This window comes from Saccharothrix tamanrassetensis (assembly GCF_014203665.1).
In the GTDB taxonomy this organism is placed as follows: domain Bacteria; phylum Actinomycetota; class Actinomycetes; order Mycobacteriales; family Pseudonocardiaceae; genus Actinosynnema; species Actinosynnema tamanrassetense.
In genome coordinates, this window is sequence record NZ_JACHJN010000003.1 from 112747 (window position 1) to 169597 (window position 56851).

Sequence of the window (56851 nt, forward strand, 5' to 3'; positions counted from 1 at the left end):
CGAAGTCGGTCGCCAACCTGGCCTTCGCCGCCCGCGCCCGGCGCACCGCCGAAGCCCGGTCGTCCAGCACCGACCGCACCGCCGTCGACAGCGCGTCCACGTCCCCCGGAGCGAACGACAGCCCGGTCACCCCGTCCAGCACGACCTCGCCCAGCCCGCCGGCGGTGGAGGCCACCAGCGGTGTCCCGGCGGCGGCTGCCTCCAGGGCAACGATCCCGAACGGCTCGTACCGGCTGGGCAGCACCACGGCGTCCGCCGCCGCCAGCACCGCCGCCAGCGCGCGGTCCGGCAGGTGGCCGGCGAAGTCCACCGCCCGCCGCACCTTGTGCTTGCGGGCCTGTTCGACCAGCCACCCGCCGTGCGTGCCCTCGCCGGCGACCACCAGCCGTGCCCCGCGGTGCGCCCGCCGGATCCGGGGCAGGGCGGCGATCAGGTCCTGCACGCCCTTCTCCCACTCCAGCCGCCCGAAGAACAGCAGCAACGGCGCACCGTCGGGCGAGTACGCAGCACGGGCGGCAGCCACGTCGGCCGACCGCACCCGCCACCGCCGCGCCTCGATCCCGTTGTGCAGCACGGTGATCCCACCGGGGTCGACCTCGAACAGGTGCGCCACCTCGGTCCGCATCGCCGACGAGCACGTGATCAGCGAGTCCGCGCGGTTGGCCAGCCACCACTCCACGGAGTGCACCTGCTGGTTCAGCGTCTGCGACAGCCACCCGCTGTGCCGCCCTGCCTCGGTCGCGTGCACGGTCGCCACCAGCGGCGCGCCCGCCGCCTCGGCCAACGCGATCGCCGGGTGCGTGACCAGCCAGTCGTGCGCGTGCACGACGTCCGGCCGCCAGTCCCGCAGCAACGCCAGCCCGGCCCGCGTCATGGCGTGCCCCATGGCCAGCGTCCACGCCACCAGGTCTCGTTCGAACACCAGGTGCGTGGGGTCCTCGGCGACTCGCACCAGCCGCACGCCCTCCACCACGGTGTCCGCCGTGGGGTGCGTGATCGCGTCCGACCCGGCCGGCTGCCGGCACAGCACCACGACATCGTGCCCCTGCGCGGCGAGTCGGGTGGCCAGCGCGTGCACGTGCCGACCCAGCCCGCCCACGACGACCGGCGGGTACTCCCACGACAACATCAGCACGCGCATGGCGCATCCTCGCATTTCATCGGTGCCCTCGGTGCCCTCGGTGGACCTGAGGGAGGGAGTTGCCGTGCGGACCTCGGCGTACGGGGTGTGGTTCCGCGTTCCGCTGCCCGCGATCGGGACCGCACCGCACCCGTCGAGCGCGTCGAAGGCCTGGGTGTCGAAGGCTTCGGCGTGCCGGGCCGGTCCCGCGCCATCAGGCCAGGCCCCGGGCGTCGAGGTGGCCGAACGGCCCGTCGACCCGGCGGAGTTCGGCCGCCCTCTCCTGCCCACGTCCGTGCCGCAGCGCCGCGGCCAGTTCGGCGAACCGGTCGGCGTGCACCTTGGCGCGATACCTGGCGTAGTCGGCGGCGGAGTCCTTGGTGACCATGAACGCCCAGTCGCTGGACAGCGCCAGCAGCGCCTCCCGCACGGCCTGGTCGGCGACCGGGTTCCGGGTCGCCCCCGAGAGGTCCAGGTCGAGCAGTTCCCGCTGCACCCCCGCGTTCAGGTCCACGACGTCCGCGACCTGCGGGCCGTTCCACACGTGCCAGTCCTTGCCCGCACCCCACGACGACGGGTGGATCTCCACCGGAGCGCCGACGTGGCCAGCCTCGACCGCGCCGCGCAGCGTCGTCACGTGCACCCCGGCAGCCGGCAGGGCGCGCAGCACGGCTTCCAGCCACGCCGGGCCTTCGTGCCACCAGTGCCCGTACAGCTCCGTGTCGTACGCGGCGACGACGAGCGACGGCTTCCCGTGCTGCTCCCGCAACGTCCGCAGCCGCTTGACCACCGTGTCCACGAAGTCCGCCGCGTGCCGTTCGACGGCCGCCGCAGCCGCCGACGGGTCGTACGGCTTCTTGTCCTCCGGAGCCACGTGCACCCCGGTCACCCGTGACGGCTTGAGCCCGCTCGGGTGGTCGTAGGTGTGGAAGTCCCGGTAGGCCGGATCGCCCGGGTAGCCGACCTTCGGCGACCAGACCCGGTACGACACTTCAAGGTCCCGCCCGAAGCAGACCACGTCCGAGTCGCCCACCGGCCGCCCGGCCGCCGTGTCGCCGTGCAGCGACGGCCCGTCGACCAGGAACCGCCGCACGCCGGCCGCCGCGTACCCGCGTTCCATGCCGGGCGCGTAAGCACATTCCGGCGCCCAGATGCCCTCGGGCGTGCTCCCGATCCGGTGCCGGGTGTCGGCCAGGCCGGTGCGCAACGAGAACGCCCGCAGCTTCGGGTCCAGCAGCGGCTGGAACGGGTGCGCTGCCGGACCGCCGAGCAGCTCGATCGCCCGACTGTCCACAAGGGATCTGAGGACTGGTGAAAACCCGTGCCGCCAACGGCTTTCGAACTTCTCCAACGCCCATTGCGAAGCCCGGTGCTCACGTGCCGACAGGTCCGGCAGTCGGGGACTCGCGCTGTGCGCGCGCAACTGCCAGTTGCCCAGCCAGTCGTGCACGCCGCGCAGGGAGTACGGGTCGTCCAGCTGTGCCGCCAGGACCGGTGTCACGCCCAGCGTCAGCACGTCCTCGCGACCCTCGTCGGCGAACCGCTCCAACAGGTCCACCACGGGCAGGTAGGAGTGCGCCCACGCCTGGTACAGCCACTCCTCACCGACCGGCCAGGCCCCGTGGTGCGCCAGCCACGGCAGGTGGCTGTGCAGGACCAGGCAGAACGTGCCCTCGGTCATGCCCGGACCGCCACGGCCACCAGGTCCAGCGACGCGTCCAGGTCGTCGGTGGTGATCTCGAAGTCCTCGCTGCGCACGCCGCTCACCGCGTCGAGCAGGTCGGCCGGCCAGTCGCCGCCGTCGACCACGACCGCCACCTGCGCGTCGATCACCGAACCGCCGAACCGCGCGTCCAGTTCCCGCAGTCGGGGGCCGTGCCGCAACCCGGCCAGCAGTTCCACCCCCAGGCCCGCGCCCACCAGCAGCCCGGCCAGTTCGCCGGCCGCGAGCTCCCTGGTGTGGAACGGGTTCAGCGGCGTGTCCCGGCCGGGGGAGAAGGTGATCCGGTTCGGGGTCGTCACCAGCAGCCGCCCGCCGGGCCTGAGCACCCGCGCGCACTCCGCCAGGAAACCCTCCTGGTCCCAGAGGTGCTCGATCACCTGGAGGTTCGCCACCACGTCGACGCTCCCGTCGCGCAGCGGCAGCGATGCCAGGTTGCCGCGCAGCACGGCCAGTTCCGGGTACGCCCGCGCGGCGTGCGCGGCGGTCTGCCCGTCGTAGTCCAGGGCGACGACCCGCGCGGCGTGCCGGGCGATCAGCGCCGCCCCGTAGCCCTCGCCGCAGCCGGCCTCCAGCACCACCGCGCCCGCGCAGTGGTGCACCAGGTCGAGGTATGCGGCCTCGTGGCGGCGGAACCAGTAGTTCTCCTCGGCGATTCCGGGCACGGTGCGCTCGCCGGTGAGGGGCAGTGGCTCGACGGTCACCGGGCCAGGGTAGTTCCTCGTTACTCGCGGGTAGCCAGCGCCTGCCCGTATCGGGTGTCACTGTTCGGTGTGAACTTGTTGTTGCCGATTACCGGATGGCGAGAGCGGTGCGCATTGTCATGAGGTTCGTCCTTTCCCGGAAAATGACACCATCGGGTGACCTGTAACGCTGCCGTGTTGATCTTACATGCCGGTATTTTCGCAGCATGTCGACGCGGCCCGGGTTATGCCTCCGATCTCAGCAGGCGCGCTCACCTGCTGGTTGGTCACTCACTGCCTCGGTATCCTCGGACAATCTTCAAACGAGTGGGGCAGCCATGGGTGCGAACGAGCCGGAGATTGTTCCGCTGCACGCGGGTTTCGACGTCGTCTACCGAGGTTTCCACCGCCGACAGGTGATCGAGCACATCGAGAACCTGGAGGAACAGCTCCGGTTCACCAGCGTGGACCGGGCCGAGGCCCTGGCCCAGGCGGCGGACCTGCGCAAGCTGCTGGAGATGACCAGGGTGGACCTGGAAGAGGCCAGGGCACGGGTCGAGCGATTGGAGATGTCGCCCGACACCACGCTGGGTGCGAGCGAGCGCCTGCACCGGATGCTGCTGCTCGCCGAGGACGAGGCCGCCGAACTCCGGCTGCGCGCCGAGCGCGAGGTCGACTCGCTGCGCAAGCGCACCGACGTGGAGCTGGCCGAACAGCGCCGGCAGGCCGAGGAGGAGCTCGCCGCCCTGCGCGCCGCCGCCGACCGGCACGCCCGTGAGCTGCGCGAGGCCGCCGCCCGCCGGGCCGCCGAGCTCGACCAGCGCGAGGTCGACCTGGAGCGCCGACGGGTGGAGGTGGAGGCCCACCTCCAGCAGCGCACCGAGCAGGTCGAGGCCGAGTGCGCGGCGGCCGTGGCGCAGGCCCAGGAGGACGCGGACAACCTGCTGCGGGAGACCGCCGAGCAGTGCAACCGGCTGGAGGCCGAGTCCGAGGAGAAGCGGGCCAAGGCGCAGAACTTCTTCGAGCTCACCATGACCCGCCGGCGCAACGAGGCCGCGCAGCACTTCGCCGAGCAGGAGCAGCTGGCCAAGGCGCGCGCCGAGTTCCTGATCAAGATGGCCTGCCGCGAGGCGCGGCGCCGGATCGCCGAGATCGAGCAGCACGCCGAACAACTGCGCGACCTGCGGGTGACCGTGACCCACCAGCTGTCCGCCGCACGGGCCGCGCTGACCGCCGCCTCCGATCGGGTGCCGGGGCTGATCCCCGAGCAGACCACGTCCGACGAGGAAAGGGTCGGCGCCTGATGCGACGCGGACTCCCGGTCGTGCCGCTGGTGGTGGGCGCGATCGTGGTGCCGGCCGCGATCACCGCGTTCGGCTTCGCGGTCTACGGCGAGGAGATCACCGACGCGGTGCCGTTCTCGTCGTCCCCTCGCCGCCCGATCACGTGGTGGCGCACCCGACCCGGCTGCCGCTGCCGGTGCGGCCGACCACCGGGCCGCGGGAGGCCGTGCCGCCGGCGCCACCGCCGCCGTCGCCGGAGACCACCCGGCAGAACGTGGCGAGTCTGTTCTCCAGCAACGGGGTCAAGGGCATCACGTTCGCGCCGGGCAGCACCGAGTACGTCGGTCGGGGCGCCGCCGTGCAGCAGGGCGTGGGGAACCTGCTGGGCGGGATGACCGGCGCGGTGGTGACGCTGGTCGCGCACGCGTGGAACGGGGAGACCGCCAGTCATCGGTGCGATGTGCTGGCCATGCAGCGGGCCGTGCTCGTGCGGGAGTTCCTGGTCGCTCGGGGCGTGCCGGAAGAGGCCATCAGCACGAGGGTCGTGGTCGACCCGGTCTGGGGTCCGCCGTCCGAGGGCGGGCCGCAGGTCGACGTGCTCGTCGGGTAGGAGCGTTATGTCAGGCGCGGTCGCCTTCGTGTTCGGGTTGTGCGCCCTGTCCTTCGCGGCGGGCTGCGTGCTGACGGCGTACATGCTCAGACGCGAGGCCGAGCCGGAACCGGCCCCGGCGCCGGTGCCGCGCGAGGAGCCGAAGCTCGACCTGCGCTGGCCGCCGGAGGACTACGCGACCAAGCCGATCCACCGCAACCCGGTGATGGGCCTGCCGATCTCCGCCCCGCCCGCCGAACCGGCCCGGCCCGCGCTGACCCTGGTGCCGGACCTGGACGTGATGCGGCAGGAGGTGCCGGCGGAGCCGGATCCCGTGGTGGAACCGGAGGTGGTGGAGCCGGATCTTGTGGTGGCGGACCGGGAGTGCGCGCCCGAGGAACCGGAAGCGCCGCCCGAGCCCGCGGCCGAGTCGGTGATCGCGGAGTTGCCGGTGCGGCCCGGTCTGGTCGCGGAGCTGTCCGAGGAACCGGGGCTCGTGGCGGGATTGCCCGAGTCGCCCGAGGAGCTGCCGGGGCAGTCGAAGTCGCCGGAGCGAGCCGAGGCGTCCGAGCTGTCCGAGCTGTCCGAGTCGCCTGAGCGGCCCGAGGCGTCCGAGCAGCCCGAGCAGTCCGAACCGGCTGAGCAGTCCGAACCGGCCGATAAGGTGCCCGAGCACATCGCGGAGCTTCCCGAGCAGTCGGGTTCTCCCGAGCAGTCCGAGACGCCCGAGCGGTCGGGTTCTCCCGGGCAGCCGCCCGGACGGCCCGAAGCCGCGCAGGCCTTATCCCTGCCGGACCCGGGCGAGTTCCGCCGCCGCTACCTCCGCACGTTCGAGGAGGCGCGGCGGCGGTCCCGCTGACCTCAGCGCCTGCGCAACCTGCGCAGGAGCTGCTGGGCCTTCGTCTTGTTCCGGGGATCGCGAGCGGCGTGCTTGAGCTGCTCGGTGATCCGCCGGCCCTGGGGGCTGCGAGCGAACGCGGTGAGCTTGCTGAACAGCGATGCCATAGCCATCACCTTCCCTGCAGGCTCAACGGGCAAACCTCGCCGGGAGTTCCTGAACCGGCGAAACGGTCACGCCGACCGCTCCCGGACCGACGTGCGCTCCTATCGCCGAACTCACCTGGGTCAGCAGGAAGCGCCGCACGTTGGGCAGTTCGGCCCGCAGCTGCTCCAGCACGCCCTGCGCCCGTTCGGTCGCGTCGAAGTGCTCGACCGCGATGTCGACCTGCGCCTCCCCGGCCCGGCCGACCGCGATGTCGATCATCTTCCGCATCGCCCGGTCCGCCCCGAGCGCCTTGCCCAGCGGTGTAATCCGCCCGTCCGCCATGGTGAGCAACGGCTTCACGGACAGCACGGACCCGAACAGTGCCGCCGCCGCGCCGATCCGCCCGCCGCGCCGCAGGTATTCCAACGTGTCCACGTAGATCAGCTCGGTGGCGCGGCCGAAGCTGCGCTGCGCGGCGGACAGCACGCGGTCCACGTCGGCGCCGGCCGCTGCCACGGTGGCCGCCGCCACGACCGCGTACCCGAGGCTCATCCCGCAGGTTCGGGTGTCCACCACGTGCACCGGCACCTGTGTCTGGGCCGCCGCCTGCCGCGCCGCCTCCACCGTCCGCGACAGCCCGGTGGACACGTGCAGCGACACGATCGCCTCCACGCCGGAGGACGCCGCGTCGGCGTAGGCCCAAAAGAACGCGCCGGGATCCGGGGGTGCGGTGGTCACGTCGAGCTGGTCGCGCATGGCGTCCACCAGCTTCGGCAGCGGGACGCGGGCCTCGTCGTCCACGAAGCCCCCGATGCGGACCTGGATCTGCGCGACGGTGACGCCGAGCTTCTCGGTCAACTGCGCCGGCAGGCACGCGGTGGAGTCGGTGACGATCGCTACTCGACGGTGCATGTGTCCCGACCCTAGACGAGCAAGGGGTATGCCCCGGAACGCCGCCGCAGGCAGGCACGATGTCGTTCGACCGGCCTCATGTCGTTTGTGGTCATCGTCACGCGCCGGGGGTGCTAGCTCTTGTTTGCACCTCTGCTACTCGCGGGTAACATCGGGGTGGCAGACACCACCATGCCAATGCGGCGATGACATGGCAGGGTCACGAATCACACTGGAACATTCGGCGGCGGGTCGCTGCGATCACACCGCCTGAACCATCGCCGCCCGTCCGCAGGAGGTCGAAGAGGACCCATGAACATTGTCGTCCTGGTCAAGCAGGTGCCCGACACCTGGTCCGAGCGGAAGCTCACCGACGCCGACCACACCCTCGACCGCGAGTCCGCGGACGCCGTGCTCGACGAGATCAACGAGCGCGCGGTGGAAGAAGCGCTGCTGCTCCAGGAGGCGCACGGCGGCGAGGTGACCGTCGTCGCGATGGGTCCTGACCGCGCCACCGACGCGATCCGCAAGGCGCTGTCCATGGGGGCGGACAAGGCGGTCCACGTCTCCGACGAGGCCCTGCACGGTTCCGACGTGCTCACCACCGCCAAGGTGCTGGCCAAGGCCGTCGGCACGGTGGAGGGCTTCGACCTGGTCATCGCCGGCAACGAGGCGACCGACGGCCGCGCGGGCGCGGTGCCCGCCATCCTGGCCGAGCTGCTGGGCCTCCCGCAGGTCACCCAGGTCCGCAAGCTGTCCGTGGACGGCGGCGTGATCAAGGCCGAGCGGGAGACCGACGAGGGCATCGCGCACCTGGAGGCGAGCCTGCCCGCCGTGGTCAGCGTGACCGAGAAGATCAACGAGCCGCGCTACCCGTCCTTCAAGGGCATCATGGCGGCGAAGAAGAAGCCCGTGACCACGCTGACCGTGGCGGACCTCGGGCTGGACACGGGCGAGGTCGGCCTCGGCGCCGCGTGGTCGCAGGTGCTGGAAGCGGCTCCGAAGCCGCCGCGCAGCGCCGGTCAGCGCGTCGAGGACTCGGGTGACGGCGGTTCGAAGATCGCCGAGTACCTGGTCGGCCAGAAGCTCATCTGAAGGCGAGGAGGGAACGAATGTCCGAGGTCCTGGTCCTCGTCGACCACGTCGACGGCGAGGTCAAGAAGGTCACCTATGAGCTTCTATCCGCCGCGCGCCGTCTCGGCGAGCCGGCCGCGGTGGTGGTCGGATCGCCCGGCACGGCGGGCAAGGTGAAGGAGTCCCTGGCCCGCTACGGCGCGGCCAAGGTGTACGCGGTGGAGTCCGAGGACGCGGTGAACCACCTCGTCACGCCGAAGGTGGACGCGCTGGAGACCATCGCGGGCACCGCCTCCCCGGCGGCCGTGCTGGTCTCGGCCACCCTGGAGGGCAAGGAGGTCGCGGGCCGGCTCGCCGTGCGCCTGGGCTCCGGCCTGCTCTACGACGTCGTCGACCTGGACGGCGAGGGTGTCGGCACGCAGTCGGTCTTCGGTGGCGCGTACGTCGTCAAGTCCAAGGTCAGCAACGGCGTCCCGGTCATCGCGGTGCGCCCCGGTGGTGTGGAGGCCGAGGAGGCCCCCGGCGACGCGGTCGAGCAGACCGTGGAGCTGCCCGCCGCCGACGCGGCGAAGGTGACCCGGGTGACCGGTCGCGAGCCGATCGTGGGCGGCGACCGGCCGGAGCTGACCGAGGCCTCGGTCGTGGTGTCCGGTGGCCGCGGCGTCGGCTCGGCGGAGAGCTTCGCCGTCGTCGAGCAGCTCGCGGACAGCCTGGGCGCGGCGGTGGGCGCCTCGCGCGCCGCGGTGGACTCCGGCTACTACCCGCACCAGTTCCAGGTCGGCCAGACCGGCAAGACGGTCTCGCCGCAGCTGTACATCGCACTGGGGATCTCCGGCGCGATCCAGCACCGGGCGGGTATGCAGACGTCCAAGACGATCATCGCGGTGAACAAGGACGCGGAGGCGCCGATCTTCGAGATCGCCGACTTCGGCGTGGTGGGCGACCTGTTCAAGGTCGCCCCGCAGCTCACCGAAGAGGTCGGCAAGCGCAAGGGCTGATCATTTTCACGAAGAGGGCCGACCCCGTTTCCGGAAGGGGGTCGGCCCTCTTCGCATTTCGGTGCACCAGGGTTTAACCGAGCTGCCACTGATGCGTCATCGGAACAACCTGCTGTAGGTCGCCATCGGGTAGGTACACCAGACCCATGACGCAGCCTCAACTGCTTGTCAGCACCGGGAACTCCGCTGTCGCCGACGCGCCGCGCTACTCCCTGCTCGTCGCCCGCGACAGCGCCGAGGTCGTGGCCGCGCAGAGACTGCGCCACCAGGTCTTCGCCGGGGAGATGGGCGCGACCCTGCACTCGCCGGTGGCCGACCACGACGTCGACCCGTTCGACGAGTACTGCGACCACCTGGTGGTGCGCGACGACCGCACCGGCGAGATCGTCGGCACCTACCGGATGCTCCCGCCCGAGCGTGCCGCCGAGGCCGGCCGGCTGTACTCCGACACGGAGTTCGACCTGGCGAACCTCTCCGCGCTGCGACCCTCCGTGGTGGAGACGGGCCGCTCGTGCGTCCACCCCGACCACCGCAACGGGGCCGTGGTGTCCCTGGTGTGGGCGGGCATCGCCCGCTACATGCTGCTGTCCGGACACTCGTGGCTGGTGGGCTGCGCCTCCGTGCCGCTGCACGACGGCGGTTCCTACGCGGCCGGCGTGTGGGATCAGGTGCACGCCAAGCACTACGCGCCCGAGCAGTACCGGGTGGCTCCGCTGAACCCGTGGGACGTGGACTCCGTCGAGCGGCCCGCGAAGGCCGTGCTGCCGCCGTTGCTGAAGGGCTACCTGCGGTTGGGCGCGTGGGTGTGCGGACGCCCCGCGCTGGATCCGGACTTCGGCGTGGCGGATCTGTTCATCCTGCTGGGGATGGACCACGTCGACCAGCGGTACCTGAAGTTCTTCCTGGGCGAGACATCATGAGCACCGCCCATGCGTGGATGCCGAGCTCCCCTTGCGGCGACGGCTGCGTGGACCACACGGCGACGCGGGTGGGGACGCTTCGCGTGGTGTGGCGGGTGTGCGCGGCGCTGACCGTGCTCGTGTGCGGCCTGCTCGTGGCGCCGGCCGCGCTGATGGCACGGGGGCAGACGCGGGAGATGTTGCTGCGCCGTTGGTTCCGCGCGCTGGTGTGGGCGTTCGGCGCCCGGTTGGCGGTGGTCGGGGGACCGGTGTTCCAGGCCACCCCTTCGCGTGGCGTGCTCGTCGTCAGCAACCACGTGTCCTGGCTCGACGAGTTGGCGATCGACGCCGTGCAGCCGATCCGCATGGTGGCTAAACGGGACATAAAGGACTGGCCCGTGCTCGGCCCGATCATCACCGCGGCCCGGACGGTGTACCTGGATCGCGAGCGGCTGTCCCTGCTGCCTCGGACCGTGGCCGAGCTAGCTGTGGCCCTGCGGGAGGGCGCTGCGGTCGGTATCCACGCGGAGGGCACGACTTGGTGCGGCTTGGCTTCGGGTCGTTATCGGCCCGCTCTGTTCCAGGCCGCCCTGGATGCCGGTGTGCCCGTTCGGCCTGTCGTGTTGCGGTATCTGGTGGACGGGGCGCTTACGACGCAGGCGGCTTTCGTCGGATCCGACACTTTGGTCGATTCCATGCGCCGTGTGCTGCGACTGCGTGGATTGGTGATCGAGGTGCACGTGTTGGATGAGGTGGCTCCGGGTCGTGCCGCCACTCGCAGGGAATTGGCCGCTCTCGTGCAGTACGAGTCCGAACGGGCTCTTTACGGCGATGTCCTCGTTCCTGTGCAACGGGTGCACGGGGGAGTTGTGCAGCGTCAGGTGGCGTAGATTCCTCCATTCTTCGGCGGGGGTCGCGGTCGCCTACGCACCCCCGCCGTTCCTGTCCCTGCCTCCTTCTCGCGCGTGCGTACATCGCGCCTGAGCTGCGCGCCAGCGCACACCTTCGGTCGGCTGTGTGTCATCCCCGTATGGCCTGCGCGCAGCGAACCGCGCTTGTCCGGGGAATGCAAGCACGCTTTTCGCTTGCGTTCCCCGGACAAGGGTGGTTGTCTTTGACCAGGCCATGCGGGGATGACACACAGCCTGCTTGTATCTTTCGAGCTTTGGCTTTGGGGGGATCCTTGGTGGTCTGCCCGTCCGGCGAGGACTCTTTTCAGGCTTGGTGCCGTGCGGATCCTAAGTATCAAAAGCGACGCTCGCCGCTTGGCAGACCTCCGGGGAGGAAAAGCGAAGGGCGTCGTGTTCTCCCCGTATGACCTGTCAAAGACCACCACACTTGTCCATGGGGTGCAAGCGGTGAAGCGTGCTTGCACCCCATGGACAAGTGTGGTTGCCCTGCGGGCAGGCCATACGGGGAGAACACGAGGCGACGGGTCTATGCGGGCGTGTGCGGGGGGGCGTGCGAGGGATGGCGGGCGGGGAGGGCGGCCAAGGGAGGGTGATGGTGCGAGGAGGCTTGCGAAGGCGGGTGGGGGTGCGCGGGGGCGGTTGGTCCGAGGTGGACTGGGTGGTTCTGCGTCATATCGCCTTGACCTACACCCAAGTAGAGGTTGAAACATGAACATGTGACCACGACCGATGCGGGACGAGAGTTCGAGGCGTCATCCAAGAGCAGGTTGTGGGCCCCGGAGCGGCGTGGGCCCACGGCTGGGATCATCTTGCTCGTCACGCTGTTGGCCTTCGAGAACATGGGCGTCAGCACGGCGATGCCCCGGATGGTCTCCGAGCTCGACGGCAACGAGATGTACGCGTGGCCGTTCCTGGCCTTCCTGGCGGCCAGCGTGATCGCGACGGTCCTGTCCGGGCGGCTCAGCGACCTGCGCGGACCCCGCCCGAGCCTGCTGATCGGGCCCGCGACGTTCCTGGTGGGACTGATCGTGGCGGGCACGGCGCAGGACATGACGCAGCTGCTGCTCGGACGTGTGCTCCAGGGCCTGGGTGGCGGTGCGCAAGTGGTCGCGGTCTACGTGCTGATCGGGTTGGTGTACCCGGAACGGGACCGGCCGGCTGTGTTCGGACTGCTGGCGAGCGCGTGGGTGGTGCCGTCGTTGGTGGGGCCGGCGCTGTCCGGGTGGCTGACCGAGACGTTCTCGTGGCGCTGGGTGTTCCTCGGACTGGCTCCGCTGGTCCTCCTCGGCGTGCTGCTGCTGGTGCCCGTCCTGCGGAACCTGCCCGAGCACCGGCCCGACCCGAACCAGCGCCGGGGGCTGCCGCTGGCCGCGTTGGCGGCCGGGGCGGGTGTGGTGGGGCTCAGCTGGGCCGCGCAACACCCGAGCGGCGTGAACCTGCTGGTGGGGCTGGTCGGGCTGGTCGTGCTCATCCCCGCGCTGAACGTGCTGCTGCCGAAGGGCACGTTGAAGGCCCGTGAAGGGCTTCCGGCGACGATCCTGGCGCGTGCGCTGCTGGCCGGGTCGTTCTTCGCGACCGAGGCGTTCATCCCGCTCACGCTCACCTCCGTGCACGGGTACTCGGCCATCGCCTCCGGCATCCCGCTGACGCTGACCGCCATCGGCTGGTCGACGGCCGCGTGGTGGCAGTCGCGGAAGCCGGACATCCCCCGGGCGAAGCTCGTCCGCTGGGGTTTCGTGCTCAACGCCACGGGTATCGCCGGAGTGACGCTCATCGCACCCGCGTGGGGACCGGCCTGGATCACCCCGGTGCTGTGGGGGATCGCGGGCGCGGGGATGGGGTTGGCGATGTCGAGTCTGAGCGTGCTCACGCTGGCCGCGTCCAGCGACGTGGACCGCGGGTTCAACTCGTCGGCGCTGCAGATCAGCGACATGCTGGGCTCGGCGCTGCTGGTCGGGCTGGGCGGTGTGCTGGTGACCACGTTCGCCTCGACGCAGGCGCCGACGGCGGCCATCGTGCCGTTCGACCTGCTGATGGCGGGCATCGCCGTCCTCGGTGCCGTGCTCACCCGACGGCTGGGCCGGGCTACCCTGGAAAGCTGATGGCCTACTTCGACCATGCCGCCACGACCCCGATGCTCCCCGAGGCGATCGAGGCGATGACCAAGGCGTTGTCCACCACGGGCAACGCCTCGTCGCTGCACACCTCCGGGCGGCGGGCGCGGCGGGCGGTCGAGGAGGCGCGGGAGGATATCGCGGACGCCCTGGGCACGCGACCGTCCGAGGTCGTCTTCACCAGTGGCGGCACGGAGAGCGACAACCTCGCCGTCAAGGGCATCTACTGGGCCCGGCGGACGCCTTCGCGGCGGCGGATCGTGGCCTCCAGCGTCGAGCACCACGCGGTGCTGGACACCGTGCAGTGGCTGGTCGAGCACGAAGGCGCCGAGGTCAGCTGGCTGGAGCCGGACCCGCTGGGGCGGCTCCGGCCGGAGGCGTTGCACGAGCTGCTGGACGACGACGTCGCGCTGGTCACCGTGATGTGGGCGAACAACGAGGTCGGCACGGTCAACCCGGTGCGTGAGCTGGTCGCGCCGGCCGCCGCGCGCGGCATCCCGTTCCACACCGACGCCGTGCAGGCGGTCGGCGCGCTGCCGGTGGACTTCACCGAGTCCGGCGCGAGCGCGTTGACGATGACCGGGCACAAGATCGGCGGGCCCTACGGGGTGGGTGTGCTGCTGCTGGGGCGGGACGTGGCCACGACACCGCTGCTGCACGGCGGCGGGCAGGAGCGGGACGTCCGCTCGGGCACGCTGGACGTGCCGGCGGTCGTCGCCCTGGCCGCGGCGGTGCGGCACGCGGTCACCGAACAGCTCGCGCGGGCCGGCGAACTGGCGGCGCTGCGGGACGAGCTGGTGGCCTCGGTGCGGCGCGCGGTGCCGGACGTGGTGGTGAACGGCGACCCGGAGCACCGGCTGCCCGGCAACGCGCACCTGACCTTCCCCGGCTGCGAAGGTGACAGCCTGCTGATGCTGTTGGACGCCAAGGGCATCGAGTGCTCGACCGGTTCGGCGTGCACGGCCGGCGTGGCGCAGCCCAGCCACGTGCTGCTGGCGATGGGCGTGGAGCCCGTGCTCGCGCGCGGTTCCTTGCGGTTCTCGCTGGGCCACACCTCCACCACGGGTGAGGTCCGGGAACTGGCCGAGGTGATCGGCCCGGTGGTGGAACGGGCCCGCACGGCGGGCATCGCGGGGATGAAGCGGCTCGCCGGATCGGGCGGCCGCACGACAGCGGAGGTGTGAGCGGGATGCGGGTGCTGGCGGCGATGAGCGGCGGTGTGGACTCCGCCGTGGCCGCGGCGCGCGCGGTGGCGGCGGGTCACGACGTGACCGGCGTGCACCTCGCGCTGTCGGCCAAGCCCGGCACGTTGCGCACCGGCGCGCGCGGCTGCTGCACGATCGAGGACGCCCGGGACGCCCGCCGGGCCGCCGACGTGCTCGGCATCCCGTTCTACGTCTGGGACTTCGCCGAGCGGTTCACCGAGGACGTGGTGGAGGAGTTCGTCGCGGAGTACGCGGCGGGCCGCACGCCCAACCCGTGCCTGCGGTGCAACGAGCGGATCAAGTTCGAGGCGTTGCTGGACAAGGCCATCGGGCTCGGCTTCGACGCGGTGTGCACCGGCCACTACGCCCGGTTGTCCACTGTGGACGGACGGCTGGAGCTGCGGCGCAGCGCCGACGACGGCAAGGACCAGTCCTACGTGCTGGCGTCGCTGACCCGGGAGCAGTTGGCGCACGCCATGTTCCCGCTGGGCGACTCGACCAAGGCCGAGGTCCGGGTGGAGGCGGCCGAGCGCGGCCTCCAGGTGGCGGAGAAGCCGGACAGCCACGACATCTGCTTCATCCCGGACGGTGACACCCGCGGTTTCCTCACCCGGCGGCTCGGCGAGCAGCCCGGCCTGCTGGTGGACGACGAGACCGGCGCGGTGCTGGGCCGGCACGTCGGCGTGCACGAGTTCACGGTCGGGCAGCGCAAGGGCCTCGGCATCGACGCCCCCGCCGCGGACGGCCGCCCCCGCTACGTGCTGTCCCTGGAGCCGGTGACCGGCACCGTCCGGGTGGGCGCGGCGGAGAAGCTGGCGGTGACCGAGATCGTGGCGCACCGGCCGGTGACCCGCATCGACTTCGACGGCCCCGTGGAGTGCGTCGCCCAGGTCCGCGCCCACGGCGGTCTCGCGCCGGCCGTGGCCGAACTGGTGGACGGCGAGCTGCTGGTGCACCTGCGCGAGCCGCTCAGCGGTGTCGCACCCGGCCAGGCGGTCGCGGTGTACCGGCCGGACGCGGCGGGCGACCTGGTGCTGGCCAGCGCCACCATCGGCTCGACCCGTTGAGCGGCGCCCCCGTCAGCTCGACCCGTTGAACACCGCCGCACCCGCCACGAGCACCAGGTAGCCGGCCGCCGCGAGCCCCACCACGCGGGTTCGCCGCTGCTCGTCCCACGTGGTGGATCCCAGGACCCACGCCAGCAACGGCAGCAGCAGCACCCCGTGCATGGCCACCCCGTGCGACAACTTCCACGACCCACCGCGTTCGGCGATCATCAACCCCCCGAACGCCAGCGCACCCGCGAGGCTGACCGCCCCGACCCGCACCGCGAGACGCACGCTCGGCGCGAGGTGGGAGGCCCGCAACGAGGCGACCACCAGCGCCACCACCGACACGATGATCATCACGCCGCCGCCGGTCAGCCCGCGCGTGACCAGCGTGTCGAACGTGGTCGCCTCGTTGAAGTGCGACGGGACTCCGCGCCACGCCTGGACGCTGATCAGCGTCACCTCCACCACGGACGCGGCCGTGAGCAGCCAGATCCAAAGCGCCCGCAACCGCACGAACCCGCCCACCCACACGTAGGTGGCCAACGTGAGCCCGAACGACAGCCCGAACGTCACCGGCTTGCGCCACGACACCGGTCCCTCCCAAGGGCCGCCGTCCACGAAGAACACCGCCAGGTGGAACAGCCCCGCCAGGAACAGCACAGCCGCCACCCGGTACGCGACACGCGAAGTCATGACACCTGATGGTGGTCACACGGCGACCTGGCGGCGTGGGGCCTCAAGCGGCAGTGCGGAGTACGTCGCGACGCGTACGTCACCGGTCGCGCACCGGCGCAGACCGGCCCGCGAACCCCTGAGCTACGGCGTCCAGTCCGTGTTGGCCCCGCAGAGGATCACGCACACCGACTCGCCCGGCACCCGGCCGTGCAGCCACGCCGCGAACGGCACCGCCGCCGCGGGTTCGACGGCCAGCCGGAACTCCTCCCACAACCGGTCCCGGGCCGACAGCAGTTCCGCGTCGCTGACCAGCACCGAGGACGCCGAAGCCGCCCGCAGCAGCTCGAACGGCAGCTCGCCCACCCGGGAAGCGCCCAGCGCGGACGCCGCCACCGAGTCGACGGTCGAGTCGACCGGCGCACCGGCCGCCAACGCGCGGTTCAGGCAGCAGCACGTCTCGGGCTCCACGGCCACCACGTGCGGACCGGCCAACGCCGTTCCCGCCGCCAGCCCGCCACCACCGACGGCCACCGCGATCACGTCCACGTCCGGCGCGTCGGCGACCACCTCCGCGCCCACGGTCCCCTGCCCGGCCACCACGTACGGGTCGTTGTACGCCTCCACGTAGAACCCGGGCGCCTCACGTGCCGCCTCGACCGCCTCGGCGTAGGTCGCCCCGGCGCGGATGAGCTTCGCCCCCGCCGCCTCGATCCTCCGCACCTTCCCCTCGGGCGCACCCACCGGCACGTACACGGTCGCCTGCGTGCCGAGCAGCCGGGCGGCGGTGGCCACGCCCAGGCCGTGGTTGCCGCCGGACGCGGTGACCACCCGGTCGGGGACCTCCGCCGCGAGCAGCGTGTTCACCGCGCCGCGCAGCTTGAACGAGCCGGTGAGCTGGAGGTGTTCGAGCTTGAACGCCAACGGCCGCCCGTCGACCTCCACCCGCCACAGCGGTGTGCGGCGGACGTGGGGGCGGATGCGGTCGGCCGCGGCGGCGACGTCGGGGGTCATGCCTCCCAGGATGCCCCTACCCGGCGAACCACTTGTAGACCCACATGACCAGGGTCACCGCGCCGACCACGAAGCACAGCAGCACCACGATCAGGCCGAGCAGCACGAGGATGTTCGTGCCCCACGACGAGTCCCGGTCGTCCGTCTTCGCGAGTTCCGCGCGCACCTGCTCGGCCACCGCGCCCTGTAACGCGCTCAGCCGGATCCGCGCGGTCTCCGTGGTGGCTTCGCCGCTCACCCAGTTCAGCGCCGTCAGCCGGGCTTCCGGTGTGCGGTAGGCGCGTTCGAACGCCGCCGTCTCCGCCTCGTCGCGCTCCTCGGCCAGGTAGCTCCAGCGGCCTGCCTGCGCGGTGTCGCCGAGCACCCGGTAGACGTCGGCGAGCCGATCGCGCAGGTCCAGCCGGTCCGGGTAGCTGGTGACCAGGCCCACCAGCCGTTGCCGGGCACGCAGGACGCCGGCCAGATCACCGCGCTCGACTTCCTCGGAGGCCTTCCGCAGCGTCTGCTCGACCGGCATGACCTACATCGTTCCAGCCCGCGCAACCGTAGGATCGCCCGGTGATCGGGGTGTCGATGGTCGCTTTCGGCCTGGCGTGGTGGCTCGGCCTCTACCTGTTGGTGCGGGATCCGCGCAAGCCGTTGCTGCGACGGGCGTCGGTAGGGCTGCTGGCCTACGCGGCGGCGCTCGCGCTGCCCGTGCCGCCGGTCGTGCTCGCCGTGCCGGCGGTGGCCTGGACGGGCGCGATCGTGTGCTGGCTGCCCGCCCGCTACGACCGCTGGTGGCGGCTGAGCGCGGTGCCGCTGCTGGTGGCCGCGTGGTTCCTGCCCGCCGTCGTGCTGGTGCCGCTGGGCGCGGCGCTGGCGCTCTACCTGCGGAACCGGCGGACGTTGCTGGGCGCGGCGACGTCGATGTTCCTGCTCGGTTCGGCGTTGGTGCTGACCGGCCTCACCCCGTCGGTGTGGCTGATCGCCTCGATCGGGGTGGACCTGCTGCTGTTCGGCGTCCTGGTGGCGGTGCGCGACGCGTTCGACGAGGGCGAGGCGATCCGGGGGGACATGGTGCGCTCGCTGGTCGTGTCGGCGGGCATGGCGGTGGTGTTCGGCGGCCAGGTGGCGCTGTTCCTGGACGACCGGCTCACGCCGCTGCTCTACGGGACGATCGCGGCGGCCATCGCGCTCCAGGTGCTGGCGAACCCGCTCGCGACCTTCGTGGACCGGGTGGCGGTGCCGGCGGTGGCGTCCGAACGGGCCGAGCTGCGGGACGCCGCGGACGCCCTGCCGCGTCGCACGCCGCTGGTCGACGAGGCGGATTTCGTGAAGCTGACCCGGCGGGCGCTGAGCAGTTACGGCGACCTGGGGAAACTGGTCGCGAGCCCGTTGACGGAATTGCCGGTGATCACCGAGCGGCTCGCCGCGCGGGGTGCCGCCGACCAGCCGCTGGAACGCGCCGCCGAATTGAAGACGTTGCTGCTGGAGAGCATCCTCCGGCTCAAGCCGCGCGACGGCGATTTCGGCACCAGCGACGAATGGCGGCACTACAACGCGCTGTACTTCTACTACGTGGTGGGCATCCGGCCGTATTCACGCCGGACGAAGCGGGAAGACCTGGACCCGGAAGCCCGCAGAGCGCTCGCCTGGTTCGTCAACCAGGTGCCCGAGCGGACCCTGCACAACTGGCAGAACGCCGGGGCGAAGCTGGTGGCCGCCGACCTGTCGGCCCAGGTCGCGCGCTGAGGACTGGCAGCCGTTGGCAGCGTTCGACGTCGTGCCGGCAGTGGATCCGGCCCTAACTTCAGGGCCATGACGACGACTCGGCTCCGCAACGACGGTTTCCTCCGCTTCGCCCTCAAGCTCGACGGTGTCGCCTCGGGCGGGCTCGGGCTGCTGGCCCTGCTCATCGACGTGCCACTGGGATTGCCGCGCGGCCTCGTGCTCGGGCTCGGCGCATTCCTCGTGGCTTACGGCGTGGGCGTTTTCCTGCTCGGTGTGAAGCCCGTCCGGCCACTGGTCGGGGTGGTGGTGATCGGCAATTTCGTGTGGGTGTTGGACAGTTTCCTGACCGCTTTCGCCGGGTGGTTCCCGGTGACCGGGCTTGGTGTCTTCCTGATCGTGGCGCAGGCGGTGGCGGTGCTCGGTTTCATCGTCCTGCAGGTGATCGGCCTGCGCCGCTCGGCCTGACCTCGGCCCGACCCCTCCGGCAGCGCGCGGCCCACCCGGCCGCGCGCTTCAGGCTTTCAGCGTGCGGCTGCGGCCCCGGAACTCGGCCACGACCTCGTCGCCCCGCCGCACGGTGATGTCGTAGATGCCGCTGCGACCGGACCGGACCCGTTCCACGGCGGTCGCCACCAGCTCCTCGCCCACCTTCACGGGCGCCAGGAAGTCGATCTCCGCCTGGGCCGCGACCGTCACCGACCCGGCCCGGTTGCAGGCGCACGCGAACGCCGTGTCGGCGAGCAGGAACACGTACCCGCCGTGCGCGATGCCGTGCCCGTTGATCATCCGCTCGGTGATCGTCATGGCCAGTGTGGCGGAACCGTCGGCCAGCTCCAGTGCTCTAATGCCCAGCGCGGTCGACGCGGCGTCGTTGGCGAGCATCTCCGCGGGTCCGTCCATGTCCCGCACCATAGGCGATCGGGGGTCCGATGTTCGGCACGAACCGTCGGGTGGCAGCGTTGCAGGACGCGGTGGCCGCGCTGCGGCAGCAGGTCCGGGCGCTCTCCGCCCAGGTGGAGGCCGCCCGCCCGTTGCCGACCGACACGGCGAGGGTGGAGGCGTTGACGCACGGCGCCCAGAGCGCCCTGACGGCGCTGGAGAGGCGCGGCGAGACTTTCGGCATCGGCCGTCCCCGTTCCGACGGCGTGCTGAACACGGTGTACCGCACGGACGTGCTCGGTTTCGTCGCGGTGTACGTCGGTGCGGGCCTGACGTCGAACGTGCGGCTGCTGGTCGGTCCGGACGACCCACCCACGCAGTGCGTGGGCGTGCTGGATGTCGGGGGCGAGCGCAACTGCTACGCGGGGACCATCGTCCGGCCGGGTGAGTACTGGCTGGCCGAGTCGTCCCGGAAGACGGACGACCCAGCGTTCAAGATCCACTTCACGCCGCTGTTCTGAACGGTTCCGCGGCTCGACGGGATGAGGTCTCGATGTTCGGCTCGGATCGCAGGTCGGATCGCCGGGTGGACGCCTTGCACCACCGGATCGGCGAGTTGGAGCGGCAAGTGGCCGCGCTGGCCGCGCAGGTGCGGGGGAACCGCCCGCTGCCCGCCGACGCGGCCCGGCCGGAGTCGTCGGGCGGTCCGCGCACCGACCACCGGCTGGACACCGTCTACCGGGCCGAGGTGCACGGCTACGTGGCGGTCTACTTCGTCACCGGCCGTGTCGCGCGGGTGCGGCTGCTGGTCGGGACGGACTACCCGCCGACGCGCCTCGTGGGCATGGTGCACGGGTCCGGCGACTCCTACGCGGGCACCGTCGTGCGGCCGGGCGAGTACTGGCTGGCCGAGTCGAACAACAAGCGGCCGAACCTGAGGTTCAACGTGCACTTCACGCCGCTGTTCTGATGTCCCTGCCCGACCTCGGCCGCGCCATCGGCCTGTTCGCCGTCACGAACGTGGACGACATCGTGCTGTTGGCGCTGTTCTTCGCGCGGGGCGTGCCGCCGCCGAAGGTGGCGCTCGGCCAGTACCCGGGGTTCGTGCCGATCGGGTAGACGGTGACGGGGGTGGCGTCGGACCTCCGCCACCCCCGTCACCTGCAGGGATTACCCGGTGAAGCCCTTGAAGATGTTGGTGAACTCGTACTGCGACTGCGGGATGCTGCTGCACGTCGGGGAGATGCCGCCGCCGGGGCAGGAGCCGTTGTCGCGACCCACCGACCAGAACCCGAGCAGGCCGATCTTGTTCGCGTTCGCCCAGCTCACCAGCTTGTTCGCGTGGGCCTGGGTGAAGATCTTGCCGTTGAAGTTGCGGCCGATCATCGGGGTCACGCCGAGCAGGCGCTTGAGCTCCGCATCGGACTTGCCCGGCCAGATCGTCTTCATCTGCCGCAGCGAGCTCTCCGCCGCCGCGATCACCGCGTCGCCCCAGTCGGCGCGCGAGGAGCCGAACTCCATGGTCATCGGGTTCACCAGCACGGTGAGGCCCTTGGCCGCCGCGTTCTGCAGGATCTGCACCGAGTACGGGTCCATGCCGTAGTCGTCGCCCTGCACGCGCATCGTGTAGCTGATGGACGTGCCGCGCTCGGTCTGGAGCTTCTTCAGCGCCGTGTTGACCATGTCGTGCGGGATGGACGCTTCGACGTCGACGTCCAGGTGGTTGCTGCCGACCGCGTCCAGGACCTTCTTGTACGCGCCGAGCAGGGCGTCGGCGGTGGAGCACGAGTACTCCAGGTACGGTCCGGCCGCGCCGCCGGTCGCCACGATCACGTCGCCGCCCAGGGCCTTCAGCGCCTTGACGTCGTTGATGATCCGGCTGTCGTTGAGCGGGATGGTGCCGCCCCACGACGGGTTGCAGCCGGAGCTGTCGGCCAGCGCGAACGCGAGCGTGAACACCTTCTGGCCCGTCGCGCGGGCCACCGACTCCAGCGACGGCGTGGGCATCGTGATGTCCACGTACGGCGCGGACTTGATGCTGCCGGGCGGCACGGTGGTGGTGGTCGTGCTCGTCGTCGTGGTCGTGCTGGTCGACGTCGTGGTGCTGGTGGACGTCGTGGTCGACGTCGTCGTCGAAGTCGTGGTGGTCGTGCCGCCACCGGCGCAGGGCTGGCCGTTGAGCTTGCAGTTCGACGGCAGGCCGGTGCCACTGGCGAGGAACCCGAACGAGGCGGAGGCCCCGGACGCGACCGCGCCGTTGTACTCGCGGTTGGTGAACGTGTGGTGGTTGCCGGAGCTGGCCAGCGTGGCGTCCCAGTAGGACCCCGGCTTGGTGCCCGCCGGCAGGTCGAACTCCAGTTTCCAGCCGGTCAGCGGCGTGCTGCCGGCGGTGATCGTGTACTTGCCCTGGTAGCCCGAACCCCAGGAGGCGTCCTGGGTGAACACGGCCGTCGGGGTCGCCGCCGCGCCCGCGGGGGCGGCCAGCAGCAGCCCACCGATGACGGTGGCCGCGACACCGGCCGCCAGTGCGGCCAGGCCTTTGCGCTTGTTCGACATCGCACTTGCTCCCGTGGCAGGGGGACGGGTTTGGAAGTGGTGCGGGAGCGCGGGGCGCGGCACGCCCCCACACCACGTCGTGTGCGGTGCCGTCGCAACTGTCAGCACCGACAAGGTGACCGTAGGTGGCCTAGACCACCTCGTCAATGGGTCTAGACCTTTTCTGTCTTCACCCTGTGGAAACCGGGGGTGGGAGACTGTGCCCCGTGGATGCTGCCCCCTGGCCCGCCGGCATTGCGACCGGCATCGGTTCTCTGCCCGGCACGGACCCCCTGGAGGCTGCGCGGATCGTCCTCGGCGAGCTGCCCGACCTCCCCCACCTGCCCGAACTCCCCGCGCGGGGGATCGGGGCGGACGTCGTCGGCCGCACCGCCGGCCTCCTGGTGGACCTGCCGGTGGAGGTCGTGACGTCCGGCTACCGGACCGCCGCGCACCCTGGTCGGGACCACCGCCGTGCGGTGGACCTGCTGCGCCGCGACCTGGACGCGTTCGAGGAGGCGGCCGACGGGTTGACGCCGTCGGTGGTGAAGGTCCAGGCGGCCGGGCCGTGGACGCTGACCGCCGGCATCGAGCTGGCGCGCGGGCACCGGGTGCTGACCGACAAGGGCGCGCTGCGGGAGTTCGCCGCGTCGCTGACCGAAGGGCTCGCCCGGCACGTGGCCGAGGTGGCGAAGCGGACCGGCGCGCGGGTGGTCGTGCAGCTGGACGAGCCGACGCTGCCCGCCGTGCTGCGCGGTCTGCTGCCCACGCCGTCGAAGCTCGGCACGGTGGCGGCGGTGCCGGAGCCGGACGCGCGGTCGCTGCTCCAGTCCGTGATCGAGGGCGTCGGGGCGGACGTGGTGGTGCACTGCTGCGCGCCCAGGCCGCCGATCACGCTGCTGCGCGAGGCGGGCGCGAAGGCGATCGCGTTCGACGTGAACGTGCTCGACGCGGAGCTGTGGGACCAGGTCGGCGAGGCGTGGGAGGAGCGCACGACGCTGTTCCTGGGTGTGACGCCGAGCGTCGACCCGGGGCACCCGCCCGACCTGCGCTCGGTGGCGAAGCCGGCGCTGGACCTGGCGGACCGCTTGGGTTTCCCGCGATCGGTGCTGGCTTCGCACGCGGTGCCGACACCGTCCTGCGGGCTGGCCGGCGCGACCGCCGCGTGGGTGCGGCGGGCGCTGGCGCTGACCCGGGACGTGGGCAAGGCGTTCGTGGAACCGCCCGAGGAGCGGTGACCGGTTCATCCGAGGCCGGCGACCGGACGGCCCGAGGGCCGGTCACCGAACCGCCCGACGGTCGGCAACGGGTCCGCCCGAGGGCTGGCTACCGGCCCGGCCGGCGGCTAGTCTTCCCCTCAATTAGGGAAGTTTCTTTACTAAGGCCACCGCCGCCGGCCGGAGCGGAGGTTCCATGCGGTTCCCACGATGGGCGCTGGCGCTTGCCCTGATCGGCTCGGTGTCGGCGGTGCCCGCGCACGCGTCGCCGGTCGGACAGGTGCGGCTGGACCAGGTCGGGTACGGCACGTTCGAGTCGAAGCAGGCCTACCTGATGACGCCCTCGGCGGTGGGCGGCCGGTTCTCCGTAATCGACGCGCGGGGTCGCACCGCGTGGTCCGGCCGGGTCGGCGGGTCGCTGGGCGGGTGGAGCGGGAAGTACGCGGCGGTGCAGCCGATCGACTTCTCCGGCCTGGTCAGGGCGGGCACGTACCGGATCAGGGCCGGTGGCGTGACGTCACCGCCGTTCAGGATCGGTGCGGACCTGTTCTCTTCGGTCGCGGACCGCACCGTGGAGTTCTTCCAGGCGCAGCGGGACGGTTCGGACGTCATCCCCGGCAGGTTGGGTCGCAAGCCGGCCCACCTGACCGACCGCGCCGCGACCGTCTACGACACGCCGGTGTTCCGCGGCGACGGCGGCGACGAGCTGGCCGAACCGTTGCGGCCGACGGGCTTGACCGTCGACGTGGAGGGCGGCTGGTTCGACGCGGGCGACTTCGTGAAGTTCACCCACGCCTCCGCGTACTCGACGGCGTCCATGCTGTTCGCTCAGCGCGACGGGGCGAACCCGGCGCTGGCCGCCGAGACCCGGTTCGGCCTGCGGTGGCTGGACAAGGTCTGGGACGCCGACCGGAAGGTGCTCTACGCGCAGGTCGGCATCGGCACCGGCAGCCCCGAGCACGGCTTCGTGGGCGACCACGACGTGTGGCGGCTGCCGGAGGACGACGACCAGCTCGACGTGAAGCCGGGCGACGAGAAGTACTTCATCAAGCACCGCCCCGTCTTCGCGGCCAACAAGCCGGGGGAGCCGATCAGCCCCAACCTGGTCGGCCGCGTCACGGCGTCGTTCGCCCTGGCCGCCCAGATCGAGGCCCGGCGCGACCCCCGGTCGGCCCGTTCCCACCTGGACCAGGCCGCGTCGCTGTTCGCGTCGGCCAAGACCACCGACGTCGGCGAGTTGGTGACGGCGTTCCCGCACGCCTACTACCCGGAGGACTCCTGGGCCGACGACATGGAGTTCGGCGCGACCCAGTTGGCGCTGGCGGGCAAGGCGTTGCGCGACCCGCGTGCCACCGGTTGGGCGCGGGCGGCGACCCACTGGGCGGCGGTCCACCTGGCCAGTGGCGACACCGACACGCTGAACGTCTACAACACCAGTGCCCTGGGGCACTACGACCTGGTGCGCCTGCTGCGCGCCGGCATCCCGGGTGCCGAGGTGACCGAGGCGCAGCTCGTCGGCGACCTCCGGCGACAGCTCCAGTCCGGTGTGGACAGTGCCGCGTCGAGTCCGTTCCGCACGGCGGCGAGCGTGTCGTCGTTCGACGTGGCGACCCGCAGCTTCGGCTTCGCCGCCACCGCGCGGCTCTACCGCGCGCTGACGCGGGACCGCTCGTTCGACGCTTTCGGTGTCCGGCAGCGGAACTTCACGCTGGGCGCGAACGCCTGGGGCACCACGCTCGTCGTGGGCGTCGGCAGCCGGTTCCCGGAGTGCCCGCACCACCAGGCGGCGAACCTGTCCGGCGACCCGGACGGCGGGCACCGGGTGCTGGTCGGCGGCGTGGTCAACGGGCCGAACGCGGCGGAGCTGTTCGCGGACCTGGGTGAGATGCCCGAGGGGGCGATCCCCTGCACCAAGCCCTACACCAGGGAGTTCGACTCGGCGTCGTCGCGGTTCGTGGACGAGTTGACGTCGTGGCCGAGTTCCGAACCGGCGATCGACTTCACCGCGACGGCCGTGCTGGCGTTCTCCCTGGCGTAGGGGGCACGCGTCACAGGCGTTCGAACGGCTCCGCGTACCGGAAGGGCCCGCGCAGGTTCGGGCTGTAGGAGTGCAGGGTCCGCACCTGGAAGTACGGGCCCCACTCCGGGTTCGGCGGCTCGATCCCGCACTGCCCGGCCGGTCGGAAGCCGAAGCGGGAGTAGTACCCCGGGTCGCCGAGCAGGGCCACCAGCGGTTCGCCGAGGGCGTCGGCCGCGCCGAGCACGGCGTGCACCAAGGCCTTGCCGACGCCCTGCCGCTGGTGGTCCGGCCGCACGCCGAGCGGGCCGAGGCCGAGGGCGGGCGCGCCGTTCACGGTGGCCCGCGTGCACACCACGTGCCCGACGACCTCGCCGGTCGGGCTCTCGGCGACCAGGGACAGCGCCGGGATCCAACCGGCGTCACCGCGCAGTTCGGTCACCAGCCAGGCCTCGCCGCCGGGGTTGGCGGCGAACGCGGCGTCGGTGACGTCGGTGATCGCCTTGACGTCGTCTGGTGTCTCGCGTCTGATCAGCACCGGGCGAGCCTACGGCGTCGTCAGGTGCACACCCGACGGCATTTCCGCGCCGCGCAGGAATCCCAGCAGCACGCTCTGGAAAGCCCGCGCGGCGGTGGTCGGGGCCACGTCCGTCCGGTGCGCCAGGCCCACCGTTCGGGTGGTGCTGGGGGCGAGCGGTGTGCCGTGCAGTGACCTGGCCGCGAGCACCGTGCTCGGCACGATGGCCACTCCCAGGCCCACTTCGACGAAGCGCAGCACGGCGTCCATCTCCCCGCCCTCCACCGCGAACTGCGGTTCGAAGCCCGCGCTCCGGCACGCCGCCAGCGTCGTCTCGCGCAGGTCGTAGCCGGGCCGGAACATCACGAGCGGGTGGTTCTCCAGGTCCGTCAGGCGCATCCGGTCGACGCCCAGCGGTTGCGCGGAGGCGACCACGAGTTCCTCCCGCAGGACGGGCACGACGGTCAACGCCCGGTGCGAGTCGGCCGGTGACACGATGACCAGCGCCAGGTCCAGTTCGCCGGCCTCCAGCGCCTGCACCAGGTCCCGTGACCCGCTCTCGGTGACGGCCACCCGGATCCCCGGGTAGGCGTCGTGGTAACGCTTGATGACGTCGGCGAACAGGCTGCCGCACAGGCTCGGCGTCGCCCCGACCCGCACCCGGCCGCGCTTGAGCCCGACCAGCTCGGCGACCTCCAGCCGGGCGGTGTCCACATCGGACAGGATGCGGCCGGCCACCGGCAGCAGCGCCTCGCCGGCCGGGGTGAGCGTGATGTTGCCGCGCGCCCGGCTGAACAGCTCCGCGCCGAGCTCCTTCTCCAGGGCGTGGATCTGCTTGGACAGTGAGGGCTGCGCCACACGGACCTCTTCGGCGGCCTTGGTGAAGTGCCGCGTCCGGGCCACTGCCAGGAAGTACACCAACTGCTGGAGGGTCATAGCCCCAGACTATCGTCGAGCAGCCCACGATGTATTGGACGACTTGTCACGTCGGTTCCTAGCGTCGTGGTCGTGGACACGATCCGGCTCTACCGCAGCACGATCGGCAAGAAGGCCGTCATGGCGGTCACCGGGGCCGCGTTGTTCCTCTACGTCGTCGCGCACATGATCGGGAACCTGGCGGTGTTCGCCGGTCCCGACGCGCTCGACGCGTACGGGCGGTGGCTGCGCGACATCGGGGTGGTGTGGCCGGTACGGGTCGGGCTGCTCGCGGCCGTCGTGCTGCACTTCGTGGCCGCCTACCAGCTGACCGCGCGAGCCCGCCGGGCCCGTGGCCGCTACCGGCACCGACGGGTCGTGCAGGGCTCCTACGCGGCGCGCACGATGCGTTGGGGCGGCGTGATCATCGCGCTGTTCGTGGTCTACCACCTGCTCGACCTCACCGTCGGGGTGCTCAACCCGAACGGTGTGCCGGGCGCGATCCACGCCAACGTCGTCGCCGACTTCCAGCACTGGTACGTGGTGCTGGCCTACACGGTCGCCGTGCTGGCCCTGGGTTTCCACATCCGGCACGGCGTGTGGAGCGCCACCCAGACGTTGGGCGTCACCACGTCACGAGTCGTCGGACTGGGTGTGGCGGTCGTGGTCTGCGCCGGTTTCCTCTCCGTCCCCTTCGCCGTCTTCACCGGATTGGTGAGCTGACATGCCGTTCTACACCGAAGGTTCCCCGATCGCCGACCAGCGCGTGCCGGTCGGCCCGATCGAGTCCCGCTGGGACCTCAGGAGGTTCTCCGCCCGCCTGGTCAACCCGGCGAACCGCCGCCACCGCAGCGTCATCGTCGTGGGCACCGGCCTCGCCGGCGGTGCCGCCGCCGCGACGCTGGGCGAACTCGGGTACCGGGTGAAGTCGTTCTGCTACCAGGACAGCCCGCGCCGCGCGCACAGCATCGCCGCGCAGGGCGGCATCAACGCGGCCAAGAACTACCGCAACGACGGCGACAGCGTGCACCGCCTGTTCTACGACACGGTGAAGGGCGGCGACTTCCGGTCCCGCGAGTCGAACGTGCACCGCCTGGCGCAGATCAGCGTCGAGATCATCGACCAGTGCGTGGCGCAGGGCGTGCCGTTCGCCCGCGAGTACGGCGGCCTGCTGGACACCAGGTCCTTCGGCGGGGCGCAGGTCTCCCGCACGTTCTACGCCCGTGGCCAGACCGGGCAGCAGCTCCTGCTGGGCGCGTACCAGGCGTTGGAACGGCAGGTCGACGCCGGACGGGTCGAGATGCACCCGCGCACGGAGATGCTGGACCTGATCGTCGTGGACGGCCGAGCGCGCGGCATCGTGGTGCGCGACCTGGTGTCCGGCGCGGTGTCGACGCACTTCGCGGACGCCGTGGTGCTGGCGACCGGCGGCTACGGCAACGTGTTCCACCTGTCCACGAACGCCAAGGGCTGCAACACCACCGCGATCTGGCGCGCGCACCGCCGCGGCGCGCTGTTCGCCAACCCGTGCTTCACCCAGATCCACCCGACGTGCATCCCGATCAGCGGCGACCACCAGTCGAAGCTGACGCTGATGAGCGAGTCGCTGCGCAACGACGGCCGGGTGTGGGTGCCCGCGAACCCCCGGGACTCCAGGCCGCCCAACGACATCCCGGAAGCCGAGCGGGACTACTTCCTGGAACGCATGTACCCCAGCTTCGGCAACCTGGTGCCGCGCGACATCGCGTCCCGTGCGGCGAAGAACATCTCCGACGAGAAACGCGGTGTCTACCTGGACTTCGCGGACGCCGTCGAGCGCCTCGGCGCGCTCGCGGTCGAGCAGCGCTACGGCAACCTCTTCGAGATGTACCAGCGGATCACCGGCGAAGACCCGTACCGGGTGCCGATGCGGATCTACCCGGCCGTGCACTACACGATGGGCGGCCTGTGGGTGGACTACGACCTGCGGTCCAACATCCCCGGCCTGTACGTCATCGGGGAGGCCAACTTCTCCGACCACGGCGCGAACCGGCTCGGCGCCAGCGCCCTCATGCAGGGCCTGGCCGACGGCTACTTCGTGCTGCCCGGTGTGATCGGCGACTACCTGGCCGACGCGCCGTTCGAGCCGCTGTCCGAGGACCACCCGGCCGTCGCGGACACCATGTCCGAGGTGCGCGGCCGGGTGAAGACCCTGCTCGCGGTGGACGGCGACCGCACGGTCGAGTCGTTCCACCGCGAGCTGGGGCGCCTGATGTGGGACGAGTGCGGCATGGAACGCGGCGAAGCCGGTCTGCGCAAGGCGTTGGAGCGCATCCCGGAGCTGCGGGAGGAGTTCTGGCAGCGGGTGAAGGTGCCCGGCACGGGCGCGCAGCTCAACCAGGAGCTGGAGAAGGCCGGCCGGGTCGCCGACTTCTTCGAGCTGGCCGAGCTGATGTGCGTCGACGCCCTGCACCGCGAGGAGTCGTGCGGCGGCCACTTCCGCGCCGAGAGCCAGACCCCGGACGGTGAGGCGCTGCGCGACGACGCCCGGTTCTGCTACGTCGCGGCGTGGGAGTTCACCGGTGCCGAACCCGTGCTGCACAAGGAAGAGCTCGTTTTCGAGCACGTCAAGCCGAGCACCCGGAGCTACGCGTGAAACTCACTTTGCGGATCTGGCGGCAGAGCGGCGCCACCGGGCGGCTGGTCGAGTACCCGCTCGACGACCTGTCGCCGGACATGTCGTTCCTGGAAGCGCTGGACGTGCTCAACGAACGGCTCGTGCTGGCCGGTGAGGAACCGGTGGCGTTCGACCACGACTGCCGTGAAGGCATCTGCGGCATGTGCGGGGTGATGATCAACGGTGTCGCGCACGGCCCGCAGAAGGCGACCACGGCGTGCCAGTTGCACCTGCGGCACTTCGAGGACGGCGACGTGCTGACCGTGGAGCCGTGGCGGGCCGAACCGTTCCCGGTGGTGCGGGACCTCGTGGTGGACCGCTCGGCGTTCGACCGGATCGTGGCCGCCGGCGGGTACATCAGCGTGCCGGCGGGCAGCGCGCCGGACGCCCACGCCACGCCCGTGCCGAAGCCGGACGCGGACACCGCGTTCGAGGCGGCGGCGTGCATCGGCTGCGGCGCCTGCGTCGCCGCGTGCCCGAACGGTTCGGCGATGCTGTTCACCGCCGCGAAGGCCACCCACCTCGGGGTCCTGCCACAAGGGCAGCCCGAGCGGTACTCGCGGGCGCGGGACATGGTGGCCGAGCACGACGCGCTGGGGTTCGGCGGCTGCACCAACGCGGGGGAGTGCACCCCGGCGTGCCCCAAGGGGATCCCGCTGATCACGATCGCCCGGCTCAACGCCGACCTGCTGCGCGCTCACACCAGCCGCAGCGACAGGTAGCCGACCGAGCACACCAGCAGCGTCGACAGCAGTCCTAGCAGCAGGGCACGGGGTCCGGTCGCGAGCAGGCCGCGCGGCCGGACCGCCGTGCCGAGCCCGAACATCGCCGCCGCGAACAGCACGGTGGTCGCCGTCCTGGTGACGTCCAGCGCGCCGGCGGGTACCAGCTCCGTCGACCGCAGCACGACCATCGCCAGGAACCCCACCAGGAACAGCGGCACCAGCGGGCCCCGCCGCCGGTTCACGCCCGCCGCGATCGGCGCGAGCAGCGCCACCCGGCTCAGCTTGACCGCCATGGCCGTCGCCGCACCGGCCGTGGGCGCCGCGGCGGCGACCTGCGCCACCTCGTGCACGCTCAGCCCGATCCACTCCGGCGACGCGTCCAGCAGCGGCAGGGTGATCATGGTCAGGGTGCCGAACAGCGTCACCAGGGCGACGCTCGTGGCGACGTGCTCCTCGTCCCGCTCCGACGACACGGCCGCGATCGCCGACGCGCCGCAGATCGAGAACCCGCTGGCCACCAGCACGCACAGGCCGCGGGGCAGTCGCAGGCGCCTGCCCATCCAGAGCGTGCCGAAGAACGTGGCACCGACCGTGACGACCGCCGCGAGCAGGACGCCCGGCCCCAGGTCGACCAGTTGCGGGATGGACAGTTGCAGACCGAGCAGCACCACGCCCGCCCGCAGCAGCCTCCTGGTGACGGGCGCGAGATCGGGCAGTCGTCCACCGACCAGGACCCCCAGCAGCAACGCGGCGATGAGCACGTGACCGAGCCTGTGCCCGCACGAGGGGCGCCGGTAGCCCGCGGTTGACGATGAAGTCATACCCTGGGGCTATGACCGAGCCGCCCGACCTGGCATCGCTGCGGCTGTTGGTCCTGGTCGGAGAGCTGGGAAGCCTCGGTCGGGCCGCGCGGGAACTCGGCATCGCGCAGCCGTCCGCGAGCAAGCGGCTGTCCACCCTGGAGCGCCGCCTGGGCCTGGTGCTGCTCGACCGGGGGCGCCGCGGCTCGGCGTTGACCCCGGCCGGGGTGGTGGTGACCGAACGCGCGCGTCGGGTGCTGGACGAGCTGTCCGGGCTGCTCGCGGGCGCGGAGGCGCTGCGCTCGACCCGGGAAGCCGAACTGCGCGTCGCGGCCAGCATGACCGTGGCCGAGCACCTCGCGCCCGGCTGGATCGGCGAACTCCGCCGCACCCGCCCCGACCTGCACGTCGGCCTGCGGGTGACCAACTCGCAGACCGTGGCGGGCCTGGTGCGCGACGGCGCGGTGGACCTGGGGTTCGTGGAGGCCCCCGGACCGATGACCGGGCTGTCGACGCGGAAGGTGGCCGTGGACCGGCTCGCCGTGGTGGTGCCGCCGGGACACCGCTGGGTCCGCCGGCGGGTGGGGGTCACCGAACTCGCCCGGACCCCGCTGGTCGTCCGGGAACGCGGCTCCGGCACCCGCGACACCCTGGACAAGGCCCTGCCCGACGCCCGCCCGCCCGCGCTCGAACTGGGCTCCACCACGGCCGTGCGCGGCGCGGTGGTCGCCGGCGTCGCGCCCGCCGTGCTGAGCGTGCTGGCGGTGGCGCTGGACCTGGCCGACGGGCGGCTGGTGGAGGTGCCGGTGGACGGCCTGGACCTGCGGCGCGTGCTGCGGGCCGTGTGGCCGGGCGGACGGCGGCTGGTGGGGCCCGCGGCGGAACTCCTCGCGGTCGCCACCCGGCGCGGCCGGTCGTAGTTCAATGGGCGCATGAGCTGGTTCCGCCGACGCACCGAGCCCGCGACGCCGCCCGCGCACCTGCCCAACCCGTCCGAGGCGGCGGTCGCGTTCTGGCGGCGGTGGACCGACCTGCTGCCCACGATCAGCGCGGCCCTCGGCGACGGCGAACCGCACCGCGTGGAGAACGAGCTGTGCGACCTGGTCGCCGCCGTCCACCCGGACCTGCACTTCTCCCTGGAACGCGGCCACCGCGCCATCTACGCGCTGGTGGTCAGCGGCCAGGAGGACCCGCGGCTGCGCCCGTACACCGACGCCTGGATGGCCGCCGCACCGCCCGAGGACATGATCTGGGAGTACCACGACTCGGTGCCGCCCGTGCCCGACCCGACCGGGGTCACCGTCAACCTGGGCGCCAAGCGCATCCGGCTGGCCGACGTGCGGATCGTCGCGCAGGTCACCGACGGGCTCGTCGACGTGGCCGTGTTCCACCCGCTGTTCGCCGAACTGGACGACGCGCAGCGGCGGACCATGACGTTCCTGCCGCTCGACGTCACGCTCGGTGAGCGGCTGGCCGGGGAGCGGCTCGGCCGGGTGGAAACCGCCGCCGCCGAACCGGAAGGCACCATCGACCTGCTGGGGCTGCGCGAACTCGTCCGGGGGCTGACCGGGGATCCCGCCTGAAAATGTCGTACCCGCTGGTTAGGCTCACCCCGTGACCAGCAGCGACTCACTCGACCAGACCAACGGTGCCGTGCAGGGCGTGGAGGACGTCCCGGCCGCCGCGCGGGAGCGCCACGCCGCGCTCGCCGAAGAGGTCCGGGGCCACCAGTTCCGCTACTACGTGCTGGACGCGCCGACGGTCGGTGACGGTGAGTTCGACGAGCTGCTGCGCGAGCTCCAGGCGCTGGAGGAGGAGCACCCCGGCCTGGCCACGCCCGACTCGCCCACCCAGCTGGTCGGCGGCACGTTCTCCACCGAGTTCCGCGCGGTCGACCACCTGGAGCGGATGCTCAGCCTGGACAACGTGTTCTCCCGCGACGAGCTGCTGGCGTGGGTGGAGCGGGTGCGGAAGGAGGTCGGCGAGGGCGTGCACTACCTGTGCGAGCTGAAGATCGACGGCCTGGCCGTCAACCTGCTGTACGAGCGGGGTCGGCTGGTGCGCGCGCTGACCAGGGGCGACGGCCGGACCGGCGAGGACGTGACGCTGAACGTCCGCACGCTCGACAACGTCCCCGAGGTGCTCACCGGGACCGACGAGTACCCGGTGCCCGCGCTGGTGGAGGTGCGCGGCGAGGTGTTCTTCGCCGTGGAGGACTTCCTGGAGCTCAACGCCAAGCTGGTGGAGGCGGGCAGAACACCGTTCGCCAACCCGCGCAACACGGCGGCGGGCTCGCTGCGCCAGAAGGACCCGAAGGTGACGGCGTCGCGGAAGCTGCGGATGATCTGCCACGGCCTGGGCCGGCGCGAGGGCTTCGAGCCGGCCCGGCAGTCCGAGGCGTACGAGGCGCTCAAGGCGTGGGGGATGCCGGTGTCCTCGCACACGAAGGTGCTCGGGACGTTCGACGAGATCAGCGCGCACGTCGAGTACTGGGGCGCGCACCGCCACGACGCCCTGCACGAGATCGACGGCGTGGTGGTGAAGGTCGACGAGGTGACGCTGCAACGCAGGCTGGGCACGACGTCCCGGGCGCCCCGCTGGGCGATCGCGTTCAAGTACCCGCCGGAAGAGGCGACGACGACGCTGCTGGACATCAAGGTCCAGGTGGGGCGGACCGGCAGGGTGACGCCGTTCGCCGTGATGGAGCCCGTCAAGGTGGCCGGTTCGACGGTCGCCAGGGCCACCCTGCACAACGCGAGCGAGGTCAAGCGCAAGGGCGTGCTGATCGGCGACCGGATCGTGATCCGCAAAGCCGGCGACGTCATCCCGGAGGTCCTCGGCCCGGTGGTCGACGCCAGGCCCGACGACGCCCACGAGTTCGAGATGCCCGTGACGTGCCCCGAGTGCGGTCACGCGCTGCGCCCGATGAAGGAAGGCGACGTCGACATCCGCTGCCCCAACGCGGCCGGCTGCCCCGGCCAGCTGCGGGAACGCCTGGCCTACCTGGCTTCCCGCTCGGCGCTGGACATCGAGGTCCTGGGCTTCGAGGCCGCGGCCGCGCTGGTCGAGTCGACGGTGTACGCCGACGAGGGCGACCTGTTCCTGCTGGATGCGGAGAAGCTGTCCGAGGTCGAGCTGTTCCGCACCATCTCCGGCGAGCTGACCGCGAACGCCGTGAAGCTGCTGGACAACCTGGAGGCCGTGAAGCAACGGCCGCTCTGGCGGGTCCTGGTGGCGCTGTCCATCCGCCACGTGGGTCCGACAGCGGCCCGGGCGCTGGCCCAGGAGTTCGGCTCCCTGGACCGGATCAAGTCCGCGTCGGAGGAGGAGTTGGCGGCTGCCGAGGGCGTGGGCCCGACCATCGCGCTGGCCGTGCGCGAGTGGGTGGAGACCCCGTGGCGGCAGGAGATCGTCCGCAAGTGGGCCGAGTCCGGGGTCCGCATGGCCGAGGAGCGGGACGACTCGATCCCCCGCAACCTCGAAGGCCTGTCCATCGTGGTGACGGGGTCGCTGGAGGGGTTCTCGCGGGACGAGGCGAAGGAAGCGATCCTGTCCCGAGGTGGCAAGGCGGCCGGCTCGGTGTCGAAGAAGACCGCGTTCGTGGTGGTGGGCGACTCCCCGGGCACCAAGGCGGACAAGGCACTTCAGCTGAAGGTGCCCGTGCTGGACGAACCGGGCTTCCGCGTCCTGCTGCAGGAAGGTCCGGCCGCCGCCACCAGGGTGGCCACCCTCGCCACCGACGAAGCCCCGACCCCGACCGCCCAAGCCCCGGCCGAGACCGATCGAGCCGTGGCGGACGAAGCTCCGGCGGACCAGACCCCGGCGGACGAAGCCCCCGCCGGCTGAGCCTCAGCCGGCTTGGCCCCCGTAGCCCGGCGAGTGGTGCGAGAACACCGATTCCAGCACCCCTTCACCCCGCGTCAACCCCGGCAGCAGCACCTGCAACTCGCGCACGTGAGCCGCCGGCACGTCCCCCTCCAGCACGCAAACCCCTTCTCGCACGACGGAAGTACGAGGCACCGCCCGCAGCCTGGCCAGCACCGGCGACACGATCCCCAGCACGTCGGCGGGCACCTCCAGCCGGAACGAGTGCACGGGTTCGAGCACCTCCACCCCGGCCCGCGCCAACGCGTTCATCAGCACCAGCGGGGTCAGGTCGCGGAAGTCGCCGGCGGTGCTGGACATGCTCTTGTCGAACGTCCCGTGCGAGTGGCTCTGCCGCGCCCAGTAGCCGGACCGGGTCATCGTCACGACGCAGTCGACGACCTGCCACCCGTGGACGCCGCCACGCCGCAGCGTGTCCCGCACCGCCTCCTCCACCGCGACGAAGAACGCGAACGGCATCGACCCGAGTTCCACCTCCAGCCGGAACTCCACCCCGGACCCGGCGGGAGCGGGGTCGACGCGCAGTCCCACGGTCGCCAGGTACGGGTTGCCGTCGGTGTCGATGACCGCGACGTCCTCCCCGCTGCCGACCGGGCGTTCCAGGCAGATGGTGGTGGTCGCCCGGAACCCCACCTCCAGGCCGGCGTCGGCGAGTTCGGCCTGGAGGACCTCCTTCTGCACCTCCCCGTACAGCGACACGGCGATCTCCCGCCGCCCGTCGTCCTGCCGCAGGTCGATCAGCGGGTCCTGCTCGGCGAGTCGGGTCAGCACGGCGTGCAGCGCACCCGCGTCCTCGGCCCGCGCCGGCACCACGACGGTCTCCAACGTGGGCGGCGCGAACGACGGCCCGGCACCGCGCGCCACGCCGAGCGAGTCGCCGATCCGCACGTCCAGACCCCACACCCGCGCGACGTGCCCGGCGGACACCGACGCCGACCGCTGCGCGGTGCCGCGCGAGAACACGCTGATCGCGGTGACCTTCCCGTGCTCCAGCCGATCACGGACCCGCACCGTCCCGGCGAACATCCGCACGTAGGCGATCTTCTCCCCGGCGGGGCCGCGCTCCACTTTGAACACCGACCCGGACACCGGGGCCGACGCGTCGCCGCACACCGCCGGCAGGAACTCCGGCAGCGCGGCCATCAACGCGTCCACCCCGGCCCCGGTGATCGCCGACCCGGAGAACACCGGGTGCACCACCGCCCGCCGGCTCAACGCGGCGAACGACTCCCGCACCCGCCGGGCGCCGACCCCGCCCTCCACGTACGCGCGCAGCACCGCGTCGTCGTGCCGGGTCACCAGTTCGGTCAGCGCCGCGACACCGGCGGAGACCGGCGCGACGTCCGGGGTGAGCCGTGCGGCGATCTCCCGCACCACCCGCTCCGGATCGGCGCCGGCCCGGTCGGTCTTGTTCACGAACAGCAGGGTGGGGATCCGCAGCCGCCGCAACGCCCGCATCAGCACGCGGGTCTGCGGTTGCACGCCCTCCACCGCGGACACCACGAGCACCGCGCCGTCGAGCACGCCCAACGCCCGTTCCACCTCGGCGATGAAGTCCGGGTGTCCGGGGGTGTCGATCAGGTTCACGGTCACGTCGTCCACGACGAACGACACGACCGCCGACCTGATGGTGATGCCGCGCTGCCGTTCCAGCGCCAGCGAATCGGTCTGCGTCGACCCGTCGTCCACGCTGCCGACCGCGTCGATCACGCCGGCCGCGTGCAGCAGCCGTTCGGTCAGGCTGGTCTTACCGGCGTCGACGTGCGCCAGGATGCCGAGATTCAACGTCCGCACAGAGCTTCATGTCCTCGAGACAGGTGACAGTGACCTTCTGGAAGGGCATGAGAGCTCCGCGCATGATCGCCTCCTCGGCTCGTCCGGTGGTCGCCACTAGATCAGCGGTCCGCCGTGCCGCACAACCGATTTCCGCTCCCCGTCAGCCGGGGAACCGCCGCACCCACTTCTTCTGCCAGGGCGTTTCGACCGCGCGGTGGTTGTAGTGGGCGCGCGTCCAGGCCACCGCTTCACCCGATGGGATGCCGGCCAGCACCGCCAGGCACGAGATGACGGTCCCGGTCCGCCCGACCCCGCCGCCGCACGCGACTTCCACGGCCTCCCCGGCCAGCGCACGGGCGTGCAGGCCCCGGATGAGCCGCACGGCGTCGTCGTGGGACCGGGGCAGCAGGAAGTCGGGCCAGTCGACCCAGTCGTGCGCCCACGCGAACTCCCGGCCGCGTCGCAGCCGCGAGCCGCCGAGGTAGAGCCCGTACGACGGCGCGTCGTCCGGGGTGGGGTGCCGCAGTCCGCGTCCGCGCACGCGGGAGCCGTCGGGGAGTTCGATCGCACCGGCCAACATCCGCCCGATGCTAGCCCCGGGGCCCGACCGGCTGATCCCGACCGGGTGAATCCGGCGCCGGGAGGTGGCTCCACGTGACGTGCCGGGGTGCCACCGATCGGCGGATCCTCGTCGCCGGACCCGCGGAGGTGTGGGGTTGCCCGCGTCGAGATACCCGTCCTGCCTTGATCGGAGCCCCGACCTCGGGTTTGGGTGGAGGACAACGGATCGGGAGGGGAAGCAGATGGCCGATGTCGTGGTGAGGCCCGCGCGCGAGGACGAGTGGGCGGCGGCCGGTGCGGTCACGGTGGAGGCCTACCGCGTCGACCGGTACATCGACAGCCACACCGGCGGGTACGCCGACGAGCTGGCCGACACCCGGGCGCGGGCCCGGGACGCGGAGCTGCTGGTGGCGGTGGACGTGGAGGACACCCTGCTGGGCACGGTGACCATCGCCCGGCCCGGCAGCCCGTACGCGGAAGTCAGCCGATCTGGCGAACTGGAGTTCCGGATGCTCGCGGTCAGCCCCCGCGCACGCGGCCGAGGTGTGGGGGAAGCGCTGGTCAGGGCGGTGATCGCGCGGGCCCGGGAGGTGGGTGCGCGGCGGGTGGTGATGAGCAGCGCCGAGACCATGACCACCGCCCACCGGCTGTACCGGCGGCTGGGGTTCCGGCGCTTCCCGGAACGCGACTGGAACCCGGTGCCGGGGGTGCAGCTGATCGCCTTCGCGTTCAGCCTGGAACTCGCCTGACGCCGCTCGGTGGCTCGCCGGGCGGGCCGGGTCGTGCGAGGCTGGCGGCGTGCTCCAGGTCTGCCTGAACGGTGCCCGCGTGCCCGGAAGCCATCCCGCGCTGCCGGTTACCCCGCAGCAGTTGGCCGCCGACGCCGCCGCGCTCGCCGAGCTCGGCATCACCCACTTCCACCTGCACCCGCGGGACGTGGTGGGGCTGGAGGTGATCGCCGGCCCCGAGGTCGCGACCGCGGTCGCGGTGGTCCGCACCGCCGTGCCGCACGCGGAACTGGGCGTCACCACCGCCGCCTGGATCCAGCCGGACCCGGTGCGGCGGGCCGACTTGGTCAGGGGTTGGGCGGGCCTGTCCGCCGGACGTCCCGACGTGGCCTCGGTGAACGTCCACGAAGACGGCTGGTCGGACGTCGTGCGCGCGTTGCAGGCCGCCGGGGTCGGCATCGAGCTGGGCGTCTTCCACGAGGAAGCCGCCCGCACCCTGGTCCGGGCGGGCCTGCCCGACGGCACCCGCCGCGTCCTCGCCGAGGTCCAGCCGGGCGGGTCGACCGCCGAGGCGGAAGCCGTGCTGCGGCTGCTGGAGCCACTGGGCGCGCCGATCCTGCTGCACGGCGAGGACGACAGCGCGTGGCCCGTCCTGGACCACGCCGCCCGCCGGGGACTGGACACCCGCATCGGCCTGGAGGACACCCTCCGCAACCCGGACGGCAGCCCGACCCGGGACAACGCCGAACTCGTCACCTGCGCACGGCGAGCCATCCGCGCCCACGCCGTCGGCTGACCGGTGCTCCCGGCCCGGAGCCGACCGGGGTGCACCGGGCGGGCAGCGCTCAGTCGGGCAGCACCACGGACACGATCCCGGCCAGGTGCGCCAGCCGCGCCACCTCCGCCGCCCGGAACATCGGCCCACCCGGACGCCCCACCAGCAGCACCCGGTCCGGCTTGCCCAGCGGTGTCGCGGCCAGCTCGGTGCCCAGTTCGCGCCACGTCTCGGGCACCCAGCTCTCCTCGCCGTCCAGCACGGTGGCCCGCGCCAGCGGCATCCACGGCGGGTCCGTCATCCGGGTCTCCGGGGCGGCGGTGGACGCGGTCACCCGGTGCACGCCGGCGCTGTCGTGCGACAGCACCACCGCCCACCCGGCGCGGATGATCTTCGGGACGCCCTCGGTGAACACCTCCAGCCCACGCGCGGGCTCCTCCGCGACCTCTTCGACCAGTTCCAGCTCGCGGTGGGTGTCGAGCACCCCCGCGTACGGGCGCACCGCGTCCACCTCGACCCCGTCGATGGACTCCGCGGCGGTGATCAGCACGTCCGGCAGCCGGCCGGACGGCAGCTCCACCACCAGGTCGTCGATGGCCAGGCCGGCTCCGCGCTCCACCACGTCCACGCTGAGGATGTCGGCCCCGATCTCGCCAAGAGCGGAGGCGACCGCACCCAAGGTGCCGGGACGGTCCGGGAGCTGGACCCGGATCAGGAAGGACACGGTGCACGCCTCCAGGGCTGGGTTCGGGCTTTCCGGCCGATGATTCTCGCAGACGCAGCTTCGCTTTCCGACCCACCGGCCGCGTTGCCCGGCGGTAAAATCCCGCACCCTCGCGCGCGGGCGCGAGAACCCCGTCGGGCCTCGCCCTGACCTGCCAATAGACTCGGTGGGTCCAATCCGAGAAAACCGACCCACGGGGGTTGACGAGGTGCCCAGCATCTCCCGCGACGAGGTCGCGCACCTGGCCCGTCTGGCCAGGCTCGCCGTCACCGACGACGAGCTTGACCTGTTCGCCGGCCAGTTGGACGTGATCCTTCAGTCGGTGGCCACGGTGGGCGACATCGCCACCGCGGACATCCCACCCACTTCGCACGCCGTTCCGCTGACCAACGTGTTCCGCGAGGACGTGGTGCGTCCCAGCCTCGGTCAGCAGCAGGCGCTCGCGGGCGCCCCCGCCGCCGAGGACGGTCGCTTCCGCGTCCCCCGCATCCTGGGTGAACAAGCATGACCGCCGACGTCCCCTTCTCCGCGGAGGCGGAATCATGAACGAGCTGATCCGCAGCACCGCGGCCGAGCTGGCCGCGAAGATCGCGAGCCGCGAGGTCTCCGCCGTGGAGGTCGCGCAGGCGCACCTCGACCGGATCGGCGAGGTCGACGGCGCGGTGCACGCCTTCCTGCACGTCGACACCGAGGGCGCGCTGCGGGCCGCCCGCGCGGTGGACGACGACGTCGCCGCCGGCCGGGCGGTCGGCCCGCTGGCCGGTGTCCCGCTGGCCCTCAAGGACGTGCTCACCGCCCGCGGGATGCCGACCACGTGCGGGTCGAAGCTCCTCGAGGGCTGGCAGCCGCCCTACGACGCCACGGTCACCCGCCGGCTGCGCGAAGCAGGCATCGTGATCCTGGGCAAGACCAACATGGACGAGTTCGCGATGGGCTCGTCCACCGAGAACTCGGCGTTCGGCCCGACCCGCAACCCGTGGGACCTGGACCGCATCCCCGGCGGCTCGGGCGGCGGCTCCAGCGCGTCCCTGGCCGCGTTCGAGGCCCCGCTGGCGATCGGCACGGACACCGGCGGCTCGATCCGCCAGCCCGGCGCGGTCACCGGCACGGTCGGCGTGAAGCCCACCTACGGCGGCGTGTCCCGCTACGGCCTGGTGGCGTTCTCGTCGTCCCTGGACCAGGCCGGTCCGTGTGCCCGCACGGTGCTGGACGCGGCGCTGCTGCACGAGGTCATCGCGGGCCACGACCCGCTGGACTCGACGTCCATCGACGCGCCGGTCCCGCCGGTCGTCGCGGCCGCCCGGGAAGGCGCGACCGGCGACCTGACCGGTGTGCGGGTGGGCGTGGTGACGCAGTTCAGCGGCGACGGCTACCAGCCGGGCGTGCTGCGGTCGTTCGAGGCGGCCGTGGCGCAGCTCAAGCAGCTCGGCGCGGAGATCGTCGAGGTCTCCTGCCCGAGCTTCGACTACGCGCTGCCCGCGTACTACCTGATCGCGCCGAGCGAGGCGTCGTCCAACCTGGCCCGGTTCGACTCGATGCGCTACGGCATCCGGGTCGGCGACGACGGCACGCGCAGCGCCGAGGAGGTCATGTCGCTCACCCGGGAAGCCGGCTTCGGCGCGGAGGTCAAGCGGCGCATCATGATCGGCACCTACGCGCTGTCGTCGGGCTACTACGACGCCTACTACGGCTCGGCGCAGAAGGTGCGGACGCTGATCACCCGCGACTTCGAGCGGGCGTTCGGCGAGGTGGACGTGCTGGTCTCGCCGACCACGCCGACCACCGCGTTCCGGATCGGCGAGCGCACCGACGACCCGATCGCCATGTACAAGGCGGACCTGTGCACCATCCCGGCGAACCTGGCCGGCACGCCCGCCATGAGCGTCCCGAGCGGACTGTCCGACGAGGACGGCCTGCCGGTCGGGTTGCAGGTCATGGCCCCGGCGTTGCAGGAGCACCGGATGTACCGGGTGGCGGCGGCCTACGAGGCCGCCCGCGGCCAGGTCATCGCGGACGTGCCGGCGCTGGCGGGTGCCCGATGAAGAAGGCACGCGGCGCGTTGGCGCTGGTGGGCGCGGTCGGCGCGGCGACCAGCGCGTTCTCCACCCTCAAGTCGGCCCGCGGCGGGAACGACAAGCTGGCGCTCGTGAACGCGGCCGCGAGCATCCTGGTCGCGATCACCGGCGCGGCGCTGGCCGTGCGCGGGCTCCGGAAGGGCGGTAAGGCATGACCCGGGTGGACGAACTCATGGACTACGCCGAGGTCGTCGAGCGGTTCGACCCGGTGCTGGGCCTGGAGGTGCACGTCGAGCTGCACACGAACACCAAGATGTTCTGCGGCTGCGCCAACGTGTTCGGCGGCGAGCCCAACAGCAACGTCTGCCCGACGTGCCTGGGCCTGCCGGGCGCGCTGCCGGTGGTCAACGGCAAGGCGGTGGAGTCGGCGATCCGCATCGGACTGGCGCTCAACTGCTCCATCGCGGAGTGGTGCCGGTTCGCCCGGAAGAACTACTTCTACCCGGACATGCCGAAGAACTTCCAGACGTCCCAGTACGACGAGCCCATCGCGTTCGACGGCTGGCTCGACGTGACCCTGGACGACGGGTCCGTGGTGCGGGTGGCCATCGAGCGCGCGCACATGGAGGAGGACACCGGCAAGTCCCTCCACGTCGGCGGCGCGACCGGCCGCATCCACGGCGCGGAGCACTCGCTGCTGGACTACAACCGGGCGGGCGTGCCGCTGATCGAGATCGTCACCAAGCCGATCACCGGCGCCGGCGAACGCGCCCCCGAGGTGGCCCGCGCCTACGTGACCGCGCTGCGCGACCTGCTCAAGGCGCTGGACGTCTCGGACGTCCGGATGGACCAGGGCTCGCTGCGCTGCGACGCGAACGTGTCGCTGATGCCCAAGGGCGCCACCGAGTTCGGCACCCGCACCGAGACCAAGAACGTCAACTCGCTGCGCAGCGTGGAACGCGCGGTGCGGTTCGAGATGACCCGCCAGGCCGCGGTGCTGGCCGACGGCGGCACGATCACCCAGGAGACCCGCCACTTCGACGAGTCGACCGGCGGCACGTCCCCCGGTCGCACCAAGGAGACCGCGGAGGACTACCGGTACTTCCCGGAGCCCGACCTGGTGCCCGTCGCCCCGTCCCGCGACTGGGTGGAACAGCTGCGCGGCACCCTGCCGGAACTGCCGTGGGAACGCCGCAAGCGCGTCCAGCAGGACTGGGACCTCACCGACGCGGAGCTGCGGGACCTGGTCAACGCCGGCGCGGTGGACCTGGTGACGGCCACAGTGGACGCGGGCGCGACCCCGGCCGAGGCCCGTTCCTGGTGGGTGGCCTACCTGACCAAGGAGGCCAACGCCCGCGGCGTGGAGCTGGCCGAGCTGGCCGTCACCCCGGCGCAGATCGCCCGCGTGGTGGCGCTGGTCAACGCCGGTGAGCTGACCAACAAGCTGGCCCGCGAGGTGGTGACCGGCGTGCTGGCGGGCGAAGGCGGGCCGGACGCCGTCATCGAGGCCCGCGGGCTCAAGGTGGTGTCGGACGACTCGGCGCTGGAGAAGGCGGTCGACGAGGCCTTGGCCGCGCAGCCCGACGTGGCGGCGAAGATCCGCGACGGCAAGGTCGCGGCGGCCGGCGCCATCGTCGGCGCGGTGATGAAGGCGACCAAGGGCCAGGCGGACGCGAAGAAGGTCCGCGACCTGATCATCGCCCGCTGTTCGTAATCGTTCCACTGGTGTTCGAATCCCATTCGAACACAGCAGGCCCGGCCGGTTCGGCCGGGCCTGCTGCGCTTTGTGGGAAGCGGCTGCCGTCCGTCGCGACGCCTGCGCAACGATCATCCACACGGCACTCGACGTATCTGGCCGCCGCAATGCCGCTCCTCCACAACAAGGCGCGCGCATCCTGACACCGGGATCGCGAACCGTGACGGAGGGGGTGCCGACGGTGTCCATTCCAAGCGACCGGTCGGTCGGGTCGTCCCCTTATTGCGGACCCCGCCGTGCCTTCTCTGTGTTAACACGTTCGCCCATTCGAGTGGTAGCGTCGCATCAAACGGGAACTTCGCCCTGGTCAGCGCAACCCGGTAACCGGGAAGTGATTGCTCTCGGTGAATTTAGCTCTCGACGGTGCGTCCATCTGTGTCAGGCTTGAGCCGTTCGGTCGGGCCGGGGGGCCTCCGAATGATCACGCTCACAGCCGAACATCCCCGAATAGCCGGGGTCCGTTGTAGGGGAGGACAACGCATGTCTGCTGGAACCGATCCCAAGCTCGTCGAAGAGATCGACGCCATCGAGAACGACCTGCTGGACGCCACCGCCGAAGCCGCGGCAGCACACTCGTCGGAGCACGGCGGCGCGGGCGGCAACGGCGCGCCGAACGGCGGGCCCGGCGGGGGATCCACCCCGCAGGGCGGCCCGTTCAAGACCACCGGCGACCCGGAGGGTGGGCCGTTCAAGACCACCGGCGACCCGGTCGCCGCACCCGAGGGCGGCGTGGTGAAACTGGCGGCCGGCCCGGTCGTGGTCCCCGAAGGCGGTCCGTTCAAGACCACCGGCGAGCCGGTGGCCGCGGTCGCGGGCGACTCCGACCCCGAGGGTGGTCCGTTCAAGACGACCGACGACCCGGCCGAGCCGGAAGGCGGCCCGTTCAAGACCACCGAACCGCCCGTCGGCGTCCAGTGAGCTGATCGCGGGCGCACTGCCGGCCGGCCCGTATTCCCCGGACGGCTGGCAGTGTGCCCGCGCATTCTGTGCTCTCATATGAACGTGCCCGATCACGGCGGTTCCCCCGGTCGACCGGATGCCGTGGCGGTGGCGAGAGCGCTCCACAAGAAAGCGGTGGAGGCCGCCACAGCCGATCGGTACCTGGTGGCGATCGGGCTCATCCGCAAAGGGCTCGCACTGGTCGACCCGCCGGGCGGCGTCGACGAGCGGCTGGAGGTCCGGACCCGGCTGCTCAACACCCTCGCGTTCTGCCTCGCCGAAACCGGCAGCCTCGAAGACGGCCTCGCGCAGATGGCCGCCGCCCGCGAAGCACTCGCCGACCTGACCGACCCGGCCCTGCGCGACGAGCTGTACAGCCTCGTCGACGGCAACCGCGGCGTCCTGCTCTGCCGGGTCGGCCGCATCGACGAGGGCATCGCCCAACTCGACACCGACATCGCGTTCAACGAACGCCGCCTCGCCGAAGCCACCGGCGACCCGAGCGCCATCGCCGAACTGCTCGTCACCGGCCTGTCCAACCGCGGCATGGCCCACGCCTACCGCACCGACCAGGGGCCCGGCCCCGCCATCGCCGACCTGGACCGCGCCGTCGAACTCGCCGGCCGCTACGGCTTCCAGATCAGGGAAGCCATCGCCACCCACGCGCTGGGCAACGTCCTCCAGCGCGCCGGCGACATCCCGACCGCGCTGCGCCGCTACACCGAAGCCCAACGCGCGTTCCAGGACCTCGAACCCGGACTGCTGATGCGCCTGCGCATCGACCAGTCGGAGGCGCTGATCAGCGTCGGCCTCGCCGACGAAGCCGGCACCCTGCTGGACGACGTGCTGCCCGAACTGCGCCGCCAACGCATCGGCCAGGACGTCGCCGAAGCCGAGCTGTTCCGCGCCGCGGCCGCACTGCTCGACAGCGATCTGGTGCTGGCCAAGCGGATGGCGAACGCCGCACAGCGCAAACTCGCCCGGCGCGGCAGCCCGGCGTGGGCGGCGGTGGCCGGCCTCATCGCGCTGCGCGTGGACGCCCTCAAAGCCCTCGACTCCCACCGCCCGCCCGCCGGCGTCGTGGACCGGGCCCTGGCACTGGCCGCCGAACTGACCGAGCTGAAGCTCTACGACCAGGCGGCGTTCGCCCAGGTGCTCGCCGCCCGGCTGGAAGTCCGGCGAGGCAACACCGAACACGCCGAACGCCTGCTGCGCGACATCCCCAAGTCCCGCCGCATCGCGCCCATCGACCACCGCATGCTGCTCCGCCTGTGCCGGGCGGAACTCGCCCTGGCCCACGGCAACCAGCGCGTCGCCCTCGCGCAGGCGAAAGCGGGCCTGGCCGAACTGGGCCGCATGCGCGACCGCCTCGGCGGCCTGGAACTGGTCTCCGGCACCGCGCTGCACGGCCGCGAGCTGGGTGAACTGGCGGTGCGGCTCGTCCTGGCCGGCGGCGACTCGGCGACCAACGCGCGCCGCCTGTTCACCTGGCTGGAACGCACCAAGGCCCAGCTGTACCGCTACGAACCGTTCGAGTCCACAGTGGACCCGGTGCTGGCCGAGCGCATCACCGAAGTCCGCCAACTCAGCCGCGCCCTGCTGCGCGCCAGGCTCGACGGCCTGCCCACCGCGAAGCTCGTCGCCCGCCTGGCGACCAGCCAACGCGACGCGATGCGCCTCGGGTGGAGCGCCAGCCCCTGGGGCAAACCCCGCCCGGTCACCACCCACGACGAAGTGCTGGCGCGGCTGGGAGACCGCGCGCTGGTCACGTTCGCCTCGTCCGACAACGAGATGGTCGCCGTGGTGCTGGCCGGTGGGCGCGTGCGGATGGTGCGGCTGGGCGCGGCCGACCCGATCACCGAAGCCGCCCGCAGGCTGCACGCCGACCTCAACGCCCTGGCCCCCGACTACCAGCCCCCGGCGCTGGCCCAGGTCATCGCCGCCTCGGCCCGCCGTGAGGCCGAACGCCTCGACCAGGCGCTGCTCCAGCCCCTCGCGGCGATGATCGACGACCGCGAACTGGTGGTCGTGCCGACCGGTGCGCTCTACGTGGTGCCGTGGGGCGTGCTGCCGACGTGCGTCAACCGGCCCACGGTCGTCGCCCCGTCGGCCACCGCGTGGCTGTCCAGCAGCCGGGAGGATGCCGAGCCGGGCAGCGGCGTGCTGCTCGTGCGCGGGCCGGGACTGCAAGCGGCGCAAGGGGAAATCGACCGACTGGCCGGCTACCACGTGGACGCGAAACTCCTGGGCGTGTCCGACGCGAGGGTCACCGCGGTCCTGGAGGCCTTGGACGGCGTCGCCCTCGCCCACATCGCCGCGCACGGCGAGCACGAACCCGAGAACGCCCTGTTCTCCAAGCTGGAGCTGGTGGACGGTGCCCTGTTCGCCCACGAGGTGGGCCGCATGCGCCGCCCACCCCACCGGGTGGTGCTGGCAGCGTGCGAACTGGCCCTCAACCGCGTACGCCCCGGCGACGAACCACTCGGCTTCGCCGGCGCCCTGCTGGCAGGCGGCACCCGGACCGTGATCGCCGCCTCCAGCAAGGTGGGCGACCAACCCTCAGCCGCCGCCATGGCCGACTTCCACCGCAACCTCGCCGCCGGCGCCACCCCGGCCGTAGCGCTGGCCGACGCGGTAGCAGTAGACCCCCTCCGCCGACCGTTCGTCTGCCTGGGCTCAGGCTGACTCGTCCCAGCACGACGTCCTTCTCGCCCGCCTTGATGCGGATGCGACTTCGCCGGACTCCGGCTTGTCGGGCGTCGGACTCCGGCTCGTCGTGCGCCGGCTCGTCGTGCGCCGGCTCGTCGGGCGTCGGACTCCGGCTCGTCGTGCGCCGGCTCGTCGTGCGCCGGCTCGTCGGGCGTCGGACTCCGGCTTGTCGTGGGCTGACTCGCCGTGCATTGACTCGCCTGGACGTCAACCCGCCGGACGCCGGCTCGGCGCCAACCCGCCGGACGCTGACTCGTCGTGCGCGGCTCGCCGGTGATCAGCTCGCCGATGCTGACACCCTGTCCGACTCGCCGATGCTCACACCCTTTCCGAACCGACGCGCGTGACCGGGTCCGCGCGTGGGCGGTTGGTGTGGTGCGGCGTGACCGGTGGGCGTCGAGGGGACAGGGGCGAGGGGTGGGGGAGGGGCAGGCGAGCAGCGGGCGGGTGTCGGGCTGGGGTGGGTGTCGGGCTGGGGGCTGTGACGGGTATCGGACTGGCACTGCGACTGGATCGGGGCGTTGGTCGAACGAGTTCTCGCCGTGTGCCGCGCTCCTTGTTTACGGCAACGAAATCGGTAAGTCGAAAGTGCCCGGATCACGGCAACTCTCGTCAGTTTCGCCCTATCGGGTGATCATGGGCCGCATCCCGCTATCGACCATCACCCTGCTGCGCCACCCTACCGTGGAGATCATCTCGGCGCAGGACGGGTGAAGTCACCCGCCGAAAGGCCGGTTGACCGGAAGTCACCCGACCGGCTAGTCACAGAAGTGTTGCCGGCGAGAGGGGTCTTGATGCGGTCGACGTTGCCAGTCCTGCTGATGTTGGTCAGCACGGTCACCGTGACCACTCCCGCCACGGCCAGCCCCGCCACGCCCGGCACGACCACGCCCGGCACGACTGCTTCCGTCACGTCGGCGTCGACACCGAGTCGCGGCACGGATCCCGGCAACGGTCCGGAGCGAAACGACGTCGCCGCGGCCGACCCGACCACGTCCGCCACCGCCACCGCGCGAGGCGACAACCGGCCGGACGCCAACTCCGGTTATCCCCGGCGCACCCAATTGCGCGTCTATCCCGAAAATCCCGCCGACAAATCGATCAAGCTCGGCCTCGCCCCCTACCATTCGCTCGCCCCGCGCCTGAACGACCTCCAACGCCGCAGCAACCGCATCTCCGTCGAAGTGATCGGCCAGTCGAATTCCGGGCGGGACCTCTACCTCGTCACGCTCACCGCCCCCGAGTCACCCTCCGAAACCCGCCGCCAGGACGCCTGGCGGGACAGGATCGAGAACGACCCGGTCGGCGCCAAGCGCGATCCGTTCCTCCGCAACGCGTACAAGGCACCGGTCTGGATCAATGCCAACATCCACGGCGACGAATGGGAGGGAACCGACGGCGCGCTCCGCGTGATCGAATACCTCGCTACCAGTCCCGATCGTCAGACCACGAATTTTCTGCGGCGCAATAGAATCTACGTGAACCTCACCGCGAATCCGGACGGCAGGGTCGCCGGAACGCGGCCCAACGCCACCGGATTCGATCTCAACCGGGATTTCGTCACCGCGTCGCAGCCCGAAGCCCGCGCGATGCGCGACCTGGTGAAGCGCATCCAGCCCCTCCTCATGCTCGACGAACACGGCTATGTCGCGAACACCCTCATCGAGCCCACCACCCCGCCCCACGGCCAGAACTACGACTTCGACCTCTACCTCAAGCACGGCTACGAAGGCGGCCTGCGCATGGAGGAAGCCGTCCAGACCCTGGGTCACCCGGAGGCCGCCAAGCCGGAAATCCCGTTCCGCGACTACGAACCCGGCGTCTGGGACGGCTGGGCACCGATCTACACCGCGCAGTACTCGATGTTCCACGGCGCGGTCTCCTACACGATCGAGATCCCCATGCGCGTCAACCGTTCCGACTACACCTCACTGCCCGAGTCCGAACTGCGCCGCCGGTCCGGGATCAACACCGATGTGGTGGAAGCGACCATCCGCAGCGCGCTCGGCTACGTGCACCAGCACCGGGATACGTTGGTGGACAACCAGATCGAGATGTTCCGGCGCGGTCTGGCCGGCGAAGCTCAGCGGCACATCCCGGACGGCTTCGTGCCCGGGTTCGGGCCGGAAGACCGCTACACCACGGAGTTCCCGCGCGGGTACGTCATCCCGGTCGGGGGCGATCAACGTTCCGGACAGGCGGCGGCACGTCTGGTCGACCACCTGGTCGCCAACGACGTGCGGGTGAAGCGTGCCGATCGGCCGTTCACGGCGGCGGGGCGCAGGTACCCGGCCGGGTCGTATGTGGTGGACATGCACCAGCCGAAGCGCGCGCTGGCGAACGTGATGCTGGAAGCCGGACGGGACATCTCCGACAAGGTCCCGGTCATGTACGACATCTCGGGGTGGAGTCACCGGCTGCTGTGGGGTGCGTCCGTGGACATCGTCCGCGACGGCCGGCTCGACGTGCGCGGCCGTGACGTCGTAGCCGCCTCGCCCACCGGCTCGGTGGAGGCCGCACCCGGACAGGACCTGGCGCTGCGGCTCGCCGACGGGAAGGACGCCGGCGCCGTCAACGACCTGCTCGGACGCGGGCTGCCGCTGCGCAGGCAGGACGACGGCACGATCGTGGTCCCGGCCGACGCACGCGCGGCAGCCGTCGAAGTCTCCGACAAGTACGGCGTGCGGTTCACGGCCGCGTCCACGGGCGGACAGCCGCTGCGGCGGCCCGTGCTGGCGGGAGCGGTCGCGGCGGACGAGTTGAAAGCGTTGCGGGACATGGGTTTCGAAGTTCGGACAGTGTCCACGGCGGTGTTGAACGACGGATTCGACTGGTCGCGGGTGGACGTGCTGTTCGTGTCGTCCGGTCTGCGCTACGACCAGTTGACCGCCACGGCCAAGGCGTCGTTCGACGCGTTCCTGACGCGCGGCGGCGTGGTTGCCCGAGGAGCGACCGGTGCGCGGTTCAACGCCGATGCGGGCGTGCTCGCGGCACGTGCCGTCGCGGGCAAGGAGGACGCGAACGGCGTCGTTGCGGTGACCGATCGTTCCGGGCGGGCCGGGCACTCGTTCGTCTACGCGCCGTACTGGTTCACAGATCTGGGCACGGGCGTGACGACCGAACAGACCTACCGGGGTCTGGTCGCGGGGCACTGGACCGCCCGCGCCGACGGTTCAGGCGGTCAGAACTCGGCTGTGGGCCAGGCGGCAGTCGTGTCCGGCACCTCGGCACGCGGCGGCAGAGCCGTCCTGTTCGGCACCGAACCGCTGTTCCGCGACCACCCGAAAGGCCTGTACTGGCAGGTCGCGGACGCGATCTACCGCACCACCCGGTAGCCCGGTCCACCGTCCAAGGCGGGCCGGTCGACCCGCCGCACGGGTCGGGTCAGCCGATCCACCGCACGGGTCGGGCTAATCCTGGCCGCCGCGGGCATCGCTCTCGCGGACCAGGATGACCAACCGGTCATCACTGGACACGGGCGCACCGCCGGCGTTCTTGTTCACGGTGCCGACCAGCGCAGTGTTGTCGTCGATCATCACCAGCGCCCCGATCCGGCCGAAACCGGTCTCCGTGTTCAGGTACGGCTCCGGCTTGCCGGTGAAGCTGCCGTCCGGGTTCATCGGCATCACCAGCGTGCCCGGCGTGTTCGAGGTACCCAGCCACATCACGTTGGACAACGACGCGCACCCGTTGATCCCCGGACGCTCCGGCCACGACCACGCCGGGTTGCCCAACGGCTTGCCCGACTCCACCCGGTACAGCAGTTCGGCCGACGCGCCCGCGTCCGTCACCCACGTCTTCGACCCGTCACCCGACACGCACAGCCCACCCGGCGAACGCAGACCGGACGCCAGCACCCGCGAACCCGCCGTCGGGTTGCCCCGCGCGGGCTGGCCCGAGCCGTCGATCCGCAGCACCTTGCCCGCCAGCGACTCCGGGTCGGTGGCCAGCGCCGGGTTGCCCGCGTCACCGGTCGCCACCAGCAGCGCCCCCGCGCGGTCGTAGGCCAGCACACCGCGGTTGCCGGACGGGCCCTTCGGAATCCCCGTCAGCACCGGCTTCGGGACGTCTCCGGGAGCGAGCCGCAGCACGCGGTTGTCGGTCGGAGTCGTCACGTAGACGTATACGAGCTGGTCCTCGGGGTACGTCGGCGACAGCGTCAGCCCGGTGAGACCGCCATCCGTCGACGCGTCCACCTCGAACGTGTGCACCACCACCGGTTCCACGTCCTTGGTGACCTTCACCAGCCGCCCCGTGGCACGCTCGGCGGCCAACGCCGTCACCGCGCCCGTCGTCTGGTTCACGTCCGTCATCGCCACACCCGACACCGGGGACAGGCACGTCCCCACCACCGCCGGGTTGAAGTCCTTGCAGCCCTGCGGCGGCGGCACCGGAGTCGGCTGCTGACCGGGCTGCTGGCCCTGACCAGGGCTCTTCGGCAACTCGCCGGGCAGCTCGGGCCTCGGCCCCGCCTGCGGCGTCAACTGCGGCGCAGGACTCCACCCGGTCGGAGCCGGCTGCTCCGGGAAGCTCGCGCAGCCGACCGCGAGCAGGCCGACAGCGGAGGCGACCAGCAACCCACGGAGTCGTGACACGAGGACCAAGGCTAGGCGCGCGGCCGTGAACGTGAGGTGAGCAGGTCCTCCGCTGACCGCTCCACGGCCAGCTCCACCGCCGCCACCCGGTCCAGCAGCAGCTCCAGCTCGTCCACCACGACCTGCGGGTTCTCCAACAGCAGGAAGTGCGTGTTCGGCAGCAACCTGACCCGCGCCTGCGGCAGACCCGACACCGGGCCGACCACACTGCTCGGCGACGCCAACCAGTCATACCGGGCGGCCAACACTGTTGTGGGGCACGTCACGCCGGTCAGATCCCGTCGTGGCGTGCGGCCCAGCGCGAGCGCCAACGTGAAATACCAGCCCCAGTCGTGCTCCAAGAACCGCCGCAACGCGCTCACCAGCGGTGATCGCAGGTCCGGCACCGGCACGTGGTGCAGCACGGAGTCCAACAGCGGACCGGCCAGCCTGAGCGCGCTCGCCGACGACACCCCGATCAGCCGACGCACGTCCTCCGGCAGCCCCGGGACACCCAGGACGCTCGCGAACGAGTCACCCGGCGCACCCGCCACCAACATCAGCCCCGACACCCGGTCCGGGTGCCTCAGCGCCAACTCGGCCGCCACCGTGACACCCATCGACCAACCCAGCACCACACACCGCTCGATGCCGGCGTCGTCCAGCACGGCCAACGCGTCGCAGACGTGGTCCCGGACCGTGATGCGTGCGGGGTCGTCCGGGCGACCGGAGCCCATGGTGCCGCGGTGGTACCAGCTGTGCACGCGGGCCGCGGGCAGCACCGGCCACGCGGTCGGCACGGCACCCAGACCCGGACTCAACAGCACGTCCGGACCTTCCCCGTCGGTGCGCCACAGCCTGATGCGCGTGCCGTCGCCGGAGAACACGTCACGCTCCCGCATGGCGGACAGTGTGCCGTAGCGTGCGGGTGTGACGCTTACCGTGTTGGTTCCCGATGAGCTCGGTATCCGTGTGCTGTCCGACGTGGAGGGTGTGCGGCCCGTCCTGTACTCCGCGGACTCCGAGCTGCCGCCAGAGGCCGCCGACGCCGAGGTGCTGGTACCGAAATTCCTCCACAACACCGATCCCCGCGAGTTCTTCGGCCGGTTGCCGAAGCTGCGGCTGGTCCAGTTGTTGAGCGCGGGGGTGGAGCGGTTCATCGGCACGGTGCCCGAAGGGGTGATGCTGTCGACGTGCCGGGGAGCGCACGGCGGCAGCACGGCCGAGTGGGCGATCGGGGCGTTGCTGGCGATATATCGGGACTTCCCGGCGTTCGAGCTGGCGCGGCGGGAACGGCGGTGGGACTACCACGTGACCGAGACGTTGCAGGACAAGAAGGTTCTCGTGGTCGGGGCGGGTGACCTGGGGGAGCAGTTCCGGCGGCGGCTGGAGCCGTTCGACGCTTCGGCGACCCTGGTGGGCCGTACCGCGCGTGACGGCGTGCACGGGATGGACGAACTGCCGGAGCTGTTGGGCGGGTTCGACGCGGTGCTGGTGGTGGTGCCGTTGACCGCGGAGACCAGGGGGATGGTGGACGCCGGGTTCCTGTCCCGGATGAAGGACGGGGCGGTGCTGATCAACGCCGCTCGGGGCCCGGTGGTGGACACGGCGGCTCTGGTGGCCGAGTTGGCGACGGGGCGGTTGCGGGCGGCGCTGGACGTGACCGAGCCGGAGCCGTTGCCGGCAGATCATCCACTGTGGACTGTTCCGGGGCTGTTCCTGACGCCGCATGTCGCCGGATCGTGTACTGGTCATGCGGAGCGGGCTTATGCGGTGGTGGCGGGGGAGGTGGCGCGGTTCGCGCGGGGTGAGGAGCCTCGGAACCTCGTGCGGGGGGAGTACTGAGGCGGGTGGCACTGGGTTCGGCCGGGTGCTGAACCCGGGCGGGCGCTGGGATCGGCAGGGCTTGGGTCGGCCGGACTCGGGCACGGCCGGACTCGGGCACGGCCGGACTCGGGCACGGCCGGACTCGGACACGGCCGCGCTGCGGTGCGGCCGGGCCGGCGCTCGGCTGAGCCGGCGCTCGGCCCGGTCGGGCTGAGTCGGGTCGGCTCGGGCCCTGGTACGGCTGGCCGATCGGGGTTCGGCACGGGACGGTTGAGGGTTGAGCCGGGCCGGCGTTCGGCGGCGGGAGCGGGCGGGGGCGCACCAGGGTTGGGTCAGGTCGAATCGCACCGGTCAGGCCGAATCGCATCGAACGCTGAGATACCGTGCCCGATCGAGTGTCGCAACTAGACCATTCGGGTGTAGTCAGGCCGCGTAACGGACGCTCGCGATTGTCCCCCGAACCTCCTAACGTGCGGGTGCGTGGCTACTCACGACGACGGCCCGAAGACTTCGGCCGGCTACTCCGACGACGGTTTCTACGCGACTTCGACGGGTGGCGCGGGAGGAGGAGCACACCACTTCGACGACGGCACCCAGGCGTTCGGCAAGGGCACCAGCCCGTTCGACAAGGACACCAGCAGCTTCGACACCACCGGCTACACCCCGGTCGACACCTTCGGCGAGACCGCGACCACCCACTACGAGGACGAGGACGAGCGCAAGCCGTTCGCCTGGTCCGGCAGCGCCGACCTGGGCCTGCTGGTGCTGCGCGTGGCGCTGGGCGGGGTGTTCATCGGCCACGGCCTGCAGAAGGTGTTCGGCCTGTTCGGCGGCCCCGGCATCGACACGTTCGCCGAGCAGCTCCGCAACGACTTCGGCTTCCGCGAGGCGAAGATCCTCGCGTGGGTCACCGGCGTCACCGAACTGGCGGGCGGCAGCCTGCTGGTGCTCGGCCTGTTCACGCCGCTCGCGGCGGCGGGGATCCTCGGCGTGATGGTCAACGCCATCGTGCTCAAGTACGGCGGCGGACCGCTGCCCGCCGGGGGTGTCAAGGGGTTCCTCACCACCGGCGACGGGATCGAGCTGGAGGTGGCGTACGCGGCGATGGCCTTCGGGCTCATGTTCGCCGGTCCGGGACGGGCCGCGATCGACTACAACCGCAGCTGGTTCCGACACCCGCTGCCGGCGGGCTTCATCTGCTTGGTCCTCGCGGCAGGTGCGACCACCGCGACGCTCCTGGTGTTCCGCTAAGCCTGCCTATGTCGGTCTACGTCGGTGTGCGACAAGCCCGCCGGCTGTTGTGGGGTAGGGCCTGTACGACCTGCCGAGCCGGCCTGGCTTTCGCTGCTTCGTCGGGGGCGTTTCCGCCTGCCCCGCTCCGCCCGCTCCGCTTCACCGGCTCCGCTCGGTTCCTGCTCCGCTTGCTCACCCCGCTCTGCGTAACCGCCCACTCCGCTCTGCGTGACCGCCCACTCCGCTCTGCGTGAACCGCCCGCTCCGCTTGGACCCAACCGCCCGCTCCGCTTGGACCCAACCGCCCGCTCCGCTTGGACCCAACCGCCCGCTCCGCTTGGACCCCTTGAACCGCTCGATCCTCACCGATGGCCCGGCCGGGTGTTGACGGCCGGGCCGTTCGGTCTGCATAGCTTCCCGCCGTGCCGCGCTCCTTGTTTACGGCAACGAAACCGCCGCCTGAAAAGTGCCCGGACCGCCGTCGCTCGAAGAGGTGATCTTGAGGGACGACAACGCTCGCCGGCAGTGATCGGATCCGGTCCACCGCAAGAGCGGTAACCCGATGGCGATCTCGAGTCGGCGATGTACGTCGCCGACTCACGTCACGGTGTGCGTTTGGCGTGCCGGCGGTCTCGGGCGGTGTGCTCGGCGGTTCCGGGCGGTGTGACTGGTGGTGCGTCTGGCGGTGTGCCTAGCGGTTCACGTCGCGGACCGCGCCCTTGGACGCGTCGGTCGTCAGGAGAGCGTAAGCCCGCAACGCCGCCGTCACCGGGCGGACGCGGTCGGCGGGTTGCCACGGCCGCTCGGACGCCTCCATCTTCGCCCGGCGGTCCGCCAGCACCTCGTCGGGCACCAACAGCTCCAACCGCCGCTCGTGCACGTCGATCAGGATCCGGTCGCCGTCCTGCACCAGGCCGATGGTCCCGCCGCCCGCCGCCTCCGGCGACACGTGGCCGATGGACAGCCCCGACGTCCCGCCCGAGAACCTGCCGTCGGTGATCAGCGCGCACTTCTTGCCCAGCCCGGCACCCTTCAGGAACGCCGTCGGGTGCAGCATCTCCTGCATCCCCGGCCCGCCCGCCGGCCCCTCGTAGCGCACCACCAGCACGTCGCCCGCCTGGATCTCCTTGTTCAGGATCACCGACACCGCCTGCTCCTGGGACTCCACGACCCGCGCCGGGCCCTCGAAGCGCCACAGCTCCTCGTCGATGCCCGCCGCCTTGATCACCGCGCCGCGCTCGGCCAGGTTGCCGTGCAGCACCGCCAGCCCGCCGTCCTTCGTGTACGCGTGCTCGACGTCGCGGATGCAGCCGCCCGCCGCGTCGGTGTCCAGCTTGGACCACCGGTTCGAGGTGGAGAACGCCTGCGTGGTGCGCACCCCGCCCGGAGCGGCGTGGAAGAGCTCGACGGCTCGCGGGGACGGCGACTCGGCGCGGACGTCCCAGGCGGACAGCCACGACGCGACGTCGGGGGAGTGCACGGTGCGCACGTCCTCGTTGAGCAGCCCGCCCCGCCACAGCTCGCCCAGCAGCGCGGGGATCCCACCCGCCCGGTGCACGTCCTCCATGTGGTAGTCGGAGTTCGGCGACACCTTGGCCAGGCACGGCACGCGCCGGCTCAGGGCGTCGATGTCGGCCAGCGTGAAGTCGATCCCGCCCTCCTGCGCGGCGGCGAGGATGTGCAGCACGGTGTTGGTCGAGCCGCCCATCGCCATGTCCAGGGCCATCGCGTTCTCGAACGCCGCCCGGGACGCGATCGACCGCGGCAGCACGGACTCGTCGTCCTCGCCGTAGTACCGCCGGCACAGCTCCACGACGGTCCGGCCGGCTTCGGCGAACAGCTCGCGCCGCGCCGAGTGGGTGGCCAGCGTCGAGCCGTTGCCGGGCAGCGCCAGCCCCAGGGCCTCGGTGAGGCAGTTCATCGAGTTCGCGGTGAACATGCCCGAGCACGACCCGCAGGTCGGGCAGGCGGAGCGCTCCACCACGGACAGGCCCTCGTCGTCCACCTCGGGGGACGCCGACGCCGCGATCGCGGTGATCAGGTCGGTCGGTGCGACCGCCACCCCGTCCACCACGACCGCCTTGCCGGCCTCCATCGGCCCGCCGGACACGAAGACGACCGGGATGTCGAGGCGCATGGCCGCGTTGAGCATCCCGGGCGTGATC

At 71.7% G+C, this 56851-nt stretch carries 53 protein-coding genes (2 of these 53 running past the window's edge); 34 read left to right on the plus strand and 19 right to left on the minus strand.

Going from position 1 to position 56851, the window contains the following annotated elements:
- From FHS29_RS09610 to FHS29_RS09620, 3 genes are all read right to left on the minus strand, one after another.
- Positions 1 to 1141 carry the 5' portion of a glycosyltransferase family 4 protein gene (locus FHS29_RS09610; RefSeq protein ID WP_184690221.1) on the minus strand. 110 nt of this gene lie to the left of the window's left edge, so the window shows 1141 of its 1251 coding nt (coding positions 1-1141); it begins with the start codon at positions 1139 to 1141; its stop codon lies off the left edge, out of view.
- A 193-nt stretch (positions 1142 to 1334) separates the two neighbouring features.
- The gene (locus FHS29_RS09615; protein ID WP_184690222.1) at positions 1335 to 2801 is read right to left on the minus strand and encodes a 1,4-alpha-glucan branching protein domain-containing protein; all 1467 of its coding nucleotides are present in this window, start codon (positions 2799 to 2801) and stop codon (positions 1335 to 1337) included.
- Entirely contained in the window at positions 2798 to 3544 is a 747-nt protein-coding gene (locus FHS29_RS09620; RefSeq protein ID WP_184690223.1) for a class I SAM-dependent methyltransferase, read from the minus strand. Before FHS29_RS09620 ends, FHS29_RS09615 begins: the two co-directional genes overlap by 4 nt.
- A gap of 317 nt (positions 3545 to 3861) precedes the next feature.
- On the opposite strand from FHS29_RS09620, the gene FHS29_RS09625 reads away from it, so the two are divergent.
- The 3 genes from FHS29_RS09625 (at position 3862) to FHS29_RS09635 (ending at position 6254) form a co-directional block, all read left to right on the plus strand.
- Entirely contained in the window at positions 3862 to 4827 is a 966-nt protein-coding gene (locus FHS29_RS09625; RefSeq protein WP_184690224.1) for a coiled-coil domain-containing protein, read from the plus strand.
- 145 nt (positions 4828 to 4972) lie between these two features.
- The gene (locus FHS29_RS09630) at positions 4973 to 5416 is read left to right on the plus strand and encodes an OmpA family protein (protein WP_184690225.1); all 444 of its coding nucleotides are present in this window, start codon (positions 4973 to 4975) and stop codon (positions 5414 to 5416) included.
- Positions 5417 to 5423: 7 nt separating this feature from the next.
- Positions 5424 to 6254: a hypothetical protein gene (locus FHS29_RS09635; protein ID WP_184690226.1), complete on the plus strand. Its 831-nt coding sequence runs from the start codon at positions 5424 to 5426 to the stop codon at positions 6252 to 6254.
- Between the two features lie 2 nt (positions 6255 to 6256).
- Here FHS29_RS09635 and FHS29_RS09640 read toward each other — a convergent pair whose 3' ends face one another.
- Positions 6257 to 6400 carry a hypothetical protein gene (locus FHS29_RS09640; protein ID WP_184690227.1) on the minus strand — a complete coding sequence of 48 codons (144 nt, stop codon included), beginning with the start codon at positions 6398 to 6400 and terminating at the stop codon, positions 6257 to 6259.
- A gap of 22 nt (positions 6401 to 6422) precedes the next feature.
- Positions 6423 to 7292 carry a DegV family protein gene (locus tag FHS29_RS09645; protein ID WP_184690228.1) on the minus strand — a complete coding sequence of 290 codons (870 nt, stop codon included), beginning with the start codon at positions 7290 to 7292 and terminating at the stop codon, positions 6423 to 6425.
- Between the two features lie 291 nt (positions 7293 to 7583).
- Between FHS29_RS09645 and FHS29_RS09650 the strand changes: the two genes are divergently transcribed.
- The 7 genes from FHS29_RS09650 (at position 7584) to mnmA (ending at position 15539) form a co-directional block, all read left to right on the plus strand.
- The gene (locus FHS29_RS09650; protein WP_184690229.1) at positions 7584 to 8366 is read left to right on the plus strand and encodes an electron transfer flavoprotein subunit beta/FixA family protein; all 783 of its coding nucleotides are present in this window, start codon (positions 7584 to 7586) and stop codon (positions 8364 to 8366) included.
- A gap of 17 nt (positions 8367 to 8383) precedes the next feature.
- Positions 8384 to 9343 (plus strand): electron transfer flavoprotein subunit alpha/FixB family protein, encoded by a 960-nt coding sequence (locus tag FHS29_RS09655; RefSeq protein ID WP_184690230.1) that lies wholly within the window; start codon positions 8384 to 8386, stop codon positions 9341 to 9343.
- 146 nt (positions 9344 to 9489) lie between these two features.
- On the plus strand, positions 9490 to 10263 hold the full coding sequence (locus FHS29_RS09660) for a GNAT family N-acetyltransferase (protein ID WP_184690231.1): 774 nt from the start codon (positions 9490 to 9492) through the stop codon (positions 10261 to 10263).
- A 47-nt stretch (positions 10264 to 10310) separates the two neighbouring features.
- Positions 10311 to 11132, plus strand: coding sequence for a lysophospholipid acyltransferase family protein (locus FHS29_RS09665; RefSeq protein WP_312864843.1), 822 nt, complete (start codon positions 10311 to 10313; stop codon positions 11130 to 11132).
- Positions 11133 to 11962: 830 nt separating this feature from the next.
- A complete protein-coding gene (locus FHS29_RS09670) occupies positions 11963 to 13255 on the plus strand; it encodes an MFS transporter (protein ID WP_246440157.1) in 1293 nt (430 codons plus the stop codon).
- On the plus strand, positions 13255 to 14451 hold the full coding sequence (locus tag FHS29_RS09675; RefSeq protein WP_184690234.1) for a cysteine desulfurase family protein: 1197 nt from the start codon (positions 13255 to 13257) through the stop codon (positions 14449 to 14451). The genes FHS29_RS09670 and FHS29_RS09675 overlap by 1 nt, the downstream gene beginning before the upstream one ends.
- Before the next feature lie 5 nt (positions 14452 to 14456).
- The gene (gene mnmA, locus FHS29_RS09680) at positions 14457 to 15539 is read left to right on the plus strand and encodes a tRNA 2-thiouridine(34) synthase MnmA (RefSeq protein ID WP_184690235.1); all 1083 of its coding nucleotides are present in this window, start codon (positions 14457 to 14459) and stop codon (positions 15537 to 15539) included.
- A 12-nt stretch (positions 15540 to 15551) separates the two neighbouring features.
- On the opposite strand, the gene FHS29_RS09685 is transcribed toward mnmA, so the two are convergent.
- From FHS29_RS09685 to FHS29_RS09695, 3 genes are all read right to left on the minus strand, one after another.
- Complete coding sequence (locus tag FHS29_RS09685; RefSeq protein WP_184690236.1) at positions 15552 to 16217, minus strand: hypothetical protein; 666 nt, start codon at positions 16215 to 16217, stop codon at positions 15552 to 15554.
- Between the two features lie 123 nt (positions 16218 to 16340).
- On the minus strand, positions 16341 to 17210 hold the full coding sequence (locus FHS29_RS09690; protein WP_184690237.1) for a serine/threonine dehydratase: 870 nt from the start codon (positions 17208 to 17210) through the stop codon (positions 16341 to 16343).
- 16 nt (positions 17211 to 17226) lie between these two features.
- On the minus strand, positions 17227 to 17727 hold the full coding sequence (locus FHS29_RS09695; RefSeq protein WP_184690238.1) for a DUF6584 family protein: 501 nt from the start codon (positions 17725 to 17727) through the stop codon (positions 17227 to 17229).
- 41 nt (positions 17728 to 17768) lie between these two features.
- On the opposite strand from FHS29_RS09695, the gene FHS29_RS09700 reads away from it, so the two are divergent.
- Together FHS29_RS09700 and FHS29_RS09705 are read left to right on the plus strand one after the other, a co-directional pair.
- On the plus strand, positions 17769 to 18944 hold the full coding sequence (locus FHS29_RS09700; RefSeq protein WP_184690239.1) for a hypothetical protein: 1176 nt from the start codon (positions 17769 to 17771) through the stop codon (positions 18942 to 18944).
- Between the two features lie 66 nt (positions 18945 to 19010).
- Positions 19011 to 19388 carry a hypothetical protein gene (locus tag FHS29_RS09705; RefSeq protein ID WP_184690240.1) on the plus strand — a complete coding sequence of 126 codons (378 nt, stop codon included), beginning with the start codon at positions 19011 to 19013 and terminating at the stop codon, positions 19386 to 19388.
- Between the two features lie 48 nt (positions 19389 to 19436).
- On the opposite strand, the gene paaI is transcribed toward FHS29_RS09705, so the two are convergent.
- Complete coding sequence (gene paaI, locus FHS29_RS09710; RefSeq protein WP_184690241.1) at positions 19437 to 19823, minus strand: hydroxyphenylacetyl-CoA thioesterase PaaI; 387 nt, start codon at positions 19821 to 19823, stop codon at positions 19437 to 19439.
- 50 nt (positions 19824 to 19873) lie between these two features.
- Between paaI and FHS29_RS09715 the strand changes: the two genes are divergently transcribed.
- From FHS29_RS09715 to FHS29_RS09725, 3 genes are all read left to right on the plus strand, one after another.
- On the plus strand, positions 19874 to 20323 hold the full coding sequence (locus FHS29_RS09715; RefSeq protein WP_184690242.1) for a hypothetical protein: 450 nt from the start codon (positions 19874 to 19876) through the stop codon (positions 20321 to 20323).
- 65 nt (positions 20324 to 20388) lie between these two features.
- A complete protein-coding gene (locus tag FHS29_RS09720) occupies positions 20389 to 20772 on the plus strand; it encodes a hypothetical protein (protein ID WP_184690243.1) in 384 nt (127 codons plus the stop codon).
- The gene (locus tag FHS29_RS09725) at positions 20772 to 20921 is read left to right on the plus strand and encodes a hypothetical protein (protein ID WP_184690244.1); all 150 of its coding nucleotides are present in this window, start codon (positions 20772 to 20774) and stop codon (positions 20919 to 20921) included. The genes FHS29_RS09720 and FHS29_RS09725 overlap by 1 nt, the downstream gene beginning before the upstream one ends.
- A gap of 51 nt (positions 20922 to 20972) precedes the next feature.
- Here FHS29_RS09725 and FHS29_RS09730 read toward each other — a convergent pair whose 3' ends face one another.
- Positions 20973 to 22358: a cellulose binding domain-containing protein gene (locus FHS29_RS09730; protein WP_184690245.1), complete on the minus strand. Its 1386-nt coding sequence runs from the start codon at positions 22356 to 22358 to the stop codon at positions 20973 to 20975.
- A gap of 206 nt (positions 22359 to 22564) precedes the next feature.
- On the opposite strand from FHS29_RS09730, the gene FHS29_RS09735 reads away from it, so the two are divergent.
- Positions 22565 to 23575 carry a methionine synthase gene (locus FHS29_RS09735; RefSeq protein WP_184690246.1) on the plus strand — a complete coding sequence of 337 codons (1011 nt, stop codon included), beginning with the start codon at positions 22565 to 22567 and terminating at the stop codon, positions 23573 to 23575.
- 175 nt (positions 23576 to 23750) lie between these two features.
- Entirely contained in the window at positions 23751 to 25592 is a 1842-nt protein-coding gene (locus FHS29_RS09740; protein WP_184690247.1) for a glycoside hydrolase family 9 protein, read from the plus strand.
- A 10-nt stretch (positions 25593 to 25602) separates the two neighbouring features.
- Here FHS29_RS09740 and FHS29_RS09745 read toward each other — a convergent pair whose 3' ends face one another.
- Together FHS29_RS09745 and FHS29_RS09750 are read right to left on the minus strand one after the other, a co-directional pair.
- Positions 25603 to 26109 (minus strand): GNAT family N-acetyltransferase, encoded by a 507-nt coding sequence (locus FHS29_RS09745; RefSeq protein WP_184690248.1) that lies wholly within the window; start codon positions 26107 to 26109, stop codon positions 25603 to 25605.
- A gap of 9 nt (positions 26110 to 26118) precedes the next feature.
- A complete protein-coding gene (locus FHS29_RS09750; RefSeq protein ID WP_184690249.1) occupies positions 26119 to 27024 on the minus strand; it encodes a LysR family transcriptional regulator in 906 nt (301 codons plus the stop codon).
- A 72-nt stretch (positions 27025 to 27096) separates the two neighbouring features.
- Here FHS29_RS09750 and FHS29_RS09755 point away from each other — a divergent pair, with 72 nt between their 5' ends.
- From FHS29_RS09755 to FHS29_RS09765, 3 genes are read left to right on the plus strand one after another with little or no spacing between them, the layout of a single operon-like run.
- Positions 27097 to 27726, plus strand: a complete 630-nt coding sequence (locus tag FHS29_RS09755) for a succinate dehydrogenase cytochrome b subunit (RefSeq protein WP_312864844.1) — start codon at positions 27097 to 27099, stop codon at positions 27724 to 27726.
- A 1-nt stretch (position 27727) separates the two neighbouring features.
- Entirely contained in the window at positions 27728 to 29638 is a 1911-nt protein-coding gene (locus FHS29_RS09760; RefSeq protein ID WP_184690251.1) for a fumarate reductase/succinate dehydrogenase flavoprotein subunit, read from the plus strand.
- Positions 29635 to 30381, plus strand: a complete 747-nt coding sequence (locus FHS29_RS09765; protein WP_184690252.1) for a succinate dehydrogenase/fumarate reductase iron-sulfur subunit — start codon at positions 29635 to 29637, stop codon at positions 30379 to 30381. The genes FHS29_RS09760 and FHS29_RS09765 overlap by 4 nt, the downstream gene beginning before the upstream one ends.
- On the opposite strand, the gene FHS29_RS09770 is transcribed toward FHS29_RS09765, so the two are convergent.
- Entirely contained in the window at positions 30357 to 31205 is an 849-nt protein-coding gene (locus tag FHS29_RS09770; RefSeq protein ID WP_184690253.1) for a YeiH family protein, read from the minus strand. The two genes, FHS29_RS09765 and FHS29_RS09770, sit on opposite strands and share 25 nt — an antisense overlap.
- An 11-nt stretch (positions 31206 to 31216) precedes the next feature.
- On the opposite strand from FHS29_RS09770, the gene FHS29_RS09775 reads away from it, so the two are divergent.
- From FHS29_RS09775 to ligA, 3 genes are read left to right on the plus strand one after another with little or no spacing between them, the layout of a single operon-like run.
- Positions 31217 to 32104 (plus strand): LysR family transcriptional regulator, encoded by an 888-nt coding sequence (locus tag FHS29_RS09775; protein WP_184690254.1) that lies wholly within the window; start codon positions 31217 to 31219, stop codon positions 32102 to 32104.
- A gap of 12 nt (positions 32105 to 32116) precedes the next feature.
- Positions 32117 to 32767 (plus strand): hypothetical protein, encoded by a 651-nt coding sequence (locus FHS29_RS09780; protein WP_184690255.1) that lies wholly within the window; start codon positions 32117 to 32119, stop codon positions 32765 to 32767.
- 31 nt (positions 32768 to 32798) lie between these two features.
- Positions 32799 to 35030 carry an NAD-dependent DNA ligase LigA gene (gene ligA / locus FHS29_RS09785; protein ID WP_184690256.1) on the plus strand — a complete coding sequence of 744 codons (2232 nt, stop codon included), beginning with the start codon at positions 32799 to 32801 and terminating at the stop codon, positions 35028 to 35030.
- Between the two features lie 3 nt (positions 35031 to 35033).
- Here the strand turns inward: ligA and FHS29_RS09790 are convergent, their stop codons facing one another.
- Complete coding sequence (locus FHS29_RS09790) at positions 35034 to 36863, minus strand: elongation factor G (RefSeq protein ID WP_184690257.1); 1830 nt, start codon at positions 36861 to 36863, stop codon at positions 35034 to 35036.
- A 142-nt stretch (positions 36864 to 37005) separates the two neighbouring features.
- Complete coding sequence (locus tag FHS29_RS09795) at positions 37006 to 37425, minus strand: phosphatase domain-containing protein (protein WP_184690258.1); 420 nt, start codon at positions 37423 to 37425, stop codon at positions 37006 to 37008.
- Positions 37426 to 37648: 223 nt separating this feature from the next.
- Here FHS29_RS09795 and FHS29_RS09800 point away from each other — a divergent pair, with 223 nt between their 5' ends.
- On the plus strand, positions 37649 to 38155 hold the full coding sequence (locus tag FHS29_RS09800) for a GNAT family N-acetyltransferase (protein WP_184690259.1): 507 nt from the start codon (positions 37649 to 37651) through the stop codon (positions 38153 to 38155).
- Between the two features lie 49 nt (positions 38156 to 38204).
- The gene (locus FHS29_RS09805; protein ID WP_184690260.1) at positions 38205 to 38930 is read left to right on the plus strand and encodes a 3-keto-5-aminohexanoate cleavage protein; all 726 of its coding nucleotides are present in this window, start codon (positions 38205 to 38207) and stop codon (positions 38928 to 38930) included.
- A gap of 49 nt (positions 38931 to 38979) precedes the next feature.
- Here FHS29_RS09805 and FHS29_RS09810 read toward each other — a convergent pair whose 3' ends face one another.
- Positions 38980 to 39633, minus strand: a complete 654-nt coding sequence (locus FHS29_RS09810; RefSeq protein WP_184690261.1) for an ACT domain-containing protein — start codon at positions 39631 to 39633, stop codon at positions 38980 to 38982.
- A 208-nt stretch (positions 39634 to 39841) separates the two neighbouring features.
- Here FHS29_RS09810 and gatC point away from each other — a divergent pair, with 208 nt between their 5' ends.
- From gatC to FHS29_RS09845, 7 genes are all read left to right on the plus strand, one after another.
- Positions 39842 to 40141 carry an Asp-tRNA(Asn)/Glu-tRNA(Gln) amidotransferase subunit GatC gene (gene gatC / locus FHS29_RS09815; RefSeq protein ID WP_184690262.1) on the plus strand — a complete coding sequence of 100 codons (300 nt, stop codon included), beginning with the start codon at positions 39842 to 39844 and terminating at the stop codon, positions 40139 to 40141.
- A gap of 34 nt (positions 40142 to 40175) precedes the next feature.
- Complete coding sequence (gatA, locus tag FHS29_RS09820; protein ID WP_184690263.1) at positions 40176 to 41675, plus strand: Asp-tRNA(Asn)/Glu-tRNA(Gln) amidotransferase subunit GatA; 1500 nt, start codon at positions 40176 to 40178, stop codon at positions 41673 to 41675.
- Positions 41672 to 41863 carry a hypothetical protein gene (locus FHS29_RS09825; RefSeq protein ID WP_184690264.1) on the plus strand — a complete coding sequence of 64 codons (192 nt, stop codon included), beginning with the start codon at positions 41672 to 41674 and terminating at the stop codon, positions 41861 to 41863. The genes gatA and FHS29_RS09825 overlap by 4 nt, the downstream gene beginning before the upstream one ends.
- A complete protein-coding gene (gatB, locus tag FHS29_RS09830) occupies positions 41860 to 43362 on the plus strand; it encodes an Asp-tRNA(Asn)/Glu-tRNA(Gln) amidotransferase subunit GatB (RefSeq protein WP_184690265.1) in 1503 nt (500 codons plus the stop codon). The genes FHS29_RS09825 and gatB overlap by 4 nt, the downstream gene beginning before the upstream one ends.
- A gap of 522 nt (positions 43363 to 43884) precedes the next feature.
- Complete coding sequence (locus FHS29_RS09835) at positions 43885 to 44322, plus strand: hypothetical protein (protein WP_184690266.1); 438 nt, start codon at positions 43885 to 43887, stop codon at positions 44320 to 44322.
- A 129-nt stretch (positions 44323 to 44451) separates the two neighbouring features.
- Positions 44452 to 47028 carry a CHAT domain-containing protein gene (locus FHS29_RS09840; protein WP_312864845.1) on the plus strand — a complete coding sequence of 859 codons (2577 nt, stop codon included), beginning with the start codon at positions 44452 to 44454 and terminating at the stop codon, positions 47026 to 47028.
- An 818-nt stretch (positions 47029 to 47846) separates the two neighbouring features.
- A complete protein-coding gene (locus tag FHS29_RS09845) occupies positions 47847 to 50387 on the plus strand; it encodes a M14 family zinc carboxypeptidase (RefSeq protein ID WP_184690268.1) in 2541 nt (846 codons plus the stop codon).
- A gap of 75 nt (positions 50388 to 50462) precedes the next feature.
- On the opposite strand, the gene FHS29_RS09850 is transcribed toward FHS29_RS09845, so the two are convergent.
- Both FHS29_RS09850 and FHS29_RS09855 read right to left on the minus strand, forming a co-directional pair.
- Positions 50463 to 51647 carry a PQQ-dependent sugar dehydrogenase gene (locus tag FHS29_RS09850; RefSeq protein ID WP_184690269.1) on the minus strand — a complete coding sequence of 395 codons (1185 nt, stop codon included), beginning with the start codon at positions 51645 to 51647 and terminating at the stop codon, positions 50463 to 50465.
- An 11-nt stretch (positions 51648 to 51658) separates the two neighbouring features.
- Positions 51659 to 52528, minus strand: coding sequence for an alpha/beta fold hydrolase (locus FHS29_RS09855; RefSeq protein ID WP_221455733.1), 870 nt, complete (start codon positions 52526 to 52528; stop codon positions 51659 to 51661).
- 28 nt (positions 52529 to 52556) lie between these two features.
- Here FHS29_RS09855 and FHS29_RS09860 point away from each other — a divergent pair, with 28 nt between their 5' ends.
- Both FHS29_RS09860 and FHS29_RS38075 read left to right on the plus strand, forming a co-directional pair.
- Positions 52557 to 53471, plus strand: a complete 915-nt coding sequence (locus FHS29_RS09860) for a 2-hydroxyacid dehydrogenase (protein WP_184690270.1) — start codon at positions 52557 to 52559, stop codon at positions 53469 to 53471.
- 462 nt (positions 53472 to 53933) lie between these two features.
- Entirely contained in the window at positions 53934 to 54704 is a 771-nt protein-coding gene (locus FHS29_RS38075) for a DoxX family protein (protein ID WP_184690271.1), read from the plus strand.
- Positions 54705 to 55377: 673 nt separating this feature from the next.
- On the opposite strand, the gene ilvD is transcribed toward FHS29_RS38075, so the two are convergent.
- Positions 55378 to 56851: the 3' portion of a dihydroxy-acid dehydratase gene (gene ilvD / locus FHS29_RS09870; RefSeq protein ID WP_184690272.1), read on the minus strand. It continues 371 nt past the right edge of the window; the window shows 1474 of its 1845 coding nt (coding positions 372-1845); its start codon lies beyond the right edge, outside the window — the gene reads right to left on this strand; the stop codon is at positions 55378 to 55380.

Coding starts and splice junctions, on each gene's coding strand:
- FHS29_RS09615 (WP_184690222.1), bottom strand. CDS start 2,801: ATGACCGAGGGCACGTTCTGCCTGGTCCTGCACAGCCACCTGCCGTGG.
- FHS29_RS09625 (WP_184690224.1), top strand. CDS start 3,862: ATGGGTGCGAACGAGCCGGAGATTGTTCCGCTGCACGCGGGTTTCGAC.
- FHS29_RS09635 (WP_184690226.1), top strand. CDS start 5,424: ATGTCAGGCGCGGTCGCCTTCGTGTTCGGGTTGTGCGCCCTGTCCTTC.
- FHS29_RS09640 (WP_184690227.1), bottom strand. CDS start 6,400: ATGGCATCGCTGTTCAGCAAGCTCACCGCGTTCGCTCGCAGCCCCCAG.
- FHS29_RS09645 (WP_184690228.1), bottom strand. CDS start 7,292: ATGCACCGTCGAGTAGCGATCGTCACCGACTCCACCGCGTGCCTGCCG.
- FHS29_RS09650 (WP_184690229.1), top strand. CDS start 7,584: ATGAACATTGTCGTCCTGGTCAAGCAGGTGCCCGACACCTGGTCCGAG.
- FHS29_RS09655 (WP_184690230.1), top strand. CDS start 8,384: ATGTCCGAGGTCCTGGTCCTCGTCGACCACGTCGACGGCGAGGTCAAG.
- FHS29_RS09660 (WP_184690231.1), top strand. CDS start 9,490: ATGACGCAGCCTCAACTGCTTGTCAGCACCGGGAACTCCGCTGTCGCC.
- FHS29_RS09675 (WP_184690234.1), top strand. CDS start 13,255: ATGGCCTACTTCGACCATGCCGCCACGACCCCGATGCTCCCCGAGGCG.
- mnmA (WP_184690235.1), top strand. CDS start 14,457: ATGCGGGTGCTGGCGGCGATGAGCGGCGGTGTGGACTCCGCCGTGGCC.
- FHS29_RS09685 (WP_184690236.1), bottom strand. CDS start 16,217: ATGACTTCGCGTGTCGCGTACCGGGTGGCGGCTGTGCTGTTCCTGGCG.
- FHS29_RS09690 (WP_184690237.1), bottom strand. CDS start 17,210: ATGACCCCCGACGTCGCCGCCGCGGCCGACCGCATCCGCCCCCACGTC.
- FHS29_RS09695 (WP_184690238.1), bottom strand. CDS start 17,727: ATGCCGGTCGAGCAGACGCTGCGGAAGGCCTCCGAGGAAGTCGAGCGC.
- FHS29_RS09705 (WP_184690240.1), top strand. CDS start 19,011: ATGACGACGACTCGGCTCCGCAACGACGGTTTCCTCCGCTTCGCCCTC.
- paaI (WP_184690241.1), bottom strand. CDS start 19,823: ATGGACGGACCCGCGGAGATGCTCGCCAACGACGCCGCGTCGACCGCG.
- FHS29_RS09725 (WP_184690244.1), top strand. CDS start 20,772: ATGTCCCTGCCCGACCTCGGCCGCGCCATCGGCCTGTTCGCCGTCACG.
- FHS29_RS09730 (WP_184690245.1), bottom strand. CDS start 22,358: ATGTCGAACAAGCGCAAAGGCCTGGCCGCACTGGCGGCCGGTGTCGCG.
- FHS29_RS09740 (WP_184690247.1), top strand. CDS start 23,751: ATGCGGTTCCCACGATGGGCGCTGGCGCTTGCCCTGATCGGCTCGGTG.
- FHS29_RS09750 (WP_184690249.1), bottom strand. CDS start 27,024: ATGACCCTCCAGCAGTTGGTGTACTTCCTGGCAGTGGCCCGGACGCGG.
- FHS29_RS09760 (WP_184690251.1), top strand. CDS start 27,728: ATGCCGTTCTACACCGAAGGTTCCCCGATCGCCGACCAGCGCGTGCCG.
- FHS29_RS09770 (WP_184690253.1), bottom strand. CDS start 31,205: ATGACTTCATCGTCAACCGCGGGCTACCGGCGCCCCTCGTGCGGGCAC.
- FHS29_RS09775 (WP_184690254.1), top strand. CDS start 31,217: ATGACCGAGCCGCCCGACCTGGCATCGCTGCGGCTGTTGGTCCTGGTC.
- FHS29_RS09780 (WP_184690255.1), top strand. CDS start 32,117: ATGAGCTGGTTCCGCCGACGCACCGAGCCCGCGACGCCGCCCGCGCAC.
- FHS29_RS09795 (WP_184690258.1), bottom strand. CDS start 37,425: ATGTTGGCCGGTGCGATCGAACTCCCCGACGGCTCCCGCGTGCGCGGA.
- FHS29_RS09800 (WP_184690259.1), top strand. CDS start 37,649: ATGGCCGATGTCGTGGTGAGGCCCGCGCGCGAGGACGAGTGGGCGGCG.
- gatA (WP_184690263.1), top strand. CDS start 40,176: ATGAACGAGCTGATCCGCAGCACCGCGGCCGAGCTGGCCGCGAAGATC.
- FHS29_RS09825 (WP_184690264.1), top strand. CDS start 41,672: ATGAAGAAGGCACGCGGCGCGTTGGCGCTGGTGGGCGCGGTCGGCGCG.
- gatB (WP_184690265.1), top strand. CDS start 41,860: ATGACCCGGGTGGACGAACTCATGGACTACGCCGAGGTCGTCGAGCGG.
- FHS29_RS09835 (WP_184690266.1), top strand. CDS start 43,885: ATGTCTGCTGGAACCGATCCCAAGCTCGTCGAAGAGATCGACGCCATC.
- FHS29_RS09845 (WP_184690268.1), top strand. CDS start 47,847: ATGCGGTCGACGTTGCCAGTCCTGCTGATGTTGGTCAGCACGGTCACC.
- FHS29_RS09855 (WP_221455733.1), bottom strand. CDS start 52,528: ATGCGGGAGCGTGACGTGTTCTCCGGCGACGGCACGCGCATCAGGCTG.